This is a genomic window from Clostridium estertheticum, from assembly GCF_011065935.2.
GTDB lineage: Bacteria > Bacillota > Clostridia > Clostridiales > Clostridiaceae > Clostridium_AD > Clostridium_AD estertheticum_A.
Window position 1 is genome coordinate 1,529,114 of the sequence record NZ_JAAMNH020000001.1, and the last position, 57,671, is coordinate 1,586,784.

Consider the following 57,671-nt stretch of genomic DNA (forward strand, 5'->3'; position numbering starts at 1 on the left):
GGTGAAAAAATAAGGAATGAAATTGAAAAATATAAATTTAATAAGGGTTTAAAAATAACAATAAGTATAGGAATAAAGCAATATAGAGATGAATCCTCTGTGCAATTGGTTAAAAATGCTGATGATCTATTATATAAAGCTAAAGAAAATGGAAGAAATCGAATAGAATATAAAAACTAGCAGCTAAAATAGGTTGCTAGTTTTTTAGATTAATTCAAAGGTATCCACTAGTCCTGTAATTTATTTAATATCTATTTTACTACTCTTATCTACAATATTCCACCAAGTTTTTCCAGGATTCAGTGGCAATTCATTACCTTGTTCATCAGTCAGCAGGGTTTGCGAAACTACATTTTTCTTAGACCAGTGCATTTTAACAAACTTGCCATTGCTAATAACATAACCATCTCCCGTGCCAACAAGAGCAATGTCTAAATGAAGACCATCCGCTTGTGTTTTAATGGAAGTGATTTGCACCACTATATTTTTAAAGGCTAAAGGAAGCTTATCCTCTTTATTAGTTGAAGATACTCCATCCATGCTTTTAAAGTAAAGGCCATCTTTATAGGTATAACTAGTGTTGTAAAGGTTATTTATTTTTAAAAATACATTTGTAGCTGGGGAAAATTTATTGCTATCCCAATAGCTCTTGTCAAATTTCAATTTTACAGTGGGGGCTTTTATAAATTTTTTTGTTTTAACAAGCTCTCTTAATTTATCTGTAGAAGTATAAAGGTTATGAGGAGCTTTCCTCAGGTTATCTCTCCAATAAGTAGAAGCGTACTTCATTTCATTCATACTCATTAAGTTTTCATTCTTTATTTCGTCAAGAGCCTCTTCGCTTCCTCCACAATGAGCAAAAGGAAGGTTATATTCTTTTGAAATATCTAAGAAATAAGACCTGGCGCTTCTAATTGGTCCAATCTTTTGCGCATCGCCGCTTTGAAATAATGCAATGAATCTAGGCGTACCGCCTTCAGCCAAGGTTTCATAAACTATATCCGCAGCGTTTATTCCAGATTGAGGTCTTGCAGTTTGGGAATTTTCTACTATGGCAAGCACAGCAATATTATCTAATATTTCTTTTTTTACTTCTTCACCTGTATAGGGAGCAAAGTATTTTTGCGGGGTCTTTATAGGGGCCTCTGTTTTTGCAGGTGTTAATGGGCTAGGAGTAGGAGTAATAATAGGTTTAACTTTTTTGATACAGCCCTCTGCAATAAAGCACATTGAAATAATTATACAAAATAATAATAACTTAGACTTATTTTTCAAATTAAACATCTCCTTAACGAATTCAAAAATAGGAAGTGTGTTACTTCTTGTTCCACTTCGGAATTGCTACAACTGGAAAAACGTGCTGACATTCTTTCCTCTATTTTAAACTATTCTAATTATGGTGTATATAGTATTATATTAACTTTAAAATATAAGAAATAGTTAATAAATTTTTAGTTCAAGGGTTATGAATTATTTTATAGTCATAAAGTTTTAAAATTAAAACTCATAATAAAAAAGATATAAAACCAGTAATAATTACTGATTTTATATCTTTTTTTATTATTTATGGCTTACAGTATGCTAGAATTACTATTTTGCGTTAATCCAGTTTACATACTCTATAAGAACATCTGCTACATGTTCATCTACGCCCTTACCCTTTTGTGCTAATAACTCATTTGTAAATGCTGTTGTATTTCCCTTTGATAACTTAGTATATAGGCTGTTATAATTACCCTTATTCTTAAACAATCCTTGATCATAGAAGCTTTCAAGCAAACCAATTGTGGTTTTAAGTGTGGCTGTTATAGTGAAATTTAGTTCCTTGATAGCTATATTTCCTGCTTTATCTACTGCAGTAGCAACTATTTGATGACTTCCAAAAGCAAGTGTTTCAAGGTGTACAACTTGATTGTTACTTATTTTAACACTATCCAATGTTGTTGCTAGCTTATCTAAGCCAGAATTATTATCTTCTGCTATGACTATAATGTTAAGTGTGTTTGTTCTTTCGTACGCCTCGCCATTTTCAACGCCAGTAATTGTTATAATTGGAGCTGTCTTATCAATAACTATTACTTCACAAGTAGCTGTAAAGCCTCCATCAGTTGTTATTACTGTTATTATTGTTTTTCCTTCATTAACTGCCTTTACTACTCCATCAGCATCTACTGTTGCAACTAATGGATTGCTTGAATTAAAGTTTACATTCTTATTTGTTGCATTAGCTGGTGTTACAGTTGCTATTAAATTTAAGGTCTCAGTATTTTTTATTGAAGCAGTTGTTTTATCAAGACTAACTCCTGTTACATCAACTTGTTGTTGTATTGGTGATACTGTTATCTTCCAGTTGTTTGTTGAAGATGGTGTTATTGTTCCATGGTCTTGAACGTATTTCATCATTAAACTTCTAACTTGACCATCATCACCAAGCGCTTTAGCTGAATCATAAGTAACTAAACGTAGATCAGTGTTACTTATTCCAGCAGCAGCCATGAATCCTCCGCCACCATTGTATCTGTAGTTGTTTATTGCAACTGTAAATACATCTGAATCCTTAACTAATTGTCCGTTAAACTTTAGGTTCTTTATTCTATTTCCAGATGCAATTTGTTTAGTAACTGGGTCAATTGTTCCTGCTGGCTCTGTTAAGTCAATATCATAACTTGCTCCGTATAATTGGTCTAAGTTATAATCTGCTATATTTAATGCAGGATCTTTAACTATTGGATCTGTTGAGTTAGATACTTGTTTGTAGTATCTAACTGTATATTCCATCCAATCCTTTATTTGTTTTCCATTCATATTTACTCCATAAAGGAAGTTTTCGTATACATAAACGCCCATAATATCTTTAATAGTTATATTTCCACTTGGAATATAAGCTGATAAACTTAGTGGAGCTGCAATTGAAAGTTGTGTTCCAGCTGCACTCGCCTGAACTTTGTTTATTAACTCCATTATTTCTGTTGGTTCAGTAATTTGCTTATTGCCTTTATATTCTCCAGTAGATTGACCAAGTACTGTTGCTGTATACTCTAATGTCTTAGCTTGATATGGTGCAATTAGAGCGGCTATAGCGGGATCTTCTGCTATAGTACTACCCATAGTTACATTTTTAGTAGTTAATCCTGTAACCGTTCCTGTTGCATCAACAGCTATATCAATTTGTGATACCTTTTGTCCCCATTTACCTGGCTCTAATATTGGTACTATTTTTCCTTCTGGATTTTTAAGTGTTAAATCATTTAAAGTACTGTGTGCATGCCCTGCAACTATAACATCTATTCCACTTACTTGAGTTGCCAATGCCTTAGCTTGATTTTCAGGAATAACATCTGCTGCACCTTCTTCTCCAGTGTGTGCAGATACTACTACAACGTCTGCTCCAGCTGCTTTTATTATTGGAACCCATTTTCTGGCTTCGTCAACTAAATCATTAAAATGTAAATCGGCATAATGAGCTGGGTCTTCCCAACTAGGTATAGTTTTTGTTGTTAGTCCAAGTACTGCTACTTTAATTGTTTTACCATTAATAACAAAGGGTTTAATAATATATGGTTCAACAAAATTTGTACCATCAGTCTTGTAAGTATTAGCTGACAACATATGAATATTTTTTGCTTTTCCATCTGCAATTATTCTATTTAATGTATCTAATCCATAGTTAAATTCATGATTTCCAAGTGTCCATGTATCATAGCCCATTTCGCCCATGACAGCTGACATTGGGTAAACTGTAGCTTTATCTATCATATTATAGTAATAAACAAGTGGAGTGCCTTGAATAGTATCTCCATTATCTATTAGCATAACATTTGAATTAGCTGCTCTTAAACTCTTAACATAAGTTGAGACCTTTGCAAGGCCTTGTCCAGTAGAAGGTGCTGCATTTGTTCCATAATCAAAATTTAGTACATTTCCATGTATATCTGAAGTTGCCACTACTGAGATAGTTGTGCCTGCTCCAGGTGGTACTGTTCCTACCTTAACTACATCAGCTGAACTTCCAACTGATAATTCTAAAGTAGTAGTATACCTTGTTACAGCTGCTGTTACATCAGCGATATCTCCTATTGCGAGTCCAGCTACAATAGGCATAGCATATACATTTACGCTTCCTGTTGAATCTTCAATAAATGAAGCACCTGCATTATCTATGCTTGTGAATTTAACATTTTTAAGTATAATTAATTGTCCTTGTAATGCGTCACTAATATCACTTATTTTAACTTGTTTAGGGGTAACTACATTTCCTGTACTTACTATTAGTACACCAGAAGCAGAAGTTGGTGTTACTTCTAATAACCCATTAAATACTGATAAATTTCCCGTAACTGTTATACTATCTCCCTTTTTAGCAGTAAAACCAGCTGAATTATATACGCAAATTCCTGCTGTAGGATTAACTCCATTATCCTGCATCCAAACATTTTTGCCAGCAACTGATGTTACAGTTCCGGTAAGTATAACTGCTGTTTTATCTGTAGTTCTAGCTTCTGCTATAGTCATTACTACAGGAGCTACTACTTGCATTTGATTGTCTACTCTGTTATTCATTACAACTGTTATTTTCCCTTTAGCTCTAACATCGGCATTTAAAGCATCTCTTACAGTATAATGTGAATCTTCTAAGCTAGCTACTATGGATGGAACTAAAAATCCTGTAAAAGTGTCTCCGCCAGTAGCTACGAAATCTGGAGCATTTACTTTTAGTATATCCGTATCTTTAACGACTGTGCTGTCGCTTTCTCTTATTATACTAAGAACTCTTTGACCAAGTACTTCTGGTGTTGTAATTGTTACTCCATCAGCTGCGAGTACTGCAGGTTTATATGATGGTTTCGAGGAATCGTATGCAAATTTAACTCCAGAAATTTGTATTCCTTTACCATTAGTTTGAACGGCTTGCTCAAAAATGTATTTAAGCTGTGCACCTGTCATGGTTGCAGTACAAACTGTATTATCGAAAGGCATAATGTTAAATATTGTTCCAACAGTTATATTGCCTGCAGGAATTGGACTTAATCTAATACCTCCATTATTTACCATGCCTACTTCTGCAGGTGATGCTGGATAGTTCTTTACAACATCTGCCATCCAATTTCCTAGTTGTGATTCTCCATAAGGTGAGTCTGCTTGAACACTTGTATAAGCTACCATATCATTTCCAATAACTTCATTAAATATTGGAAGTAATGCTGCACTTGCATCATCTACTATTTTTTTGCAAGTAGGATCTGTTGGTGAATCTACTGTAGTTGTAAGTGCTTTCCAATTTTGACCTTTGGCCGAGAAACCAACTATTTTATTTGTTGGGTCTACTGTAATCTTTAGATCAATATAGCCTTTTCCAGTGGATGCTGCATCTAATGTTGGAACAGCTTTGCCAGTTGCATCAACATTTACTATATCTGCAGCAGTATGATCATGTCCACCAAACACTGCATCTATTCCTGATAATTTGTTAACTATAGCATTTAGTGATGAGCCTCCATCATGTATATCTGCTAATACTATGTCAGCCAAATTATTAGTTCTAATATCTGCTGCAACGGCATTAATTTCTGTAGCTGGATCTCTAAAATTAAAAGGAGATACTAAAGCCGGCATGATGATAGTTGGAGCATCTTTAAGTATAGCGCCAATAACTGCTATCCTAACGCCATCCTTAGTAATTATTTTATATGCTGGATATGGTCTATTATTAGTTCCTTTTTCATACATGTTAGCACAAACAATACTATAATTTGCATTAATCATAGTTTCAGTATTAATTACATTAAGTCCCCAATCAAATTCATGATTGCCTAGAGCTGTAACTTCCATTCCTATGTTGCTCATTACCTGTTGAACTGGAACTCCATGTAATACGTTTGATACTGGTGTTCCTTGATATAAATCCCCTCCACCAATGATGAGTGTTCTATCTGGGTTTGCAGCTTTTACATCTTTAACCACTTTTGCAAGCGCCGCTCCTACAGGTTTTGTATTAGTAGAATCTAAAAGCTGTCCATGAAAATCTGTAATTTCTACTATATCAAATGTTTTATTTGCGGGTGGTGCGTTAGCAGTAACTGTTACTACGCATAATGATGATCTTATATTTCCATCAACGCTTGTAGCTGCAATTTCCGTGGTTCCTAAAGCAACACCTGTAACTATTCCATTAGCTACTGTTGCTACAGCATTATCGCTAGAAGACCAGATAACGGCTTTATTTGTAGCATTATTTGGAGATATAATTGCTACTACTGGAGAGGTTTTTCCAATTCCTAGGTCTAATGTAGCCTTGTCTAACGTGACTGTGGTAACGGTTACATTGACGGTAGAAGCTACATTTTGTATTGCAGTTGTGTTCTTTAAACCTGGATGTGTAGAAAAGTAATTAATTAAACCACCGGTAGCTTTAACTAATGTACCTTTAACAGTTGGATTAGTTAATAAACCATAATTTGCCCTAAGGGAAGTTGGCGTTGCTGGAAGTTGAATATATAATATTTTGGTTAGATCTGTTTCATTGATAGTATCAGCTATTGCAATAGCGGTATCACCAGTAAAACCAGCCGTCAACATTCCTGTAATACTAATAGGCTGTCCAACTATATACCCCTGAACTGTTGCAATGCTACTATTCTGAATTGCATATGCCTGAGCTACTGTATATGGACTATCTACTGTTCCAGTACCATCTGCTGCCTTTACAACTTGAGCTCCAATAAGCCCACTAAAATTAAATAATAATAAAGCTAATGACATTATCCAACTTAGTATCTTTTTTTGTTTTACCATAAACATTGTTCCCCCCTAAAATAATTTTTTAAAACTAATAATAAAAAAATTTTATTAAAGTAAGGCTATATCTCCTCCTTTATTTTGTTTATTAATTTTATTGTGTAGTGTGTAACATATATTATGCTGGTAATCACATTATATGTAAATAAGTGTAATTTTATTTCTAATAAATAAATCAAATAAAATGCCAACAATATTTAAAGAGGAGTAAAGTGTAACTCTTTCTAAAATGGATCATTTGATATGGGTTTATACGAGAAGAATTTATTCGCTTATGATATAATAATAAATACATCAAAACTGAGAATAAAGAAAAGATAAAACTTAAGGAGATAAATAACATTATGGATAGATTAATAAAAATTAATACTAAAGAGGATATATTTGCAGAATATAAAAATACACCTATAAGTGTTTTATTAGAATATCATAACTTGAGCGCTTCTTATTCTGCTGTAAGTAGTCCACAGATGTTAATAGGAATGTGTATGGATAACAGAAAATATCTTCATATACCAGATAATTTTGCATATATCATTCGCTCTGGTGGAGGAACTCTGCGATTTAGTGAATTTAAGGTTTCTTATACAATAGCAATAGGAGGAATTAAAACTATTGCACTTATAGCTCACAATCATTGCGGAATGGTTAATCTTATGTCCAAAAGGGAGCAGTTTATTCAAGGGCTTGTTGATATAGTTGGGTGGGAAAGACAAAGAGCAGAAGACCATTTTATGAATTTTGCTCCAATGTTTGAGATTGGTAATGAGATAGAGTTTGTTTTAGAAGAGGCTAAGAGACTAAGAAATAAATATCCTAATATTTTGATAGCGCCACTCTATTATAATCTAGACGACAATCTCTTATATCTGATTAAAGAGGATTAAAGTGTTCAATTAAGCAAAGGAGTTATTTTAATTTTAACCCTTACCTTGCTATTGGATGTATTATAATGTAAAGTAATATGATAGACAATTTTAAAAGCGAGCTAGTTTGGAAGGGTAGGGCAAAATGAGAATAGATAAAAAATTATTGGAATACTGCTTATATGCTACGGGGACAGTACTTTTAATTTATATGGGAATAATAATTGTTAATAATATAGGTAGTATATTTTCACTGTTATCAAGTACATTAGGTCGGATCATTGGACTTGTTAAACCGTTACTTATAGCATTAGTAATTGTATACTTATTGAAACCAGGTGTGAAAAGCATTGAAAATTTCTTGGAAAAGAGAAAAATATTTAAAAAGGTAAATGTAAGAAGGACTGTGGGAATCTTAGGAGTTTATACATTAGTAGTTGCAGTTTTTGTAGGGATTATTAGTGGAATATATATTATGGTTGGAGGGAAACTTTCCAATAATATAACTATAACAAATATGACAGAATACCTAACTAATTATTTAAAGCACTCAACCTTGTCAGTTAGTGCTATTAGCGAAAAATTACAAAGTTTGAATATATTAGGTGGAAATTTAAATGAAAAAATTGCTCAAATTGTAAGCTATGTGCAATCATATTTTTCTACAAGTATTGAAACTATGACAAATTCTATTGTATCTATAGGCGGCAATATAGCTTCATTTTTGATAGCTATAGTATTAAGTATTTATTTATTGAAGGACTATGAGTATTTTATAGGTTTATGGAATAAAATTTTTAATCTTATTTTTGGAAAAAGTCGTGTAGGAAATACATTTAAAGAAGTATTAGGTACTATGGATGATACATTTTACAAATATATAAGAGGTCAATTACTAGAAGCTTGCGTTGTTGGAGTTTTATCTGGTGTGGTACTGTATTTTATTGGAATAGACTATGCTTTTATAATAGGAATTATTGCAGGTATTTGTAATATGATACCCTATATAGGGCCTATTGTTGGAACTATTCTTGCAGTAATTATGGCACTACTAAGTGGACAACCTATTACAGCATTATGGGCAACCATTGGAATGATTGTAGTTCAACAAGTTGATAATAACTTGCTTGCACCCAAAATTGTGGGAGATAGCGTGGGACTTCATCCCGTATTCACAATGCTTGCCATTATTATGGGTGGAAGTTTAGGTGGACTTGTAGGGATGCTTATAGCGGTACCTGTCGCTGCTTCTTTGAAGATAGTACTAAGTAGATGGTATACTTCTCACATGGAGCGAACAACTACTTAGTGAAATAGTAATCAGGAAAAATTTATATATGATGAGAAAGGGCAACTGCACAGTTAGATATGCAGTTGCCCTTTAATTTTTGATTATTATTATTATTATTATTATTAAATTATTCTTCTGGCTGTATTATAATTTGGCATATATTTTAGTTCTGCAATTTTAACACTTGAACCTGGTTTAGGTGAATGTATAAACATTCCATCTCCGACGTACATACCAACATGACTTATTGCCGCACCAAAGAAAACCAAATCGCCTACACGTAAGTTAGCTTTACTAACCACTGTGCCTTTTGATGTTTGATCTTTAGCTGTGCGAGGCAATGTTATGTCGAATTGACTATAAACATACTTAGTGAAACCTGAGCAATCAAATCCAGCTTTAGTAGTTCCACCACTTTTATAGGGTATACCAGTGAGTTTTTTTGCGTAGGCCACAATAGTAGCACCTGTAAGCTCAGTTTGTTTTGCAGATGATGCAACACCTGTTCCCAATATAGCTCCCTTAGCTTGTACGTTAGCACTGTTTATACTTATTGATCCTGCAACTAATAATGCAAGAGCAAATGATGTAACTCTTTTAACCTTTTTCATCCATAGTCCCCCCCATGTTTAAAAACTGTAAACGTTTCCTAATTGTAGTATTCTACATGAATATGTAAAATCTTTCTATAAAACAAACATTAATGTAATTATACTGTGTTACATAGGAAAGTCAATAGGTTTTGAAAAAATAGTTACGAAATAGTTACAAATAATAATGGATTAGTAAATAAAGTGGCTAGGTGAATGGTGCATTAGATAAGAAAAAGGGATATAATAAGCTAGTAGGAAAATTATTCTTATTATATCTAAAATGGATTATTATAATCTTATTAAAAATTAAGGAGTGAAATTATGAACAGCACGAAAAAACTTGGTTTATGGACCTTGGTAATGTTAATTTTTGTTCCAACCTTTGGGTTTGGAAATATTGCGTCAAATGCAGTGTCACTTGGACCTGCAGCAATTCCATCATGGCTTATAGTCTCCCTATTATTCTTTTTACCACTATCAATAATGATAGCGGAGCTGGCTTCTGCTAATAAAGATAAGGAGGGAGGGTTATACACCTGGATAGAATGTTCAATTGGGCCAAAATGGGCATTTATAGGTACTTGGTCATACTTCGTTGCAAATTTATTCTATTTGCAAATGGTGTTCACAAGAATACCTGTTATGGTATCCTGGACTATTTTTGGCGAAAATAGATTTAATGATACAAACGCGTATTTGTTGCCTTGGATAGGATTGGGACTAGCTATAGCCTTAACTTATATAGCTACAACCGGAGTTAAGAGGTTTTCAAAAATCAGTGATTTAGGTGGAAAATTAACGTTAGCTGTTACAGTTATATTTATATTGTTTGCTGTTGTAGGAGTATTAGTTGGAAAACAACCATCAGCTACAGCATTCACTGCAGGATCAGTTATTCCGAAATTTGATGCCGATTATTTTTCAACCTTCTCATGGTTGATTCTAGCTGTTGCAGGAGCTGAGGTGGCAGGAACATATATTAAAGATGTTGAGAATCCTAAAAAGGTTTTCCCAAAAGCCGTTATTTTAGCGACTATGTTTATAGCTGGAGCATATGTACTAGGATCCCTTGCAATATGCTTAGTTGCATCACCTGACTTAATAACCAAAGCTGGTGTTAAAGATGCAGGTTATGTTGTTTATAAGATATTAGCAGAAAACTGGGGTTTAAATGGTAAAATATTTGTTCAAATATATGCACTAATTTTAACAATATCATCTATAGCCGCATACGTGGTTTGGTTAGAATCTCCAATTAGAGCGATGTTCTCAGAGGTCCCTGATGGTACCTTCCCTAAATTCTTAACTAAGAAACGTGAAGATGGAACATTGGTAAATGCACTTTGGGTTCAGTGTGGAGTACTATTAGTATTAATAATAGTGCCACTAGCAGGACTTAACTCCATAGATGATTTTTTCAATCTACTGACTACCTTATCAGCTCTATCCCTTGCAATACCTTATATTGTTCTTGCAGCTGCATATTTAACATTTAGACTTAAAGGTAACGTACCTCCGTTTGTAATGTTAAAATCAAAAGTAGCAGTAGTGATAGCTTCAACTGTTGTTTTCATCCTAGGTGTATTAGCCTTCTTTGGAGCAGGGTGGGGAGACATTGCTGGATCTAAGAGCTTTTCAGAGGCTATAGTTCCAATATTAAAGAACTATGGCGGACCAGTAGGATTTATAATTTTTGGTTTCTTTATAACATATTTAACAAAAATGTTTAGTAAGAGTGATATTAAAAATAATTAACCAACTTAATAAATATTTTAAATAAGGCATTTGATTAAACAAATGCCTTATTTTTTTAAAAAATTTTCTAGTATTTTCAAAACTTGGTCTAGCAGCTTTTCATGAGAAATAGTTGTAGCAATATTTAGATATAATTATTTTACTAAAAACATTGAAGTTTTACTAAAAAAATGATAAGCTACAAATATAAAGGTTTACAAATATTGATATTTAAAGGAGCTGAATTATATGATTGAAAAGTTAAAAGATATGTTTAAAAGAGTTTATGATGCAGAGGTAGAAAAGGTTTTTTTTGCTCCAGGGAGGGTTAATTTGATAGGGGAGCATACAGATTATAACGGAGGCAATGTTTTTCCTTGTGCATTAACGTTTGGTACTTATGCACTAATTAAAGTGAGAACTGATAAAAAAATAAGATTTTATTCAGAGAATTTTGAAGCTCTAGGAATAATTGAAGTGAATATAGATGAGATAGAATATGACTGTAAGCATGATTGGGCAAACTATCCAAAGGGAGTAATTTGGGCTTTTGAGAACAAGGGTATGAAAATAGATAGTGGATTTGATATATTATTTTATGGAAATATCCCAAATGGTGCAGGATTATCTTCTTCAGCATCTATTGAAGTAGTTACAGGTGTAGTTTTAAGGGATTTATACAATTTTCCTATTAATATGGTTGATATTGCAGAGCGAAGTCAAGAAGCTGAAAATCAATTTATAGGTGTTAATTGTGGCATTATGGATCAGTTCGCTATAGCAATGGGTAAAAAAGATTGCGCAATACTTTTGGATACAAACACATTAAAATATGAATATGCGAGCATAAAACTTAATGGGGCATCTATAGTAATAGCAAACACCAATAAAAGAAGAGGGCTTGCTGATTCTAAATACAATGAAAGAAGAACAGAATGTGAAACAGCTCTTGTGAATTTACAAACTGTGCTAAAGATAAATTCTCTTTGTGAACTAAATGAAGAAGAATTTGAAGAAAATAGACATCTTATAAAAGATGAAGTTTGTGCAAAAAGGGCAAAGCATGCTATTTATGAAAATCAAAGAACTTTAAAGGCAGTAAAAGCTCTCGAAAATAGTGATATAGAGTTATTTGGAAAGTTAATGAATAAGTCTCATATATCACTAAGAGATGATTATGAGGTTACAGGCATAGAACTCGATACATTAGTTGAAATTGCTTGGAAAAGACCAGGAGTTATAGGATCAAGAATGACCGGTGCAGGCTTTGGGGGGTGCACAGTAAGTATAGTTAAAGATGAATTTGTAGATGATTTTATTAAAAATGTAGGAGTGGAATATAAAAGCAAGATAGGCTACGCGGCAGTGTTTTATGTAGCTCAAATAGGTGATGGTGCAAGAAAAATCTACTAAATATTAAAAAAAAATAATATAGGAGATGATGGAATGAGTATATTAGTATGTGGTGGAGCAGGATATATAGGTTCACATTGTGTGTATGAATTAGTTGAAAGAGGAGAAGAGGTTATAGTAGTTGACAATCTTCAAACCGGACACCAAGGTGCAATACATCCAAAGGCGAAATTTTATGAGGGTGACATAAGAAACTTTGCTTTTATGGATAGTGTATTTAAAGAAAATAGTGTGGAAGGAGTAATACATTTTGCTGCGAGTTCTCTTGTGGGAGAAAGTATGGAAAATCCACTAAAGTATTATAACAATAATATGCATGGTACTGAAGTACTTCTGAAAGCTATGGTGGAAAATGATGTTAAAAAGATAATATTCTCATCAACAGCTGCAGTATATGGTGAGCCAGATAGAGTACCTATTGAAGAAACTGATAAGACGGAGCCAACTAACACTTATGGAGAAACAAAACTCGCCATGGAAAAAATGATGAAGTGGTCAGATAAGGCTTATGGATTAAAATATATTGCACTTAGATATTTCAATGTGGCAGGAGCGAGTGAAAATGGATTAATAGGTGAAGATCATAGGCCAGAAACTCATCTTATTCCCTTAGTACTAGAGGTTCCACTAGGAAAAAGAGAAAAAATATCAATATTTGGTGAAGACTATGATACAAAAGATGGAACATGTATAAGAGATTATATATATGTAAAAGACCTTATAAATGCTCATATATTGGCTTTTAACAAGCTTAGAGATGGATATCACAGCGATGTGTTTAATTTAGGAAATGGATTTGGATTTAGCGTAAAGGAAATAATAGAGGCAGCGAAAACTGTTACAGGTAAAGATATAAAAGCTGAGCTATGTATGCGAAGAGCCGGAGATCCCGCGGTGCTTATAGCTTCAAGTATGAAAGCTAAAGAAATTTTAGGCTGGGAACCTAAAGTTAAAGATATAGAAACTATAATAGGTTCTGCTTGGAATTTTCATAAGAACAATATAAATGGATTCGAGGATAAATAAGGGGTGGTAGCATGGCAGTAAATATTTCTATAGAGGTTCAAAAGCTACTTTATTATGCACTAAGGAAGCAGTTAATAGAAACAGAGGATATAATATATACAAAAAACAGGCTTTTAGAAGCACTATCACTAGATGAAATTGAAAATGTGAACATTGAAGATGAAAATTATGGAATACAAGGAGTTTTAGATAATATAACTGATTGGGCTTATGAAAATGAAAAAATAGAAGACAAAGGTATAGTTACCAGAGATTTATTTGATACAAAAATAATGGCTTGTTTAATAGGAAGACCATCAGAAATAATAAGAGAATTTAAAATACGCTATAATGAAAGTCCAAGTAGTGCAACGGATTACTTTTATGGATTGTCAATTGATTCGAATTATATAAGATGGGAAAGAATACAAAAGGATTTAAAGTGGAAATGCTCCACAGAGTATGGTTATATTGATATTACTATTAATTTATCTAAACCTGAAAAGGATCCGAAGGCCATTGCAATGGCTAAGAATTTAAAGACAAGTGGCTATCCAACCTGTCTACTTTGCAAAGAAAATGAGGGCTATGCAGGTAGAATAAACCACCCAGCTAGAGGCAATCACAGGATTATACCAGTTGAATTAAACGGTGAAAAATGGTTTTTACAATATTCTCCTTACGTTTACTATAATGAACATTGTATAGTGATTAAGGGTGAACATGAGCCTATGAAAATATGCAAAGAGACTTTTACGAGGCTACTAGATTTTGTTGCGCAATATCCAGATTATATTGTAGGCTCTAATGCAGACCTTCCCATAGTTGGAGGCTCAATATTAAGTCATGATCATTTCCAAGGTGGAAACTATGAATTTGCTATGGCAAAGGCAAAGGTTGAGAAAGAATTTGTAGTGGATGGTTTTGAGGGAGCAACTATTGGTAGAGTTAAATGGCCTATGAGTGTTGTTAGAATAAGGGGTTATGATAGTGAAACCTTGGTTAATTTAGCCTATCACATTTTAAATAGTTGGAAGAATTATTCTGATGAAAGTGCAGAGATAATAGCATTTACTCAGGGTGTGCCACATAACACAATAACACCTATAGCTAGAAGACGAGGTGATGCTTATGAGATAGATCTAGTTCTAAGAAATAATAGAACATCCCAGCAGCATCCAGATGGAATTTTCCATCCACATGAAGAATTGCATCATATAAAGAAAGAAAATATTGGGCTTATTGAGGTTATGGGACTTGCAGTACTACCATCAAGACTAAAAACAGAGATAAAAGAACTTAGTTATTATTTAATAAATAAAAATAAAATTAATGATTTGGACAATTGCGAGGAGCTTGTGAAACATAAAAAATGGGCATTGCAATTAGTTCAAAAATATTCAGATATAAATGAAACAAATGTAGATGAAATACTAAAAAGTGAAATAGGTATGATATTTTCAGAGGTTCTAGAACATTCGGGGGTATTTAAAAGGGATGGAAGTGGAATACGAGCTTTTAATAAATTTATAAATAGTCTATATAAAAAATAAGTGAGTGTGAAAATTATGGCAACAATAAAAGATATTGCAAAGGTGGCTGGCGTGTCAATTGCTACTGTATCTAGGGTATTAAATTTTGATGATAAGTTAACTGTACCAGACGCTACAAAACAAAGAATATTTGAAGCAGCGGAGGAGTTAAATTATACAAAAAAGACAGAAAAAAATGTAAAGAAGAGTACTTATAAGGTAGCCATAGCAAATTGGTACACTGAGAAAGAAGAAGTACTAGATCCATATTATTTATCTATAAGAATGGCTATAGAGAAAAAATGTGCCAGTGAAAATATAGAAGTAGTAAAATTATCACCATTTTTTACTACATATATAAAAGAAGTAGATGGAATTATAGCTATTGGAAAATTTGGTCATATGGAAGTAGAAAAGCTTAGAACAGTATCTGAAAGCATTGTGTTTGTTGATTCCTCCCCAGAAAGTGAAGTCTATGATTCTGTAGTATGTGATTTGAAATATGCCACTATCAATATAGTAAATTATTTAGATGGCCTTGGGCATAAAAACATTGGATTTATTAGTGGCGCGGAATATGTTAACGGGAACAAAGAGATCTTTGTTGATAGACGAGAAAGAACCTATAAAGAAGAAATGCATGCTAGGGGTGTAGACTACAAGGAAAAAGTATATATAGGTGAATTCACACCACAAAGTGGGTATGAGCTTATGAAAAGGGCATTAGGAGATAAAAACAAGGTAACAGCCTACATAATAGCTAATGATTCTATGGCAATAGGGGCCTACAGAGCTATAAGTGAAGCAGGCCTAAAAATACCAGAAGACATTAGTGTAGTATCATATAACGATAATATAACCTCACAGTTTATAGTGCCCGCATTAACTACTGTTAAAATACACATGGAGTTTATGGGTGAAACTGCTGTAGAATTAATGATTGAAAAGTTAAAAGATGGAAGAGAAATAGCTAAAAAAATTGTTATACCTACAAAGCTTATAAAGAGAGATAGTTGCGCAAAATTAAATTAATAATTTTTGATTTTAATATTAAAAATCCGGTATAAGCAAGTAAGTTTGCTTATACTGGTTTTTTTTATCTAAAATATCTATAAAGGTTTCACTTGCGAAAATCTATCAATTGAGTGAAAGTATCTATCATAATATAGTTAGTTTCTTTTTTGTGTATAAGATTATTGAAAACATACACGAATAGTACTATAATTGAATTATGGAAAATGAATATAGAAGAACACAGACCACAGTAAGTTTAATTAATTATCATTTTGTATTTTGTCCGAGGTATAGAAGAAAAATATTCTTAATACCTAATGTAGAAGAAAGATTTAAACATATGGTCAAATTTATTTGTGAGGAGTTAGACATTGAAATAATAGCCATAGAATGTGATAAAGACTATACACATATGTTTTTAAATTGTCTTCCAACGTTAAGTCCTTCAGACATAATGCAAAAAATAAAAGGTGGAACAAGTAGAGTTTTAAGAGGTGAGTTTCTAGAATTAAACAAAATGCCGAGTTTATGGACGCGAAGTTATTTTGTATCAACTTCTGGAGTATGTAGTGAAACTATAAAGAAATATGTAGAAAATCAAAAGACAAGATATTGAGGAAGCGGGGGGGATATTTATGTATGATGTGATTATTATAGGGTCAGGAGTAGTGGGGTCCGCTATAGCTAGGAAACTTTCAAGATTTAATTTGAAGATATGTATTTTAGAAAAAGAAGATGATGTTGGTACGGGAGCGTCAAAAGCCAATAGTGGTATAGTTCATGGTGGATATGCTGCTAAGTATGGTACATTAAAGGGACAATTATGCGGAAAAGGTAACAAAATGTATAGAGAACTCCAGGGAGAGTTAAATTTTGGATATAGGAAGACAGGAGCTTTGGTCATTGGATTTAATGAAGAGGATGAGAAAAAAATTACGGAGCTTTATGAAAATGGTTTAAAAATGGGATGCGATGATTTAGAGATAATTGGAGGAGAGAAACTAAAAGAATTAGAACCACATTTAAATAGTGAAGTTACGGTAGCACTTTATGCTAAAAGTGTAGGGGTTACCTCCCCTTATGAATTTACGATTGCATTAGTAGAAAATGCTATCACAAACGGTGTAGAGCTTAAGCTTGAGAATGAAGTAATATCTATAGAAAACTTAGAAGAAAAATTTATTGTACATACAAATAAAGAGAACATTGAAGCAAGATATATTATAAATGCCGCTGGACACCACAGCGATAAAATAGCTAATATGGTAGGACTTGACGATTTCAAAATAATACCTAAAAGAGGTCAATATATTTTGATGGGAAAAGATCAGGGTCACTTGGTTAACACTGTTATTTTTCAAGTGCCTACAGATAAGGGCAAAGGAATATTAGTAACTACCACCTATCATGGTAACTTTATGTTAGGACCTAATGCAGAAGAAGTAAGTGATAAAGATGATGTAGCAACTACCGCCAAGTCTTTAAAATATGTCATAGAAACAGCTAGAAGGTCCATATCAGATTTTGATGTAAGAAAGACCTTAACTACTTTTTCAGGTATAAGAGCTACTAGCAATACGGGGGATTTTATCATTGAGGAGAGCAAGGTCAAAAGATTCATAAATGTTGCGGGCATAGACTCTCCGGGACTTACATCATCTCCTGCCATAGCTGAAATGGTAGCAGACATACTCGTGAACTGCGGAATAGTGCTTGTGGAGAAAGATAATTTTATTTCATACAGAAAAGGGATAATAGTTAAAAAAGATAATAATTTTCATGGAAAAGTTGATGATGAGGATCCAGCAAAGAATATAATATGCAGATGTGAGGTAGTAACAGAAGCAGAAATTGTGGATGCTATTCATAGAAATATCCCCATTAGTTCTACTGATGCTATTAAAAGACGTACAAGAGCAGGAATGGGAATCTGCCAAGCAAATTTTTGTAGATCTAGAGTTGTGGCTATAATAGCAAGAGAACTTAATATTGATCCAGATAAAGTTACAGTAAGAGGAAATATTTCATCTAAACCACCTGTTAGAGCGGAAATAAATTTGATTAGGAAATTGAGATAATAAAAAAAATATAGGCACAGCTTATACTAATTTATCTTAATTCAAGGAAATAAGGTGGAGTGTATGGATTATAATTTAGAAGAATTAAAAAATGTATGTATAAAGCATGGAATTATAATGGTATTATATATTATATGGCTGACCTTGTTATCATAACTGAAGGCGGCTGTGAAGTATTGAATAAATATACAAAAGACTTAATTATTGTTCATGAATACAAATAGACAAAAGGAGATTGATTATGAAGATTACTGAAGGCTATATTCCATATCTAGAATATAAAACTTACTATCGTATAGTAGGTGAATGCACAGGAAATAAAAAGCCATTGCTTTTATTACACGGTGGACCGGGTTCTACACACAATTATTTTGAAGTACTTGACAAAGTTGCGGAAGATGGACGTGCGGTTATTATGTATGACCAATTGGGATGCGGATTGTCCGCAACACCTTCCCGTCCTGACTTATGGTGTGCGAAGACATGGATTGAAGAGTTAATCCAGTTACGTAAACACTTAGGCTTAGACGAAATCCACTTATTGGGACAATCTTGGGGAGGAATGCAGGCAATTCAATATGCTTGTGAAAACAAACCAGAAGGAATCAAGAGCTATATCTTATCCAGCACTTTACCATATTCCACATTATGGGAAAAAGAACAGCGTCGAAGGATTGCATACCTTCCGCAGGAAATGCAAGATGCCATTGCGAAAGCAGAAAAAGCCGGAGATTACTCATCAAAAGAATATAAGCAAGCAGAAGCGGAATTCATGCTTCGTCATTGTGCAGGCCTAGTAGGACCGGATTCACCAGAATGCTTAAGACGTCCAAAGGTTGCTGGAACAGAAGCTTATGTAACTGCATGGGGTCAAAATGAATTCAGCCCATCTGGTACATTAAAAAACTTTGATTTTATGAAAGAGATTGAAGATATTAAAGAACCTTGTTTAATCATCAGCGGTTTGCTTGATCTTTGCTCACCACTTGTTGCAAAAACAATGTATGACAAGATTCCAAATTCAGAATGGGAATTATTTGAATTCAGCCGCCATATGCCATTCGTAGAGGAGAATGAGAAATATATAGAAGTGCTTAATAAGTGGTTGAATAAAAACGACTAATTATTACAGTTTATATAAGAGTATGGGAAATGTTGGATTAGTGATTTGAATCTATCTTAGGAATAATAGAATAAGTTCGACAAATTGGCCGAACTGTGATAATATTATTAATGCGAGTAAGCCAGACAATCGCTGCTGTAGAAATACAGGAGAGGAAAGTCCGAGCTCCATAGGGCAAGGGTGCTGGCTAACTACCAGTGGAGGCGACTCTAAGGAAAGTGCAACAGAGATATACCGCTAAAGGTATTTGAAAGTTCAGTTTTTCTGAACTTTCAAATATACTAGTAAGGATGGAAAGGCGAGGTAAGAGCTCACCAGCGCAATGGCGACTTTGCGGCTATGTAAACCCCATCTGGAGCAAGATCGAATAGGAAAGCATTTTGGGACTGCCCGTCCCGCTTTCGGGTGTATCGCTTGAGCCTATTGGAAACAATAGGCCTAGATAGATGATTGTCTAATACAGAACTCGGCTTATAGACTTACTCGCACAAAAAAACACTAGCATTTGCTTAGTGTTTTTTTATTTTGATATATATCAAGAGATGTAAATTCTTATGCTACTATATCTCTTTTAGTAAACCCTATATATGAAATAACATTAAAAATTATAAAATAAACTATTAGTACAATAATTGAAAATTTCATTGTCATTCCTTTAACTAATGGCTGGCCATCAATATATTGATTCAAATTGGTATTTGCAAATAAAATATATTTTGACCAATTAAATCTAAGAAGTAGCATTGTTATAGTACTTCCTACAGTTAAAAGAAAAACTCCAATTCCTATAGCCATTGCACTATTACGGAAAACTGTAGAAATCATAAAGGCTAAAGTAACCATCATAACTAAGTTTATACACTGAAGTCCGTAAAGCTGCACAATATGTGCTATCATATTAACCTCGGTTATTATTCCACTGGAATTTGTAAGGAAAGGTGTTCCTGCTCCTTTAAAGCTAAACAAAGTTCCACCAACAAGAATGGACACTACTAAAAGTACTAAAAGCATTAAAAGAGTATATCCTATAACAGCAATATATTTTGATAACAAAATTTTCCATCGCTTTGAAGGTCTAATTAGTAATAGTTTAATTGTCCCTTCTGAAAACTCATTTGCTACTATTTTACCACCCATTACAATGGAAAAAAGAGCGATTAAAGATATTAGGCCAATTGCTCCTTCTACAAATCCCCACAAGGATCTATCTTGCACTGGTTGTATGTCATTTTTAAGCCGATATTCATTAGTTTGTAATTGTTTTGAGATTCCCTCTTTTTCCATTTTGGATATTCCTGGCTGAGCTAATGATTGTTTGGCAGACTGATCCTGAATTCTTATATCTGCTTTCCAATCACTCTTAGGTGCCTGGTTGCCTGTAAATCTAATTAGTAGCCCAGCTGCTATTGTAATAACAACTAGTATACCAATCATTATCCATGTACTAATACTATGAGAAAGCTTCATGTTTTCGTTACGAACTAAATTTATTATATTACGCAATTTCGTTACCCCCTGTCATTTCTAAGAATTTTTTCTCTAAGCTCTGTTGCTCTTTACGAACGCCATAAATTTTAATTCCCTGACCCACAAGGTTTTCAACTAATTGTGGAATATTTTCTACATTTTCTATAATTTCGATTTCCATACCATTTATTTCTGGTTTATATTTGCTATTAAGACTTTCTAAATATGCTTTTGCCTTGTCAAGAGGTGTAACAGTGAGTGCTATTACTGAATCAACCTCTTCCCCAAGCATTTCTTTCATATCCTGAATTCTTACCAGTTTTCCATTTTGTATGATTCCTACCCTATCGCACATAAGCTCCATTTCTGAAAGCAAATGACTTGATACTATTACTGCAATATTTTCTTCTTTTGCAAGTGCCCTCAAATGATTACGCAATTCGTGAATACCAGCAGGATCTAGTCCATTAGTAGGTTCATCTAGTACCAAAAGTTTCGGGGAGTTAAGGAGTGCCTGTGCAATCCCTAGTCTTTGGCGCATACCTAGTGAATATTTCTTTATTTTGTCATGTATTCTTTTTTCAAGACCCACAATTTTTATAACCTCATCAATTCGTTCCCTCTTTATATCTGGGTACATTCTCCAAAAATGAAGGAGATTTTGATAGCCGGTTAGATATTTATACAAATCTGGATTTTCAACGATTCCACCTACTTTAGCAATGGCTTTTTCAAAATCCTTCTCAACATTAAATCCATCAATAAACATTTCACCTTTTGTAATAGACATAAGTCCTAAAAGCATTTTAATAGTAGTAGTTTTACCCGCTCCATTTGGTCCAAGGAATCCAAACACCTCACCTGAACGTACATCAAAAGTAAGGTCGTCTATTATTACTTTTTTTCCGATTTTTTTTGTAACATTCTTGATTTGTACTATAGTTTTCATTTCCATGTTAAACCTCCTGATATGAATTTTAAATTATTTACACAACACCTGTTTATTATAACCCCCTCTTATAGAAGAGGGAGACTTTCTTTCTGAAATGTCGTTAAAGTTTATGATAGATCCAATTTTTTATCTATTAGATAAGTAGTGGTTATGAAGAATCCTACAAAAGTAATAATATCAAATATGGCACTAGCAATATTAATATTAAATTCTCCACCAAAAGTTTGGACACTAGAATTAGATGATGTAAAATTATTAGCTATTGAAGAATCACCCAAATTCAATGTTTGAGGAAATAGTGCTACAATTTTAAATGATAGCCAACTTATTGCTATTGATATTAACATAAAAATTATGAAAGAACCAATTTTACCTAATTTTTTACCTTTAAAGGCTACCTTTCCAATAACCATACAGAAGTATATAAAAGTTAAGGAAGAAACTATGCTCCATATATATGCAATTATAGAAAATAAAATTTGACTAACCGTAAGAGCTTTAAAAAAACTAAGATTAATTTCTTCTGGTACAATCAAATAAAACATCAAAAGGCTAACAAAAATAACAATAGATATTTGAATTAAAGCGGTTATAAGTCTTGAGGTTAATATTGATGTACCAGATTGTGGAAGTGTAAATAATAGATAGCCTTCATCTCCATGCAAATATTTGCTCATAATTTTTAATGAAGCTATAAAAATTACTATTATGGCACCAATAGTTAAGCATATAGATAATCCAGGCACTGCAACATCCCAAGAACCTTTCTTTGTCATTAAAAGCAAGTTAGCAACTATAACAGTTATGCATATACCAAGTATGGTCAATGCAGTTGATCTTAATTCATATTTAATAAGCTTAAACATTATTGAAATACCTCCCTATACAATTCATCAATTGACTTTGCTCTTTTCATTCTTAATTCTTCTGCATTACCTTGAAGGATTATCTCACCATCGGATATAAATGCTACGTCATCGAAAATTCGCTCTATATCATTTACAAGATGCGTAGTAATTATCATGGAGCTATTTTCACTAAAGTTATTGATTATAGCATTTAGTATTTTTTCTCTAGCAGTAGGGTCTACGCCTCCAAGTGGTTCATCAAGTATATAAAGCTTTGCAGTTCTTGAAAGTACCAAGGTAAGCTTTAACTTTTCCTTCATTCCTTTTGAAAGGTTTTTAACAGGGCTATTTTCATCAAGATTCATAAATAGGAGTAACTCTTTTGCTTTTTTTTCATCAAAATCAGAATAAAAGTCCTTGAAATACATCACAGCATCCTTTACTTTCATCCATTTTAGAAGATACTCATTATCAGGCAAATAGGAGACTATAGACTTTGTATAGACACCGGGTTTTTCACCATCTATAAGAATTTGTCCACTGGATGCATGCAGTATGCCAGCTGCTATTTTTAAGAAGGTAGTTTTACCGCTACCATTAGGACCAAGCAGTCCTAGGATTTTTCCTGGCATTATTTCTAGGTTTACTCCTCGTAAGGCTTTTTTATTTAAATATGACTTGCATATATTTTCCGATTTTAATATATTATTCATTTTGTTTTACCTCCATGGTTTCATTTGAAACAGATTCAATTATCTCATTAGTAGTAAAGCCTAAGCTTTTCATTCTAAGTATAAAGGAATCTATAACTTCCTTTGCCATTTCTTTTTTTAAATCATCTACCATATTTTTCCCCTCCCCCACGAATGTTCCAGTGCCTCTTTGTGTATAAACAATTCCAAGTCTTTCAAGTTCTTGATAGGATCTTTGAAGTGTATTTGGATTTACCCTCAAATTTATTGCCATTTCCCGTACTGAAGGTAATTTATCCAATGATTTTAGTTTTCCTGTAACGATGTCCATTTTTATAAGGTCCATAATTTGCAGATATATAGGCGTTTTGTCATTAAATTCTGTATCCATTATTCCATCTCCTTTGTGAAAATACATTAACGTACTAGTGACCTATGTTAATAGTACACTAGAACATTAGCAGTGTCAATATGGAATTTTAAATAAAGTTGATAGCTGCTAACAAAGGTTTATTGTTAAAATTTTTAAATTACTGCAAGTTCTTCAGGAAATAATGGTAAAATACTTATAGTATTATGATTATTTATATAATGTAGAGGGATTCCCCTATGATATTTGCAATATCTACTATATAAATTAAGGAAATATTAAGAACTTTTATTGCAAATAATTAAGATATATCTATTACAATATAAATAGCAAATTATGTTTTCTTAGAAGGGAGCTTATTATGGACAAAGAAGTTATTTTGGTGGTTGATGATGAAAAAGAAATTAGAGATTTAATAGGTATATACCTATTAAATGATGGCTATAGTGTTATTAAGGCTACTAATGGAGTAGAAGCCTTAAATGTTTTAAAAGATGAACATGTAGATTTAATTATACTTGATATCATGATGCCTATTATGGATGGACTAGAAGCTTGCATGAAGATAAGAGAATATAGAAATATGCCAATTATTATGCTCTCAGCTAAAAGTGAGGATATGGATAAAATCATGGGACTTACTACAGGTGCAGATGATTATGTTTCTAAACCATTTAATCCGCTTGAACTAATAGCAAGGGTAAAATCTCAATTGCGAAGGTATATGAGGGTAGATGTAATCGAAGAAAAGGATGAGAGTATAATTGAGGTAGACGATTTATATATAAATACAAATACCCATGAGATTAAAATTGGTGATAAAGATGTAAGACTTACACCTAGAGAATTTGATATACTGCTCCTTATTGCAAAAAACAGAGGCATAGTTTTTAGTGTAAAGAAAATATATGAAACTGTGTGGAAAGAAGAATTTATGGAATCAGATAACACCATAATGGTTCACATAAGAAAGATAAGAGAAAAAATAGAAGAAAATCCAAGAAAACCAAGATTTATTAAAACTATTTGGGGAGTAGGTTACAAAATTGAAAACTAAATTTGTTGAAATAATTAAAGGTATCTTCGGACCATTTATAAGTATATCATTGTCAATTGGGGATAAAGTGAAAAAAAGTATAAGATTTGAATTAATTTTAATTTTTGCTATGTGTCTTTTAGTAGCTATTATTATTGGAAGCACATCTAATAAATTGCTAGAAACAAAACATCAACATATAAAAACAGATTACAGTCAAAGTATAGAAAAGGTATCAAATCAGCTTCTGAACATTGCAAACAATATTAACGACAAAAATATAAGCATAAATGATAAATTAGAATTGCAGAAAATTTTAAATCAGTTTAAACATGATAGTGGGGAGCTTAATGCTAAAATTTATGAACATGATATTGATAGTAAGTTACCATCAGTATTTATTTCATTTTTATCTTTCTTAATAATTTTTTATTTTATAACTAATAAAAAGATGAAATATATAGAAATTGTTTCTATAGGGCTTTTGGAAATATCTAAAGGCAATTTAGATTATAGGATAAAAAAACATGGAAAAGATGAGTTAGCAATACTTGCGGATAATATAAACTATATGGCTGAAGAACTTAAAGCTAAAATAGAAAGTGAAAGAAAAGCAGAAAAAACAAAGAATGATTTAATAACAAATGTTTCCCATGACCTTCGAACACCATTAACATCAATTAAAGGATATTTGGAACTTATAAAAAATAAAAAATATACGCAGGAAAATCAGTTGGATCAGTATGCAAATATATCTTATAATCAAGCAGAAAGGCTTGAACTGTTAATTAATGACCTATTTGAATATACAAAACTTGCAAATAGTGCAGTAGTGTTTGATAGACAAAATATCGCATTAAATGAGCTGCTTGACCAACTAATTGAAGAGTTAGTACCAATTTTTGAGAATACCACTGTGACTATATCAAAGGAATTTATAAAAGAAAAAGTAATTGTTAATGTAGATCCGGGTAAAGTTGCACGGGTGTTTGAAAATCTATTGATAAATGCTATAAGATATAGCATTAAACCTAGCGATATAAGGGTAATACTTACTGTGGATAATGGTTTTTCATTAGTATCTATTAAAAATAAATGCGAAGAAATAAGTGAAGATAATTTAAGTAAAATATTTGATAGATTTTATAGAGTAGAGCAGTCAAGATCATCTGATACTGGAGGAAGTGGTCTTGGGCTTGCGATTGCTAAAAGTATGGTAGAATTACAGCAGGGATTTATAGAAGCGAAGTATGAAGACGGTTATATAAGTTTTAATGTAAAATTCAAGATTATAAACGATAAATCTTAAGGAAATATTAAGAAATAGTTCAGATGAAGTTAATAAAGCAATGATATACTAAATATATAGGAAGCTTAATATGCTTTCTAAATTATGTAAAAATATGGAGGAAAAATATGAATAAGAAAATTATTGCAATTGCAATGAGTTTAGTGGTTAGCGGTGGTGTACTTATGGGAACTGCCTATGCTAAAGCTGGTGAATTGTCTGGGTATGAAAACTATAAGTTAGCTATAGCAAACACAGCAAATCTAAAAAATGAAACAGCAGATATAAAACTATCTGTAAAAGATAATGGTGCAAGTTTAGTTGATGTGACTTCTAATGTTAAAGTTAACTCTGCTAATAATGCTATGAGTCAGGCTACTACAGTAAAGTCAAGTAAGGGAAGTGAAACTTTTACTACAGCGAGTCAAGCTGGGAAAAGTATATCTAAATCTAGCACAAGTGAAGTATATAATGTAAGAGAAGAAAATAATCACAAAAACTTCAATAAAAAAGATGAAAAGATGAATCCTCAAATGATTAAAAGTATGGAAACTGTGATGGACATTTTAGTGGGTAACATGAAAAACAATGTAGGCGTAACGGTTAATGCAGATGGTACTAAAAAAGTAGATATTAAGTTAAGTGAAACTCAAATAGTTCCATTAGTAAATGCTATAACGTCATTAGCTTTTACAAAAAATAATAATGAACCAATGCGCATTGAAAAAGCTGGAAATCTTGATGTTAAAAACATGCTTCCACAGCTTGCATCCGACATTAAAGTTATAAGCGTAAACGTAACTGGAGATATAAATAAAGACAACGTAATTAATAATCAAGTTGCTAATATAGTATTGTCAGGTGTAGATGCTAAAGGTACAACTCATCAAGTTACTATTAGTGCAGATTTAAATTTATCAAAAATTAACAGTACAACACCAGATACTATAAATCTAACTGGCAAACAAGTAAAAACTATAACTAACGACTTCAAAGGAAGAGATTAGATTAATTGACTTTGTTTTATTAGTAAACAGTAAAAATTAACAAGTTTAAATTATAAAATTAAAATGGAAATTGAGAAAGCTATGCTAAAGCATGTGGATTTCACAGTTTTCATTTTAGCTTTTTAGAATAAGGAGCAGAGTTATTATGGAAAAAGTATTAGAGGTACAGGGACTCACTAAACTTTATAGCAATGGTAGGGGTGTAGTGGATATAAGCTTTGAAGTTTATAAAGGAGATGTATTTGGATTTCTCGGACCCAATGGTGCAGGTAAAACAACAGTAATGAAGTCTATTACTGGACTAAATATGTTTACAAAGGGAAGAGTTGAAATTTTAGGCTTTGATTTAAAAACACAGTTTGAAAAGGCTTTAGGAAAAGTAGGTGCTATTATTGAAACCGCAGATCTCTATGAATATATGAGTGCTTATTATAATTTAAAAATTGCTTCAAGGTTTTATAAAAACATGGAAAAATACAGTATAGATGAAATACTTGATATAGTTCAATTAACGGAATTTAAAAATGAAAAAGTATCAAAATTTTCATTGGGAATGAAACAGAGGCTAGCTTTAGCATTAGCGCTTATATCTAAACCAGAATTAGTAATTTTAGATGAACCTACTAATGGACTTGATATAGAAGGTACCATTGCAATGAGAAACCTTATAATAGAACTCGCTACGCGAAAAGGAATAACATTTTTCATATCCAGTCACCTTGTGCATGAAATAGAACTGATGTGCAATAGAGTAGCAATAATTAATAATGGAAAACTTATAAATAATGGGGAACACATTAAAAATATAAAAGAAAAATATGCCTCTTTGGAGGATTTTTATATGAATGAAGTCAAAAATGCACGGGGTGGAATTGATGAATAACCTTAAAGCTAATATAATAAATGAAGTACAAAAGCTTTTTCTAAAGAAAAAAATAACAGTATTCTTGATAATTACAGCTATAATATGTTTTTTATCAGCATTTTTTATTTCTAGTATTCAACAAAAACTAGTATTTGTTGCAATAGATTCTGTAAGCTTCCCATTAATGACATTAAGTATATTTACTAATATATTTTTACCTTTATTTATATTTATGACAGTAGCAGAATTGTTTTCAGGGGAAGTGGGGGATAAGTCATTAAAATTAGTTCTCATAAGACCTATTACTAGATTAAAAATTTTCATTTCAAAAAATGCAGCCATAGCTATATATATAATCATAAACTTAGCTGTTGTATTTGTTGTATCGATATTTTCAAGTATGCTTTTAAATGGAAAATCTGGTTTTAATGTACCCCAAATTATGTTTGCATATTTTATCGATGTGATCCCAGCAGTAGTTTTAGCTTTGTTTGCCTCTTTTATAGCACAGTTTTTCAAAAGCAGCAGTGGAGCTATAATTACCTGCATTTTGTCTTTTATTGGAATTAAGTTACTATCACTATTTGTAAGTGGAATAAATAATATTGTGTTTACTTCTTATTTAAACTGGTACTCAATATGGACATTAGGCCAATTTAATTTTCTAAGTATAATTAATACATTATTTATGGTATTGTCTTTCGGAGTAATCTTTTTTACAATTGGGTATTATTTTTTTGATAAGAAAGAAGTATAAATTTTATAGACAACATATTGGGACAGATTAGTAGGCATTCTATGATTCATAGGGTGCTTTTTTTTAGTTACTTTGACTAATAAAATGTTAACTTGTGATTTTAAGAAAACTCATAAAGTAAATTACATTACAATTATAATAATAAAGGGACGAATTATTGTAATAATGTTTGTAACTATTTTGTAGTAAGATTGACATTAATTTGATACAAAGTGGTGGATAATGCAGCATATAATAAGTATTATTAGATAAGCTTATTAGAAGGGGCGATTTTCATGAAAAAAATGGCTGCATTAGCCGTATTGGTATTCTTAACATTATTCACAGTGGCATACACATCAAATGCAATGACTAAAGGGAACGATTTACTTACAAAAGAAACAGTTCAAAATGTACTACCAAATGGTGAAAGTGGTAAAGAGACTTCTGAAAAAAGTATAAGTTTTACAAACTATGTTAAATTGATAGGACTTAACAAAAAACAACTTATAAGCACTCTTGGGCAGCAACCAACTTCTATTGATGAAGGAGGACTCCAGTTTTCAGAATCAGATATTAGAGTTTGGTTTAAAGACTATGGGAATGGGCCAGTAGAACAGGTATACATTGACAACAAAGATGTGGATTTTAAAGGGGTAAAGCTTGGCGATAAAATAAGCAGTTTCAAGGATAAATTCGGAAAACCAATAGAGGAGCATGTCACTTTTGCATATAGTAATTTTAAATATAATGGAATAGTGTTATCTGTGTACTATGATCCAAAAACAGAAACAACTTTTGCAGTATATATTTTAGATAAAAATGTTAAGTAAAAAGGGTGTTTATAAATAAAAGAGCTAGGTACTTTGCTAGAAAGATGCAAAGTACCTAGTTTTTTATATTGGCAAAGTCAATAATATAGATCGTCTGGATAAAATTTACATTTATCTAGGTGGTCTATATTTTTATTTATATAAACAAAGATATGAAATTTCTTCTTTGGCAATTACAGCAAATTTTTTATTTGCTTCAATTATAAAGGTTTCATTTTGTTTATATGATTTCCATTCATCGCTACCAGGAAGTTTTACTTGTAGTTTTCCGCTTGTAATTGTCATTATTTCTTTTGATGAGGTTCCAAATTCAAATTCCCCTACAGCCATAAGTCCAATTGTTGCTGGACCTTCAGCTGTGTTAAAACTCATTGATTTTACATTTCCGTCAAAATATTCATTAGTTTTAAACATAATATGCCCTCCAATTATTAGAAATTATCTTATTTAGATAATTCGATAGATTTTTGAGTTGTTTTTCTAACAGCTGAAATAATTGCATTTCTAAAGCCTTTTTCTTCAAGAGCAGCTACACCTTCTATAGTAGTTCCACCTGGAGAGCATACCATGTCCTTTAAAGCACCAGGATGTTTTCCCGTTTCTAGTACCATTTTGGCAGAACCAAGCACCGCTTGAGCTGCAAAGGTGTAAGCTTGATTTCTAGGCATTCCACCTAAGACTGCTGCATCAGCCATTGCTTCAACGAACATGTATACAAAAGCTGGAGATGAACCACTGACCGCAGTTACTATATCCATTAATTTCTCATCAACTATTTCTGCTTTCCCAAAGCTTTCAAATATTTTAACTATCTCAGAAAGTTCTGCTTTTGTTACCATTTCACTGGGACAAATTGCAGACATTCCAGCACCTACAAGTGCTGGAGTGTTAGGCATTACTCTAACTATCTTAAGTTTTCGACCAAACATCTCTTCTGTGCTTTTAATAGCTTTCCCAGCTGCAATAGTAACAATTATTACATCTTCTTTAATTTGGTCTTTTATTTGTTTTATTACTATGGGATATAAGTTTGGTTTTACTGATAATACAATAATATCAGAAATTTTAGCCACTTCATTATTATCTGTAGTAGTCTTTATACCATATGTTAGGGTAGATTCAGCTAAACTCTTTTCATTTAAGTCACCTACAATAATACTGCTAGGTGCTACTAAATTAGCATTTAATATCCCACCAATCATTGCTCCACCCATGTTGCCGCATCCGATAAATCCTATTATTTTATTCATATTATACCTCCGCTATTTTTTAACAGCCACATCCACCAAAGGATTGATCTGTCCTTCCAATTATCTCATCTTGAAGCACCTTGTCTAGGTTATTAAAGTAATCACTGTATCCTGCAACTCTTACTATCAAATCATTATAGTCGTCTGGATTTTTTTGTGCAGCGAGTAGTGTATCACTGCTTACAATATTAAATTGAATATGATGACCATCTAATCTAAAATATGACCTTACCAAATTTGATAAATTATTTAAGCCATCTTCACCTTCTACAACAGCTGGCGTAAATTTTTGATTGAGTAATGTTCCTCCAGTTTTTAAGTGATCCATTTTTGCTGCAGATTTAAGAACTGCAGTTGGACCGTTTACATCAGCACCTTTGTCAGGAGAAATACCTTCAGATACAGGCATAAATGCTTTTCTTCCATTAGGGGTAGCTCCAATAACTGAACCAAAGTAAACGTGACAGGTGGTAGGAAGCATATCTATTCTATATTCTCCACCTTTTCCATTCTTTCTTCCAGTTACTTCTTTATAGTAGGAATTAAATATTTCTTTCATAACATCATCAGCATAATCATCATCATTGCCATATTTGGGAGTTTTGCTTTTTAATAGCTTTAATATATCTTCATGCCCATTAAAATCAGTCTTCATTGCTTCCATTAATTCATTCATAGTAATGTTTTTATCTTCAAACACATGTTTTTTTATAGCTGTAAAGGCATCAGTAATTGTGCCAATACCAACACCTTGAATGTAGTTAGTATTGTATCTTGCGCCTCCTGCATTATAATCTTTGCCTTTTGAAATGCAATCGCTAGTTAATACTGAAAGGAAAGGTTCTGGCATAAGTGTTGCATATAATCTTTCAATAACTCTATTTCCTCTCATTTTTATATCAATAAAGTGCTTTAGTTGTTTTTTATATGCTTCAAATAATTCGTTATATGTTTCAAATTCCGATGCTTCTCCAGTTTCGATACCTAATTTTTTTCCTGTCATTAAATCAGTTCCATTGTTAAGTGTAATTTCCATTACTTTAGGCAGGTTGAAGTAGCCTGTTAAAATATAAGCTTCTTTTCCAAAAGCACCTGCTTCAACGCATCCACTAGTACCTCCGCATCTTGCATCCTCTAATGATTTGCCTGCATTAACAAGCTCCTGAGCAACTGCATCAGCATTGAACATTGAGGGCTGACCTAAGCCTTTTCGGGATATAGCGCAGGCTGCTTTTACAAATTTTTGCGGGCTTTTTTTGCTTATTTGTACATTTGAACTTGGCTGCAAAAGCTGCATTTCATCTACTACATAAAGTAGAAGATAACTTACATCATTGACTCCATCTAGGCCGTCAGCTTTAACTCCACCAATGTTTATATTTGCAAAGTCAGTATAGGTTCCACTTTCCTTTAATGTTATACCAACTTTAGGAGGTGCAGGTTGATTGTTAAACTTCACCCAAAAGCATTCTAAGAATTCTATAGCCTCTTCTTTAGTTAATTCTCCATTTTCAATTTCCACTTCATAAAAAGGGTTTAAATGTTGATCAAGTCTTCCTGGATTGTATGCATCCCAAGGATTTAATTCAGATATAACGCATATATGAGCAAACCAATACATTTGAAGAGCTTCCCTAAAGTTTCTTGGAGCATGTTCGGGAACATGAGTACAAATTTCAGCTATTTCCAAAAGTTCCTTTTTTCGTATTGGATCGGCTTCTTTTTGCGCAAGTTCCTTTGCATAAGCGCTATAGCGATGTCCTAAAATAATCACTGAGTCACAAGCTATATCCATTGCTTCCAACTGGTTTTTTTTATCAAGAGCTTCATCATCATTATAAAAGTCTAGTTTTGAAATAGCTTCAGCTATATCAACTTTAAAATCCAAAAAACCCCTTTTAAATATTTTATCATCACCACTTGTATGACCTGGTCCTCTTTGCTCCATAAATTCTGTAAACATTCCTGCTACATAGCAGTCTTTCCACTGCTCAGTCATGTTTTCAAGTATTCTGTATCTCATGGATTTCTTTTCCCAAGCAGGTATGATTAAATCCTCTTGAATTTTTCTGCTTTCTGTGTCAACCTTAAAGGATATTCGCTCCCTAGCATCCATAACATCAAAATCCTGCAAGGTATGGCAACATAATTCAGGATAGGTGCAAGTTGAAGCAGGTGCCTCTCCTCTTTCACCAACAATTAATTCACCATCATTAATGCAAAGTTGCTTTTTTAACATAATCTCTTTCAAAACTAATGCGCGAAGAACGGGAATTGAAACGGTACCCTCATATTTCTTGTAAACTTCATCAACTATTATTGCTCTTTCCATAGAAATGTGAGGGATTGCACGTAAACTTTGTTCCCTTAACTTTCTTACTCTTTCAGTCATCATGATACACTAACCCCCAATTATAATTTTTATTCCAGCTTTTCTAAATTTTTCTGCAATTTTGTCTATAACTTCGTCTCTTGGTTTTTCCATGCCTGATAATTTATATTCCATATTAAGTCTTCTATATTTGTCCATTCCCATCTTATGATAAGGCAATAAATTTACATGTATTATATTTAGTTTAGATAGGAAATTAACTGTATCGTCAATATTTTCATAAGAATCATTTATACCAGCAATTAATGGTAGTCGTATATAAATATTGCTACCCTTTTGAGAAAGTTTTTTTAGATTTTCTAAAATAACAATATTTCCAACTCCCGTGTACTTAAGATGTTTTTCATTATTCATATGTTTAATATCAAATAGAAAAAGGTCTACCTTATCAACTATTTTTTCGAATTGTTCCCAAGCAGCATAGCCACTGGTGTCAACTGTTGTGTGAATACCTTTGTCATTGCAGATTTTAAGCACATTGTATAAATAATCTGCATGCATCAAAGGTTCCCCACCAGAAAATGTTACTCCACCATTTGATTCTTCATAAAATACTTCATCTTTAATTATTTCACTCATCAAGTCTTTAACTGTTATAGCTTTGCCTACAAGTTCGCGGGCGTTGCTTAGACAAAAATCACTACACTTTCCGCAAAGAGTACATTTGGATTCATAAGTTAAAGGATATCTATCTACGAATTCTATTGCTTTTGCTGGACACCTTTTGAAACATGAGCCACACCCTGTACATTTTTCCTTGAAAAACATGATTTCAGGGCTTGGATTTTGACTTTCTGGGTTATGGCACCACCAGCAATTTAGTGGGCATCCTTTAAAAAAAACTGTGGTACGAATTCCAGGACCATCATGAATTGAATACTTTTGAATATTTATAATAGTAGCTGATGTCAAATAATTCGCCCCCATTTTATTTTTTGAAAAGATTTGGAGTGTGTACTGTTAATATTTTTACAGTTCTATTGGTATTGTTTGCCCAGTTATGTTGGACATTCGAGTTGTAATGGGCACTGTCACCAGGAAATAGTTCGTGTCTTTCATTGTTAATTAATAGTGTTAAAATTCCTTCTAGAACATATACAAATTCTTCGCCAATGTGTGGATATAGTGTTACTTCCTCAGTACTGTTAGTTGGAAGTATTTCAAAAATTCTTGGAAGTAAATCCTTGTTTTCAATATCGTTTGTTAATTGAATTTGTATAATTTGGTTATTTTCTACTTGAAACACTTCTCTTTCATAACTACGAATAATAAAATCCTTTTTATGCTTTGGCTCAGCTAGAAAATAGGATAAGGTAACTTCCAAGGCTTTAGCAATATTCATTAGGGAATCAATGGCTACAGTTGTTAAACCTCTTTCCAGCTGTGATAAATAGCCAATGGATAAACTAGTTTTTGCACTTAAATCCTTTAAGGTTAATTGGTTTTTGGTTCTTAAATCTTTTATTTTTTTACCAACGTCTAAATTCATAATAAATCCTCTCACTTTTCAATTAATATTAATATATGATAAATATATTTCATTTATGTAAAATTATAATTAAGCACTTTGTTAAGAAATTAATTACAATTTTTTAATTCTTATTTGCTTTGTTACTATTATATCATATGAAAACGATTATTTGTGGCTTATTTACATTAAAACTTATTTATTTTTTTCAAAATTACGTTTTTTCATTTAAATATCATAGTATGTTTGTTAATCAATATAACGTACTTTTACGAAATAATGAAAAAAATTTCATATTTATAAAAAGTCGATGTAATTTCAACAATACAGTGTTTTTATAGTATCTAGAATTGCGATCAAACAAGCTAACATAACCTCCAATTTTTTATTGACATATTTTCATCACTATTATATGATAGTCACCATAGGTAACTACTATTTTAAAGGAGAGACTGATTTATGGAGAAAGTAATTTTACTTTTAAAGTCGCTTGAATTAAATGATTCTGAAGCAAAAGTTTATGTAGAGCTCCTAAAGAATGGTCCTTCAACGGGTTATCAAATTAGCAAAATCTCTGGGGTGGCACGTTCGAAAGTATATGCAATACTCGAAAACTTGGTTCGGAAGAATTTTTCAATTTGCTCAAAATCTGAAAATCCTAAATATTACACCTGTATTCCTGTAAAGGAACTCATATCAAAAAAGAAAGATAACTATAATTCCTTACTTGAAGAAATAGAAAGTGAACTTTTAGAATATGATAAAAGCATAAATATGGATTTTATTTGGCATATAAAAGGTTATAATAATATTTTTGATAAGTGCAGGGAGATTATAAAAAATACAAAAAATGAACTTTTTATTCAAATTTGGCAGGATGATATAGATGAAATTTTTGAAGGATTAAAATTATTAGAATCAAACAAAATTGATCCTCTGGTTATTTTGTACAGTGCAGAGCATAAATATGATGTTGATTTGAACATCTTGTATAAGCATGGGTTCGAAAGTGAAAAACTTAAAGATATTCCTGGAAGATGGGTTACTATAGTCTCCGATTCAAATGAAGTATTATTTGGCTGCATAGAAAATAATAAGATATGTGAAGTTATTTGGACACAGAACTATGCAATGGTTTTTATGGCTAAGGAATATGTGAAACATGATGCTTATTGTCTTAAGCTTATAAAATCAGTCCATAACTCCGATAATGAAGAATTGAAGAAATCGGTGGGCAATATTAGAGATATTTTCGAAAAAATATAGCTGGTTTCCAAGAACTTCTACTAATATATAATAGGTCTTTTATTAATAAATATTTTAAGGTTAGTTAAAATAAACAACATAGGAGGTACAAAATGTTATTACTTACAAAACATGATATAGAAAATGTATTCAATATGAAAAATGCAATTGATTCAGACAAAACTGCCTTTAAATTATTCTCACAGGATAAAAGTGTGGTGCCACTTAGAACAAACATTGATATTCCAAAATTTTCAGGTCAAAGCCTGTTTATGCCCGCTTATGTGGAGGACATAGACAGTATAGGAATAAAGATAGTTTCTGTATTCCCAAAGAATGTTGAAAAGGGAATTCCTTCAGTACCAGCAAAAATGATACTAATGGATGGAAAAACTGGTGATGTCTGTTGCATAATGGATGGAACATATCTTACTCAATTAAGAACAGGAGCGGGCTGCGGTGCTGCCACTGATGTGCTTGCAGTTAAGGATGCTAAAAAAGGAGCGCTCATAGGCACTGGTGGACAAGCTGAATGCCAATTAGAAGCAATGTTAACAGTACGAAAGCTTAAATCTGTAAAAGTATTTGACATGAATTTAGAAAGGGCTCAAGAGTTTTGCATAAAAATGTCTGAAAAATTTGCTAAATTCGGCACAGAAATAAGTTTTGCAAAAACAACACAGGAAGCTATTGAAAATGCAGATATAATAACCACTGTAACAACTTCAAAAATGCCTGTTATTGATGGGCAATATGTAAAAAAAGGTGCTCACATAAATGCGGTAGGCTCATACACTCCGGTTATGCAGGAAATAGATGAATATACAATAAAAAATGCGGATAAAGTATTTGTTGACTCTAAAGAAGCAGTTCTTTCGGAATCAGGAGATCTTATAATACCAATAGATAAAGGTATTATTGATAAAAGCAGAATAGACGGAGAAATTGGGCAAGTTCTGCTAGGAAAGATTGAAGGAAGAAAAAATGATAATGAAATCACCATTTATAAAACAGTAGGAATAGCCGTTATGGATGTTGTAACTGCATATGATATTTACAACTGTGCTTTAAAAATGCACATAGGAACAGTTATAGAGTTATAATTAATAAGAATAATATGCAAAAGGCGCTGATGATAAACATCAGTGCCTTTTGTTTTTTTGATAATATATAAATATACATAATTTAATAACGAAAGGCAGATGCTATCTTATAGTATATAAATGATAAAAGGATGGTGTTTTTATGGATGAAAAAATAGAATATGCTAAAAGTAAAACTGACCAAGCTAAGATGTTGGGGGTAAAAATACCTGAGGATGGATACTGGGGTGATTATAGCTCGAAAATTTGTGGCAGTGTTGGTGGGGCTATGAGTGACAATTCTACAAAAGGTGATGTTGCAACATCCAATGAGAAATAATTAACTTGGGATATTACTGTTACTTTTACAAGTCGGATTCGCAAATTTCTTTACAATAATACGACCTGCAATGCATGGAGATTTGTCTTCTACAATTTGGAGCATTGTTGGTCCATTATTTTCGCTATTGTGGCGTTAATAAGGTACAACAGATATGAAAAGAAAACCATAAATAAAATTTAAAAAAACAAGTTAATATCAATAAAATTTTGATATTACTTGTTTTTGTAGTATTTAGAGTAAGTAATCACATGCTTTGATATTATGAATAAATATCAGAAAACTCAATGTTAATTGTTTGAAGTTCACTTCTTATGCTTTTATTTTCAATTGTGTCATATGGTACTGCTATTAGTCTGCTAGGGAATTCTATTGTAAATTTGCTACCTTTTCCTATTTCACTTTCTAGGCTAATCTTTCCACCATGTAGTTCAACAATTGATTTAACAAGACATAAGCCTATACCACTTCCCTCGGCATTTCGAGAAAGTGACTTATCAACCTGCTTAAATCTTTCAAATATAACATCTAAGTAATCACTTTCAATTCCTATACCTGTATCTTTTACAGATATTTCAACACTATCAACTTTATCGTGTATATTTACGAATATTTCATCTCCTGCCATAGAAAATTTAATTGCATTTGAAATAAGATTTAGCATGACCCTTTCAATATTAGTGGGGTCACAAGCAATGTTTTTCTCCTCTATGTCAGTATCAAAAACGAGCTTTAATCCTTTATTTTCAACATATTCCGAAACAGATTGAACAAGCTCCTCAACCACACTAACTATATTTGCATTGGACATATGTAATCGAAAAAAGCCAGATTGAATTTTGGATAAATCTACTAGGTTATTAACTAATTTTGACTGCCTATTACAGTTTTGCGTTATAACATCAATATACTTCTCAAGCTTATCTTGATTTTCAATTAAGGAATTATTTTTCATGTATAAGCCAAATAATTGAGTGGTGCTAAATATAACATTTAAAGGGGTTTTAAGCTCATGGGAAATATTTATGAAAAATTCTTCCTGCATTTTTAAGTTCTTTTCCAGTTGAAGCTTATCCCTTGTTTCTTTAGTTATGTCAAGTATAATTGCTATTACTTGTTGAATGTTACCCTCTAGTCCAAGTATTGGTTGGTATAATACATTTACAAATATTTTTTTCCCAGATACAATTAACTCCTTATATTTTATGTATGATGTTTCTTTCTTTTCTTTAATCATTTGAAAATGATAAAAAACATCAGTTTTATCAAACTCGGTGATGATATCTGTATAATTTTGTCCTTTAACAATATCAATAGAGTTCATTTCAGGGTTTAATCCCTCTATAATATTTAATGCCTTTTGATTAATGTCAGTTATACTAAAATCAGGATATGATAATCTTATAAATGGTAAATCAAGGGTATCTATAGTCTTGTGTAGAAGGTTAAATTGACTTTGCAATATTTCTTCATGTAATACAGTTTCTGTAACATTATTCAAACATTGTATTCCTGCAATAAAATGTCCCCTATCATCATAAATGGGAGTACCATTTATATCATAAAAAGTAATACTATTATTATTAGTTTTCATTACTCTATACCCTGATATTTTCTCGCCTCTTATTATTCTAAAACCTGGCATATCATCATGATGAATTAAATTCCCAGAAATATCGTAATAGTTATTTTCTTTAAGACTCACTCCTAGCCTACTAAAGTTATCAGATGTAGAAGGGAATATATCCCTTGCTGATTTATTTAATGTAGTGTAGTTACCATCCTTATCAAAAATGAATAATGCCTCAGATATATTTTCAATAATTGCATTTAATTTTTTATTGCTCTCATATACCGTTTGTTCTAGGGCCCTCTTATTACTTACATCGCGCCCAGCTCCATAGATAAGTCCTTCATCCCACTCAAATTTTATATTCCATGAAATCCATTTAAAATTTCCATTCTTGCACATATATCTAAATTCTAAATTTACTATATCTTGTTGCCCTTTCTGAGCTAATAATAATGTGTTATTCAGGCTATTTTTATCATCTGGATGTATGATAGAAAATATATTTAACTCATTTACTTCATCATTACTATATCCAAAAACATTATTAAAAGCAGGATTTGCATATTTAATTCGGCCACTTAAAAAAGCCATGCATAAAATTTGTGGAGTTAAGTTTACCATTTTTTCATAATTTTCTTTATCTAATGTTGAATTACTCAATATTGGCTCCCCCTAAAGAAAAATAAACACTATAAGTTATTAAAAATAATAGTATTTTGTAATTTACGTTTAAACTTACTTTATAATTCTATCACTATTTATTACCTTTAGAAATAACTTTTCCAAAGCAGTAAGCCTATTTATGTATAACATATACTTTTATTTGGATGCTGCAATGCTATAAAAAATATCCACACCAGTTTTAATGATACTATCTGGGAAATCATAATTAGCAGTATGAAGCTGGGGCTGTAATTTACCATCACCTAGTCCAAACATTGCACCCTTTACATTTTTTAAATAATATCCGAAGTCCTCAGACCATCTAAAGGGACATTGAAGCTCTTCATAACTATAATCATTATTTTTGCAAACTTCTATTATTTTATTAATACACTCCTCATTATTCCTTGTCTCTGGAAACTCATCAGAAAAACTTATTTTGAAGTGGATTTTATGTTCGATACAACACTGCTCCACAAATTTTAATATGTGGTTTTGAAGGCTCATTAAATCAGCTTCATTCTCTCCTCGTAGTGTTAACAGAATCTCACCAGAAGCTGCAGCTGTTCCAAAGGTTCTTTCTCCTATATTGATATTAACGATAGTGCAAAGAACCATTCCACTATAGATATTGGATTTTGTACTATTATTTAAAAAATTAATTATATCTGCAGCAGCATAGGAGGGGTTTATGCCATATTCAGGATAAGCTGCATGAGATGGCTTCCCCTTCAGTGCAATTATAATTCCTTTTGAGGCACAAGCAAATACATCTTTCTTATAAAGAACGCTTCCTCTCTTATACCCAGGAATATTATGGAGTGAATATATTTCATCAATTTTATTTTCCACTAAAAAAGCATCCTGGACTATTTTTCTAGCACCTTCACCCACTTCTTCAGAAGGTTGAAATATTAAAAAAATATTTTTATTATTTAAGGGTGATTCCTCTATTTCTAAGGCTAGTCCTGCTAATATTGCACAATGTCCATCATGGCCGCATTTATGAGCGGCTGTTGGATTTTTGGATTTATATTCAATATCCGTTATTTCTGTCATAGTAATTGCATCCATATCTGCTCTAAAGGCAATATTCATGGCATCTTCGCACACTATTTTTTTCGCTATAAAATATCCGTCTTTCATAACTATAGTGAACTTAGTATTATTTCTTAGGAAATCTATTAATATCTCCATAGTTTTATTTTCATTTCCTGAAATTTCAGCATTTTTATGAAGTTTATGCCTTAAATCTATACATAGAAGCTGATTGTGATTATTCATTGCCATTCACCCCTTTATAATGTACTATACTAGATTATTATATATAATATAGTATATGTTATAGTATGCTGAAATCAAAGAGAATTTATAGATTTTAACATAAGGATAATGAAAATAAAGACTGTAATTACAAAGAGGTAGCATATATCTATTCATAAATATTAAGCAAACGTGACTTAAATCTGAAGAGGTGGCAAAAAAAACTTTAAGATTTCATACTTTTCTTCTGATGAATATTTAGTTCATCTAGACACAAAAATGCTCCCCCGTAGACAGATTTTTATTTTTTAATCTGTCTGCAAGGGGAGCATATCAGCACAGCATTGGTTATATAATTTTGTTCTAAGCTAAGTAATAGACTATTCTCCTATATCGTCTTGGTCTGTCATATACATCATAGGATTCATTCCCATTTGACCCATGTGCATCATAGGATTCATTCCCATCATTTGATCCATAGGCATCATGTGCATCATAGGATTCATTCCCATCATTTGATCCATAGGCATCATGTGCATCATGGGTTTCATACCCATCATTTGATCCATTGGCATCATTTGCATCATTTGACACATACACATGTGCATCATATGCATCATATGCATCATATGCATCATAGGGTCCATTGCCATCATTTGATTCATAGGCATCATGTGCATCATAGGGCTCATACCCATCATTGGATTCATTGCTTTCATATCTTTAGATTTTTTTGGTTTCATTGAATAATTTTCCATACATTTCTCCTTATAAACATTTTATACAATATATTATTATGATAAATAATACTTTATGTTACAGTTTTCTGTAAATTCAGTTAGACTATTTAAACACAAGTAAAAAATGCAAATGTGTTTATGGTAGAGATAGTGATTAAATGAAAATTTGACTTTTCCGTATATTCAGTATATTATATGAAATTTAAGGGGGAGATTTTTATGAAGATAACCAATATAAAAATAGGACGGATATCTGTTCCACTTAGGACACCATTTAAAACTGCATTAAGAACCGTAAATAGTGTGGAGGATGTGATAGTGGAAATACACACTGACACTGGTAATATAGGTTTTGGAGAAGCACCACCAACAGGAGTTATAACAGGGGATACTACAGGAGCAATAATAGGGGCTATAGAAGATCATATAAAGAAAACTATACTAGGTATGAAAATAGAAAATTTTGAGGATATAATGTTAAAATTACAAAACTGTGTTTTAAAGAACACAAGTGCAAAGGCTGCAGTTGATATAGCGCTATATGATTTATATGGACAGTTGTATGGAGCACCACTATACAAGTTGTTAGGTGGATATAGAAGTGAAATAGTAACAGACATAACTATAAGCGTAAATGATCCTGAAGAAATGGCAAAGGATAGTTTAGATGCTATAAATAGAGGTTATAGTACTTTGAAAATAAAGGTAGGAAAAGATTCCACGCGAGACATGGAAAGAATGAAAGCAATAAGAAAGGCTGTAGGTTATGATGTTAATCTTAGAATTGACGCAAATCAAGGGTGGAAGCCAAAGGAAGCTGTAAACGTATTAAGAAAAATGGAGGATGCAGGGCTACAAATTGAGTTTGTAGAACAACCAGTCTCTGCATATGATATAGATGGATTAAAATTTGTAACAGATAATGTATATATACCTGTTTTAGCAGATGAAAGCGTATTTTCTCCATTGGACGCTTTGCATATTCTGCAAAGGAGAGCTGCAGATTTTATAAATATAAAACTTATGAAAACAGGTGGCATATATAACGCTCTTAAAATATGTTCCATAGCAGAAATCTATGGAGTTGAATGTATGATAGGCTGTATGCTTGAAGCAAAGGTAAGTGTAACTGCTGCTGTGCATTTAGCTTGTGCAAAAAGTATTATCACTAAAATTGATTTGGATGGTCCTGTTTTATGCAGTGAAGACCCAGTAAATGGAGGAGCAATATTTAATGAATCCAAAATAATACTTACAGATGCACCAGGACTGGGGATAAAATCTATAAATTATTAGTTAAGAAAATTGTACTTTATAAAGTAGATATATGAAAAAAGCCTACCCGCAAGGGTAGGCTTTTTAAGTAAGAATATGAATTATTTTAAATTATAAAGATTTATTTAGATGTTTTTTTTCATAGTTGTTATACATTACCCATGCAACTACAGCAAAGAATACTGGTCCAGCTACACTCCAAATTGTTGTTGGTAAATCTCCTTCGAGTGCTGGTTGTATTATTGAGAAGAAATTTGCAAATCCAACAGTGAATATAACTACTACTGTCCATATTAAAGCACTTCTGTCAGTTTTGAATATTTCAAAAGGCTTAACAATAGCTTTGTTTTTCTTAAATGGTGCGAAAGCAAACGCTATAAACATGTATGGAAGAGTCATAGCTACGTTAGTCATTGAAACTAATATTTCGATGAACTTTTTCATAGAATCCCCACCAACAACAGAAACAAGGAAAATCATAATACAAACTAACGCCGCTTGAACCCACATAGCGTTTTGAGGCATTCCGTTTTTCATTTCTCCCATTTTTCCAGGCCATAATTTAGCTGGAGTACCTTCAATTAATTGTTTTAATGGTGAGAACATTAGCGTAAAGAAAGCACCTGATAAAGCTAAGAACATTGAAAGTCCAACGAATCTAGCTACACCATGTCCCATTGCTATCGAAGTAGCTTGGCTTGCTCCGAAAGCATTACCAAGAGAATATCCTAGATTAGCCATTACTACATAACCAGCATTAGCTAAGTTAACGCTCTTGTCATTCATAACGCTTGACCAATTTGTGAATATACCAACAAGGAATATTCCAAGTGAGTATCCAATTGAGATAACAATCGCTGAAATAACAACACCCTTAGGGAAGTTTTTTTCAGCATTTTCTGTTTCGTCAACCAATCCTCCAACAACTTCTATACCGCCATAAGCAAATATAGCAAATACTACGAATGCAAATGATTGAAGTATATTCCCAACATATTTAGGATTTGGTGAATCTATGAATGAACTAATTCCAACTATTGGTTGAGCTAAATGACCATGAGTTCCTATAAATACTAGTATAGCTCCAATAAGTAAAACTATATTTAACAATGCAACTGCGCTGCCACCTAGTGAAGTTACTTTTTTAATTTTGTCTAATCCCTTAGTTGATATAAATGTAACAAATATTATCCAACATATTCCAAGTATTCCTAGAAATTTTGGACCCGTTAATCCCAATAAACCCCAAGTCTTTGTTGTATCTGTACCAAATATTGCATTTGATATTGGAATCCAAACTGTTGATGCAACGTTAACCATCCAAATTACATAGGATGCATACCACATGAATGTTCCCATAAAAGCAAATTTAGCTCCTACTGACTTTGCCATCCATGAGTAAATTCCACCCTTTTCGTCCTTGAAAGCTGCACCAAACTCAGCCATCATGAAAGCAAAAGGAATAAAGAATGTTATTCCTGATAAGATATACCATGGTATAGCAGCATATCCCATTTTATAGAATGATCTAGGGATATTATTAAATCCATAAACTGATGTAAAAATCATTAAGACCAATGATACCAATGTTAAATGTTTTTTGCTTATTACTTTTTCCGACATATTTTTCCCCCTTAAATGTAAGCGATTAAATCTTATTATTATGTCGCTTATTATTATTAGTATTACTCTTATTATTATATATGAATCGACAAAAAGTTCAATACTTTTTTAACAAATATTCATACAATTTGTCGACAAATAAGATTGTTTGAACAATTAATAACAAAAGTAACTTTAATTTCTAGATATTATAATAATTATTTGTTAGTTAATTCAACTTATGGTAAAATAATAATAAAAAAATTAAAGGCCATTACCACAAATAAAATTAAATGTAAAAAAGAGTTAAATAAGAAAAGTGAATTAATTATACCGAGGGGAGATTAAATGAGAATACTTGAGGGAATTATATTTTTTTTTAATATTATATTCACTATCCTATTAATAAGGGGTGAATTTAAAAGAGAAAAAGTAGCTATCCTGTGGTAATTATTTCACATGGCTGGACAGGATTTAGAAATTCCATCACTATTCTTGAGAAGCGGTCAATGGGAAGTAGGTAAAAATAATAAAAATTTACTTTCTCTAATAGGGGTAGTGCTCGCAAAACGCGGAAAATATACGTTAAGACAGTTATTACCAAAAAAGTCTTGATATTTTAATAAATGTTCAAAGTACAGAGAAAAAACTAAATTATCCTGGCTTCGTGAGATATCAGGAAAGTCCTCATCAAAAGCTTTCAATGCAGTTGCGGATAGAATTGAATATATTCGCAATTTAAAGCTTGAAAATATTGATTTAAGCAGTATACATAACAATAGAATTGACGAATTATATAAATTATGATCAAATTATGAAGCTTTTTCCAAGTTACAGTTCCAACGACATCAATGTACCCTACTATAAAGACAGGAGATAAAATTACTGTTACAAGGATATATAAAAAAGAGAATCTAAAAAGAGGGGATATAATAGTTTTCAAATCTGATGAATTAAAAGAGACTTTGATAAAGAGACTGATAGGTCTACCAGGATATGAAATTGTTATAAAAGATAAGGGACAAGTTTTTATTAATGGGGTCAAAACGAGTAATATCTCGTATGTATGACGGCATAGAAAAATTCACATACAGTTATGATGCAAGTGGAAATGTTGCAAGTCATGTCATGATGATAAAGTGAATGGGAGTAATTATAAATATGTCTATGATGCTTCAGAAAGACTTGTAAATATTATAGAAAAATTAACTGCCAATCCAAGTGTTAGAAATGTGATGAACTATGATTATGACATAGAAAGTAATTTAAAGACGTTTAGGGAAAATGTAAATGGTTTTGGACATATAAATTCCTATGAATATGATAAAGACAGTAAAATAACAGATATATTCTACAATAATCCTTATAAAAATGATGGAAACGTAGAGAATTTCCCGCTAAATGGTACAACCACAGGTACATTGGGAACCAAACCATATAATGAAAGTGCAGACAGTACAGGCAAAACAGTTTTAGTACCAAATTCAACCACAAAGATTCTATATGACTTGGGACTAAAAAAGGAGGAAGGAACTCTTGGAACTTGGTTTAATACAGCAGGGCTAGCATCTACGAGATATTTAATAGCATCTGAAGGAAAAAATGGATCTGCACTTCATATGTATTTAAAAGCAGATAATAAACTGGCATTTGCAGTTAGAGACAGTGCAGGAGCCTGGAAGGAACTAATAGTGTCAACTATTGCTGCTTCATCAAATGTATGGCATTATGGAGCATTTGATTGGAATTATAATAGTGGTACATTAAGTTATAGTTTGAATTTAGATGGTCAAGATTACTCAGGTACCATAGCAATTTCAACAATTAAAGACTTTAGTGGTGCAACAACTGCAGTAGGAGGGCATAATTCAGGAGCCTATCAACTTAATGGTAACCTTGAACAATTTAGCTACTATGCAAAAGCTCTTACAACAACAGAAATAACTGATATATATAATAAAGGAAGAGGAAATGGTGTAAAATATCTATATGATTCCATAGGAAGATTAAAGGATAGAACTATTTCTACAGGTACACTAAATAATCAAAGCTTAAAAACAAGTTATGAATATCAACCAGGAAAGGTAGTAGCTACTAAAACATCAACTACTACACAAGTAAAATCAATAGACAACGATGGAAAGAAAATAGAATACACATATGACAAGAATGGAAATATAGAAACTATAACTGAAAATACAAAAGTGATAAAATATTACTATAATGAGCTAAATGAGCTTACGCGTGAAGATAATCAAGTATTAGACAAAACTATTGCTTACAGCTATGATGTAGGTGGGAATATCAAATCCAAGACAGAATATCCATACACAACAGGAACACTCGGCACTGCAACTAAAACTTATGCCTATGCTTATGGTGATGCAAACTGGAAGGATAAATTAACCTCCTTTGATGCAAAAGCAATAACCTATGATGAAATAGGAAATCCACTAACTTATGGTGGAGATACCTACACATGGGAACAGGGTAGACAGCTAGCAGGAAAGACTGGAAATGGTAAAGATGTAACTTTCAAATACAATGATTCGGGCATTAGGACTCAAAAAACAGTAAATGGAGTTACAACAAATTATCATTTAGTAGGAGATAAGGTAACTTACGAGGAGAATAGTACAGATAAGATATATTATACCTATGACAATTCAGAACATCTTGTAAGTATGAACTTAAATAATGTAGAATACTACTATATAAGAAATGTTCAGGGAGATATCATAGGACTTAATGATAAAGCTGGAACTCAGGTAGTAAGCTATGTATATGATGCATGGGGTAAATTAGTATCAACTACAGGTACACTTGCTTCAACTGTAGGAGTTAAGAATCCATATCTTTATAGAGGGTATAGGTATGATACCGAGACTGGATTGTATTATTTGCAAAGTAGGTATTATAATGCGGATTGGGGTAGATTTATTAATGCTGATGGAGTAATAGGACAAACAGGAGAATTATTAGGACATAACGTGTTTGATTATTGTAAGAATAATCCTACTACTTTGAAGGATCCATCGGGGTTTAGACCAGTGTTGACGGAAGGTGAAGAAACTGAGGAAATGATAGAGGCTTCACTTGCGACTATGTCTAGTACAAATATGTATAATTATCAAAAGAAACATAAATATGATAATTTAAAAAATGATGTTAAATCAGCTGCTATTACTGGAGGTTTACCCGGTGCGGCAGATACTTTAACGGCTAGTTATTTATCAACATTACGAAATAGTACGACACTGGTTAACAATTCTCAACAGTCACTTAATGGCGGTGGAGTCTCAATTGAATATACCACAGTTGTAGAATCAAAACCGTGGTTAAATGCTGTAACTAAAGGTTATAAATATGCGGGAGGTGCTGCAACAGCAGTTGCATTTGGTTATTGTGTTTGGGATAATAATCATTATAATCATCCAGCTGGAAGAGACGTAGTTGACGGACTTGGAATTGGTGCTTGTGTTCTAATTGGACTTGCTTTAGCTCCATTAGAATTACCTATATTAGTAGGAGTAGGAGCTGGCGCACTTGCAGGGTTTGGTGTTTCAATGGGTACATCATGGATAAAGAGAAAATTATTTGATTAATAAATTACTATTTGGAGTGGTGAAAATATGAGTAAAAATACAAAAAAAATACCTGCTTTTATACTAATAATAGCTACTTTAGTCGGGTCAATAGTACAACATTTTAAGCCTCAGTATCAATTAATATTTTTAGGAATAATATTAATTGTACTAATTTATGGAATATTAGAATTAAAAAGTCATGATGAACAAAAGAACAAGATAGGTATTGTACTCTCATTTATTTTATTTGGAATATTATGTGCTTCTGTGGTTATTGGTAAAAATTATGGTAATATGAATGAAAATACAGAAGGAATTGTATTGCTTATAGCTTTTGTGGAGTTATTTTCTACATTATCAATATTGGGATATAGAATTGTCAATGAAAGTGGAGATAGTAAGAAAATTAGACAATTTGTGATGAGTATGGCTATGCTTGTGGGTTTATTCCTATTACTTGGGTTAGTAGCATTATTTGCAGTATTAGGTTTTTTATAAATATTAAAAATTTAATATCATATAATTATATTAGTTTAATAAATTGGAAATTGAACATGCAATGATAAATGTTATTCAATGCTCAAATAGTTTTTCAAGGTGTGAAAAATCAGATGTATAAAGATGAAGCGTGTAACTAAAACTGCTTCTGACTCAATAATTTATAGCAAACTTACTGCAAAGATATAAAATTATAAAAAATAGAGCAGGTACTTATTTCTATAATGAAAAGTATAATTGTATATACCGTATAATTAGAATTCTGCATTGAGAGGTAACTATTAGGCAAAAAAAGTGCCCTGAAACCTCAATTGAGTACCAAAAGGGAACTACTAGGGCGCTATCCTAGGAAATCATATGCTAGTGTGTAAAAACTACATACAAGGGCTCATTGAAGCTAACAACAAAACGTCAACAGGTCATGATATCTGTTGACGTTTCTTTTCATGCCGAATCAAAGGAGAAATCAAATATGGTGTAGAATATTACTATATTAGGAGTAGTAACCGCGAAACGCGGGTTTTATACGTTAAGACATATATTACCAAAATACCGATATATTCAAAAAATTCTTTGAATATATCGGTATTTTAATTACTTTAAGGTATATTTTAAAGCTATTCCTTAAAAGTTTTGCTTCCTTTTTTCATTTTATTATTTTCCATTTTCATCCTTCACTTAGTTAGTATTATCAATACTATAATTGTACTTTAACGGGTACAGCCATAGTACATGTAAAAATGAGCCACATCAGGGATAATATTTTCAAAATACGTCTTTTAAGTGTTTTATTTGAAATTTAACGATATATTTCATTATTATACTCTGATAACGCTATTAAAATATCTTTCACTGGGGTTATAAAAACAATCCAAAAACATTTTAAAATAAATAGACTTGGTGCAACATCTGTAAAACGTTATATAGCCACGGTTTGAATATTAATTCCAACAAGTGGCTCATTTTTACATGTATGTCGGCTGTACCCCTATGACAGCTCAGATAATCTTGTAAGTATGAACTTAAATGGTGTAGAATACTACTATATAAGAAATGCTCAGGGAGATATTATAGGACTTAATGATAAAGCTGGAACTCAGGTAGTAAGCTACGTATATGATGCATGGGGTAAAGTAGTATCAACTACAGGTACGCTTGCTTCAACTGTAGGAGTTAAGAATCCATATCTTTATAGAGGGTATAGGTATGATACTGAGACTGGGTTATATTATCTACAATCTAGATATTATAGTCCAGAATGGGGTAGGTTTATTAATGCAGATAGGAATTTGGGTACACCAGCCGAATTGCTTTCGCATAACTTGTTTGCCTACTGTGGAAATAATCCAATAAATAAAATTGATCAGGATGGTGAATCTTGGGGAGCATTATTAGCTGGAGTAGGTGCTATATTTTCAATTCCAGCAGGAATAGCAACTGTAATAACAGTTGCAGCAATAGCCCTAGCTGCTGTGGCTATATATACAATAGTGAATATAGCAGTACAAGGATATAGAAATACCCACATTACTTACACTAGTGGTTCATCATCAAGTGGTAGCACAGGAAGCACTTCTACTGGAGGAGGAGGTCCATCTTCACCAAAGAATAATGGAAATAAGGTTAAAAAAATAGTGAAACAAATGCATCACCTCTTGACTAATAAAAGCAAGACATACACTCCTCAAATAACTGCAGTAATTGCAAAATATAATTTAGATTTAAATCGTGAATGGAATTTAGAATACATGGAACATATAGGTAGACATTGTAATAAATATCATGATTATATGTTGGAAGCTATTACTGCTATTGATGAACTAGCTAATGGAGATACACAGAAATTTTTGTCGGGATTTAATATAGTTAAAGACTATATAATTAAAAATCCAGATAAGTTATATAATAAAGGTTGGTAAGGAGGAACTTATATGAACTATTTTACATTGCAATATGATATGAAAAAGTATGAAAGAAATGGTGTTATGGCTTACCATAGTGAGTTATACGGCATTGGTATGCATGACATTATTAGAGGTAATCATCTTTATAATTGGGATAAACGAATCACATTTAATTATACACCAGATAACGGGAGTGAAATTACAGACTATATTTGTAATGATTTTAGGTGGCTTATAGTATCAAATAAGTTTAGAGAGGCTTTTGAAAATGCTCATATGACTGGCATACAATATTTACCGCTAAGTATTATTAATAAAGAAACAGGAATAGCGCTAGGGGAATACTATGTAGCTAATATATGTAATTTGATAGAAGCAGTTGATATGGGGCAGTCTGAGTATATTGAATTAATGCCTGGTAAATATGTGTTTGCATCATTTGCAGTAAAGGAAGATAAAATAAATAGTTTTGATATTTTTAGACTAAAAGAATATAATGTGTCAATATTATTATCTGAAAAATTTAAAAATATAATAAAAATTAATAAATTAACAGGATTTAATTTTACTAAAGTAAAAGTGGTATAAAAAAGCTTAAGGGGGGATATTTAATGGAATTTAATATAAATAAATCATACAATTATGTAGGCGAGATAGTAAATTCCGATTTAAGTATAACTATTGGTATGGAAAAATTAATTGATCATTGTAAAGGGTATATCGAGAGTTTAGTTTGGGATAAGTTACAAGGATTGGATTTTGAAGAAGATGAACTAAGCCTAAAGAAATGGGTAGAGAATAATTTAAAAAATCAACCTCCAATTGATGATGTAGATTCATTATGGTTTGGGTTATTTGACGGAATTAGTAATGGGTATGAAGTGTGTTCTCTTTATCTTTCTGGAGCTAGTAGTGAAAATGATGAAGAAGATAATGAGTTATATTTACCAGACGATAGATATGCTGACTCAATGGCTTTACGAGATATGTCTATAATATTAAAGAATGAAAGTAGTAATGTTAGAGAAGTAGGTGAATATATCCTTTATTTAGGATATGCATGTTTAGTTGTTAAGAATATTTTTAAAACTTTAGATTGGGGTATTTTACAAAATTTAAGTAACTTATGCGAATTAGTTGTAGGATTTGATTCAGGTGACTATATTGTTTTAGGAAATATTAATAAAACACATAAATAAATATCTTAATAGGTAGAAATCAATGAATATAGAGTATATCGTTTAGGTTCTAATTGCATAATTGGGGTATGAAGAACAAGTTTTGCCTATCCCGCTAAAAAGGTAAATTAGGGGGGGGCAGTCGTGATAAAGAAAAAAATCAATACATAAAAATTGGCGAAGTACCAAAAGAGTATTCTAATGAGGATCATCTTTTTGAGTATATTAAAGAAAGATTTAGCATACTAGAATGTAGTAGACAGACAGATAGGCACCTGAGAAGTGTAATTGGAGAGTTAACTGAAAAGAAATATTTAAATTGCAGTTGGGCTGACAACATACCATATTCTCTATCTTTAACCCACTATGCTAAGGAATATTTTTAGATACCAAAGGAAATTATCCTTTAGCTGATATTTAGAGACATCTTCTCAATATTCGTAAATTACGTCACAAACGAATGTACGATTTTCTCTAAAACCTTACATTCGTAAAAACAGCATAAAGCGTTGATATATAAAGGCTTATAGTAAATTTAACTAAAGCCTTTTTTCTTATTGTGTATTTGAATGTATTGTTTTATAAAATATACTATAAAAATAGCACATTGATTTTGTGACCTCTAGGACACTTTCCAACCTAAATCATTACATTTATGGGGATATGCTTTTCTTAGCGTACGAAATATCATTTTTGTGTACGCTACCCCTTATATACCCAAATTTATAAATCATACTATCGAAAATATAACAAGGCTAGCATACACTAGCCTTGTTATATATTATGTTTTAAAGTTTTAATACTATTTATAATCTGGATAATTAATTAGAAATTTTTTCTTAGAAGCTTCAATAAAGTTGATTCTTACATTTTTCTCTAAAATCATTTTTTTATTAACTTCAAGTTCCTTTTTATGTTTTATTGGATCATCTAGTGGATTAGTAAGCCACTCATTTTGAAAATTTTGAAGACTATTAAGAGCGGCTTGCTGATCTTTCAGACTTTTTTCTATTATTTTTACTAATTTCATTAAAAAATAATTATCTTTCGAGTCAACCACCTTAACAGGCATTTCACTAACCCCTAATACTCCAGTATCCCTTGAAGTTCCCAAGGCATAATTATACTCAATAGGTATAATGTCAAACCCTAATTCTTGCTCAAAAGGGTCATTATCAATAAAAACTGCATAATGAACTACGCAATCAAGACTGCTCTGAAATACTTCTTTTATGGTAAACGGTTCGTAACGCTTAATAGTATTTTTTATTATGAAAAAGTTCATGTTAGCTCCCTTCTGTCTATAATAATAGTAAGGCTAGTAGAAGCTTCATAATAACAGATCCGCCACCTGCTGCGAGACCTTCTACTTCCGCTCCACATACAGTAGTCATTTCTGATAATACACCAATTTCCGCACCATATGCTGCCTCGGCTTGTTCTCCATATCCTACAATTTCTTGTTCAATGCCCGTAACACTATCACTCATTTGCCAATAATATTTATTAGAATACCAAGATTTACTCTTAAAGGTAATGTGAAAATTATTTTTGTCGATACCGTTCCTATTTTGAACATTAATATTAAAATGATTACCAACACCATCCAAATGGTTTTCTACTCCACGTACTAATACTTGGTAATAGCTATTATAATTTTGATACTGTATTCCTCCATTAGTGGGTACAGAAACAGAATTAGATACCAAAGAATTAGATATTTCTTGAGATTCTAGTGGAGTTGTTGGGAAATGTTCACCCTTTGGCAAGCTAATAATGTCAACTGTTCCTACATGTTTAACAATAACTTTTTCTTCAAGTCCTTGCCATACTAATACTTAAAATAATGGTTATTAATCGTTTTTTCATTCTTATTCCTCCCAATATGTATTTGTTTTTATAAGTATATCATGATTACCGCCCAAAAGCTTGTAATTAATTACAAAAATAGGATTTATAATATAATATGGTTCTCTTTGTTTGTAGACCCGGAAAAGGTATGTCGGCTGTACCCGAATGTATGGGCAATTAAAAAAGAAAGCATTTTTCTATAATACTTGATAACTCAAGAACGGTGGACCAAAAGAAAGAACCATCTAAATATTAGATGGTTCTTTCTTTTAATATTACTTATTGGTACCAGCCGCTGCATTATCTTTTTTAACTCTTGGAGCTGATTGTTTCTTCTCAAGTTCTTCTAATAAGGGGTAGTAACCGCAAAACGCGGATTTTATACGTTAAGACACTTATTACCAAAACACCGATATATTCAAAAAATTCTTTGAATATATCGGTGTTTTAATTACTCTAAAATATTTTTTAAACATATTCCTTAAGTTAGTATTATCAATACTTTAATTATACTTTAACTAACTTGTTTTGAGTAAAAAAATAAGAGATTTGTCATTTAGTGATTAGACCCTAGATTTATCAACGTTTTACACTGATATTATATACTTTTTTGAGTTAGAACTATTTAGTATTAATTCTAAGTCAGAATGTTTTGATAAAACATATTTTTGGTAATAATTGTCTTAACGTATATTTTCCGCGTTTTGCGAGCACTACCCCATAGATGGCTTATTAAAGCATAAATCTGAACTTCAAATAAAAGAACATTATACTGATACAGCAGGTTATACCGACCAAGTATTTGCACTTATGTCCTTAATGGGGTTTCATTTTGCCCCAAGACTCAGGAACCTAACAGACTTAAAACTCTTTTCATTTGATAAAAACAAATTCCCTAAATTTAATAACCTTATTTCGGGATTAATAAATACAGATTTAATAACAAACTATGATAATGTTCTGCGGCTCTCTCATTCTATTTTTGAGGGAAAAGTATCAAGTGCATTAATTTTAGGTAAACTTGGTTCATATTCTAGAAATAATACCTTAGCTAACGCATTAAAAGAAATGGGAAGGATTGAAAAAACAATATTTATACTTGAATATGCTTCTGATCCAGAACTAAGAAGGATACAGATTGGATTAAATAAAGGAGAAGAACTTAATGGTTTGGCAAGAGCTGTGTTTTTCGGAAGACGAGGGCAGTTTTGGGAACATGAATTTACTTTTCTAAAAGTTCAATCTGACCTTCCTCTAACTTTTCATAGGTTAATGCAATTTCCCCAAAATGAAACTCTGGTTCTACAAGCTCCAAATACTCTGAAACCATTACATCTACCTGTGCTTTTATATCACCCTCAAGTATTGTTTCTGTTAAATAAATAAAAATAGCGTCTTTCAAATTCCAAAAGTATAGCCAAGGCTGCTTATCAAATTGTCCTGAAGAATAACTTTCTTCAAGTTTCTGTTGTCTGTAAACTAACGACCACTCTGGCTTCCTTATTTCCGCAGTATGATATGTGTATCCGCTAACTTGACCTAATGAACTCCGGCCCTCCTGCAAGTATACATATCCGCTTGCTCTTAAACTATTTAGACCCGAAAAGATTGCATGACGACCATCATTTACCAACATCATAATTTTTACATTTTAAAGATAGATCATTATCTAACCAGTAATTCATATACTTCCCATCCTTTCTTTATCCACATACGGATTTTTTATATAAATTTAATATACTCCAAAATTTATTGTTAATCAAACTACCTTATATAGTGGAAATTATAAGGGACAATCAGAAATACAAACTCATTTTAGAAAAATTAGATAATATTGAATCTAAAATTGATAACATTACTTTGAATGGTATAATTAAAACAGAAATTGGTATTGAAACAGCAGTAACCGTTGATGATCTGCAAGAAGGTATAATTGTTGAAAATATCAATGAAGTAATTAGTGAAATTGATGAATCCGATATAATAGATGGTGATTTTTAACTAGAATAAGTGCATTGCCTTTTTAGGTTAATGCACTTATTCTAGTTAAAAATCCATTAAAAAAATCTAAAAAAAAAGATTTTGGGTATTTATCATATAATTATCCTTGGAAATTTGAAAAATATTAATAATTTAATAGGAGTTAAAGCTCTAAATTTAACTTATTGAAATTGTTAATTAGATTATGAATAATATGCTCGATTAGAGCCTTTGATACGTTAAAAGTGAGCCACTTTCACGCAGGGTGAGACAGGGTTATTTAAATTCATAGATTAATAAATATTTGACAGCAGGCACTGCAATACCAAATATTGTAAATCAATTTCAAATTATTTATACCAGTGCAACAAATGGATGATTTTTTCAAGAAATATTGCATGGGCCTATCTTAACAAAAGAAAAAACTGAAGACTAAACTGCTAAACGTGATAATGAGTTAGCAAAAACACAACATATGAGGATGAGTTTAATACGCTAATTTGCAATATTTATGAATAGCACTAGCTATGTCTTTTATGTTCACCCTAATTCTATTTTTTTGGTATTTACTATGTAAACATCATCAAGCCTAAGGTTTCGCCTTCGGATAAAGGCTCTGCGAGCTCTTGAATATTTAGAGGGGAATACCTTTTTCTTATTTCAGGATCTCCTTTAAGCCATACTGGGGTATCATAAATATCATTTCCAAACAAGAAAATCTCTTAAGTGTCACTAGATTCATTTATATTGTCTAATTCTTTAAAATAAATAAATAAATAAATTAGTCAATTACATAAATCATAACGTAGATAATCTATACCGCATATATGGCTATAGAACGAAGGTTGGAGCACTAAAGGCATATGAGTAAAATATAGGTTAAAATTTTGTGTGTAAAATGTAAATGAAATATAAATAATTTATGACAAATTTAGACACGTTATAATACATTTATACATATTATAACAAGTCTTACATTGACTTTTGAAAATTTCACATTATAATTGAAATGTGAATATAATATGTATAAAATATGAATAAAGGTGCAGACAACATGTGGAATTACAAAAGAACACTGTCAATATTTCTTATAGCTACATTTATCAGTTCTAATATGCCTATACCTACATTGGCACAAGGTATTGAGAACTTAACAAATAAGATAGTGTCATCTGCACAATTAGAGAGAAATAGCAAAAAAGAAGCAAAGATACTTCAGGAGGTAGAGTCAAAGAGAGAGAAGTATGTTAAACACTTTATAAAAGAGGACAAAACATTTGAAGCAGTAGTTTATCCTTTTGCGGCTCATTATAAAGAAAATGGTAAATGGATGGATATTGATAATAACATCATTGAGGGTAAAGATGATGAAAATAATGATGTATTAGAAAATAAGAGTAATGATTTTAAAGTTGAATTTGGGAAAAAGTCTGATGCAAGAAAGCTTGTATCCATTAAAAAAGATGGTTATGAAATATCATGGAATATAAATAAGCCAAGTGAAAGCGATATTTTAAGCAGCGGTATATCACCTTCTCAAACAACAGATGATACAATTACAACTAATGCTTTAAATAGTACAAGTACTGTTGAAAACAATACAGTAAATCCGGAGGAAATCAAGATACAGGAGCCAGTTGCTGCAGAGCAAACACCAACTGTAGAAAAGACAACTACAAACAGTGAACCAGTACAAGAAAGTACTGTAACACAGTCAATCAATAATAATTTACTTAAAGTTTTAAATAGTACTTCAGCGCAGATAAAGCCTGAAAATACAGACTACTTAAAGGACTTATCAGAAAACGATAAGAAGAAAACATTAACTAATCTAACATCTACAGTAGAATTTAAAGACATATATCAAGATGTAAATTTAGAATATGAAGTAAGGCCAGAGGATGTAAAAGAAACAATTGTAATAAACAAAAACACAGACAATACATATTTTGAGTTTAACATAAATTCAAAAAATCTAACTGCAAAGCTACAGGCAGATAAAAGCATAATATTCTATGATGCAAAGGATTCATCCAAAGAAGTTTTCGCTATGGATGCACCATACATGATAGATGCAAAAAATCAGCAAAGTAAGGATATAGAGATTGGGCTTACTCAAACAAAGGCTGGATATATATTATCACTAAAGCCAAATAAAGAGTGGCTAGATAGTAGTGAAAGAGTGTACCCTATAAAAATTGACCCAACAGTAACAACAAATTTAGGAATAACTAGTATACAT

Annotated in this window: 50 protein-coding genes, 1 other RNA gene and 2 pseudogenes (2 of these 53 running past the window's edge); 33 read left to right on the forward strand and 20 right to left on the reverse strand. The window is 31.8% G+C overall.

Annotated elements, in window-relative coordinates:
• Positions 1-180 carry the final stretch of a diguanylate cyclase gene (locus tag G9F72_RS07060; protein ID WP_164956627.1) on the forward strand. The gene continues 1,362 nt to the left of window position 1, outside the view, so 180 of the gene's 1,542 nt are visible here — the last part of the coding sequence; its start codon lies off the left edge, out of view; it ends in the stop codon at positions 178-180.
• A 60-nt stretch (positions 181-240) separates the two neighbouring features.
• Here G9F72_RS07060 and G9F72_RS07065 read toward each other — a convergent pair whose 3' ends face one another.
• Positions 241-1,275, reverse strand: a complete 1,035-nt coding sequence (locus G9F72_RS07065; protein ID WP_164956628.1) for a DUF3048 domain-containing protein — start codon at positions 1,273-1,275, stop codon at positions 241-243.
• A 315-nt stretch (positions 1,276-1,590) separates the two neighbouring features.
• Positions 1,591-6,792, reverse strand: coding sequence for a 5'-nucleotidase C-terminal domain-containing protein (locus tag G9F72_RS07070; RefSeq protein WP_224676006.1), 5,202 nt, complete (start codon positions 6,790-6,792; stop codon positions 1,591-1,593).
• 347 nt (positions 6,793-7,139) lie between these two features.
• Here G9F72_RS07070 and G9F72_RS07075 point away from each other — a divergent pair, with 347 nt between their 5' ends.
• Together G9F72_RS07075 and G9F72_RS07080 are read left to right on the forward strand one after the other, a co-directional pair.
• Positions 7,140-7,682 carry a carbonic anhydrase gene (locus G9F72_RS07075; protein ID WP_164956629.1) on the forward strand — a complete coding sequence of 181 codons (543 nt, stop codon included), beginning with the start codon at positions 7,140-7,142 and terminating at the stop codon, positions 7,680-7,682.
• 124 nt (positions 7,683-7,806) lie between these two features.
• Positions 7,807-8,970, forward strand: a complete 1,164-nt coding sequence (locus G9F72_RS07080; RefSeq protein ID WP_164956630.1) for an AI-2E family transporter — start codon at positions 7,807-7,809, stop codon at positions 8,968-8,970.
• 104 nt (positions 8,971-9,074) lie between these two features.
• Here the strand turns inward: G9F72_RS07080 and G9F72_RS07085 are convergent, their stop codons facing one another.
• Positions 9,075-9,563, reverse strand: coding sequence for a C40 family peptidase (locus tag G9F72_RS07085; protein WP_164956631.1), 489 nt, complete (start codon positions 9,561-9,563; stop codon positions 9,075-9,077).
• A 303-nt stretch (positions 9,564-9,866) separates the two neighbouring features.
• Here G9F72_RS07085 and G9F72_RS07090 point away from each other — a divergent pair, with 303 nt between their 5' ends.
• The 10 genes from G9F72_RS07090 to rnpB all read left to right on the forward strand — a co-directional run bounded on the left by G9F72_RS07090 (position 9,867) and on the right by rnpB (position 19,934).
• The gene (locus G9F72_RS07090) at positions 9,867-11,300 is read left to right on the forward strand and encodes an amino acid permease (protein ID WP_164956632.1); all 1,434 of its coding nucleotides are present in this window, start codon (positions 9,867-9,869) and stop codon (positions 11,298-11,300) included.
• A 228-nt stretch (positions 11,301-11,528) separates the two neighbouring features.
• The gene (locus G9F72_RS07095) at positions 11,529-12,692 is read left to right on the forward strand and encodes a galactokinase (protein WP_164956633.1); all 1,164 of its coding nucleotides are present in this window, start codon (positions 11,529-11,531) and stop codon (positions 12,690-12,692) included.
• A gap of 33 nt (positions 12,693-12,725) precedes the next feature.
• A complete protein-coding gene (gene galE / locus G9F72_RS07100; RefSeq protein WP_164956634.1) occupies positions 12,726-13,718 on the forward strand; it encodes a UDP-glucose 4-epimerase GalE in 993 nt (330 codons plus the stop codon).
• Positions 13,719-13,729: 11 nt separating this feature from the next.
• Positions 13,730-15,250, forward strand: a complete 1,521-nt coding sequence (gene galT, locus G9F72_RS07105) for a UDP-glucose--hexose-1-phosphate uridylyltransferase (RefSeq protein WP_164956635.1) — start codon at positions 13,730-13,732, stop codon at positions 15,248-15,250.
• 15 nt (positions 15,251-15,265) lie between these two features.
• Positions 15,266-16,261 (forward strand): LacI family DNA-binding transcriptional regulator, encoded by a 996-nt coding sequence (locus tag G9F72_RS07110; RefSeq protein WP_164956636.1) that lies wholly within the window; start codon positions 15,266-15,268, stop codon positions 16,259-16,261.
• Between the two features lie 199 nt (positions 16,262-16,460).
• Complete coding sequence (tnpA, locus tag G9F72_RS07115; protein ID WP_164956637.1) at positions 16,461-16,859, forward strand: IS200/IS605 family transposase; 399 nt, start codon at positions 16,461-16,463, stop codon at positions 16,857-16,859.
• Between the two features lie 19 nt (positions 16,860-16,878).
• Positions 16,879-18,321, forward strand: a complete 1,443-nt coding sequence (locus G9F72_RS07120; protein ID WP_164956638.1) for an NAD(P)/FAD-dependent oxidoreductase — start codon at positions 16,879-16,881, stop codon at positions 18,319-18,321.
• A gap of 95 nt (positions 18,322-18,416) precedes the next feature.
• A complete protein-coding gene (locus G9F72_RS26945) occupies positions 18,417-18,545 on the forward strand; it encodes a hypothetical protein (RefSeq protein ID WP_263486792.1) in 129 nt (42 codons plus the stop codon).
• A gap of 17 nt (positions 18,546-18,562) precedes the next feature.
• Complete coding sequence (gene pepI, locus G9F72_RS07125; RefSeq protein ID WP_164956639.1) at positions 18,563-19,444, forward strand: proline iminopeptidase; 882 nt, start codon at positions 18,563-18,565, stop codon at positions 19,442-19,444.
• Between the two features lie 113 nt (positions 19,445-19,557).
• Positions 19,558-19,934, forward strand: an RNA gene (gene rnpB / locus G9F72_RS07130) — RNase P RNA component class A.
• 62 nt (positions 19,935-19,996) lie between these two features.
• Here the strand turns inward: rnpB and G9F72_RS07135 are convergent.
• The 5 genes from G9F72_RS07135 to G9F72_RS07155 all read right to left on the reverse strand — a co-directional run bounded on the left by G9F72_RS07135 (position 19,997) and on the right by G9F72_RS07155 (position 23,794).
• Positions 19,997-20,947: an ABC transporter permease gene (locus G9F72_RS07135; RefSeq protein ID WP_164956640.1), complete on the reverse strand. Its 951-nt coding sequence runs from the start codon at positions 20,945-20,947 to the stop codon at positions 19,997-19,999.
• Positions 20,940-21,866 (reverse strand): ABC transporter ATP-binding protein, encoded by a 927-nt coding sequence (locus G9F72_RS07140; protein ID WP_411955930.1) that lies wholly within the window; start codon positions 21,864-21,866, stop codon positions 20,940-20,942. The genes G9F72_RS07135 and G9F72_RS07140 overlap by 8 nt, the downstream gene beginning before the upstream one ends.
• Positions 21,867-21,970: 104 nt before the next feature.
• Positions 21,971-22,729, reverse strand: coding sequence for a hypothetical protein (locus tag G9F72_RS07145; RefSeq protein ID WP_164956641.1), 759 nt, complete (start codon positions 22,727-22,729; stop codon positions 21,971-21,973).
• The gene (locus G9F72_RS07150; RefSeq protein ID WP_164956642.1) at positions 22,729-23,424 is read right to left on the reverse strand and encodes an ABC transporter ATP-binding protein; all 696 of its coding nucleotides are present in this window, start codon (positions 23,422-23,424) and stop codon (positions 22,729-22,731) included. Before G9F72_RS07150 ends, G9F72_RS07145 begins: the two co-directional genes overlap by 1 nt.
• Positions 23,417-23,794 carry a GntR family transcriptional regulator gene (locus G9F72_RS07155; RefSeq protein WP_164956643.1) on the reverse strand — a complete coding sequence of 126 codons (378 nt, stop codon included), beginning with the start codon at positions 23,792-23,794 and terminating at the stop codon, positions 23,417-23,419. The genes G9F72_RS07150 and G9F72_RS07155 overlap by 8 nt, the downstream gene beginning before the upstream one ends.
• Before the next feature lie 340 nt (positions 23,795-24,134).
• Here G9F72_RS07155 and G9F72_RS07160 point away from each other — a divergent pair, with 340 nt between their 5' ends.
• The 6 genes from G9F72_RS07160 (at position 24,135) to G9F72_RS07185 (ending at position 29,538) form a co-directional block, all read left to right on the forward strand.
• Positions 24,135-24,830 carry a response regulator transcription factor gene (locus G9F72_RS07160; protein ID WP_164956644.1) on the forward strand — a complete coding sequence of 232 codons (696 nt, stop codon included), beginning with the start codon at positions 24,135-24,137 and terminating at the stop codon, positions 24,828-24,830.
• Positions 24,820-26,118, forward strand: a complete 1,299-nt coding sequence (locus tag G9F72_RS07165; protein ID WP_224676007.1) for a sensor histidine kinase — start codon at positions 24,820-24,822, stop codon at positions 26,116-26,118. Before G9F72_RS07160 ends, G9F72_RS07165 begins: the two co-directional genes overlap by 11 nt.
• 107 nt (positions 26,119-26,225) lie before the next feature.
• Positions 26,226-27,104, forward strand: a complete 879-nt coding sequence (locus G9F72_RS07170) for a hypothetical protein (protein WP_164956645.1) — start codon at positions 26,226-26,228, stop codon at positions 27,102-27,104.
• 145 nt (positions 27,105-27,249) lie between these two features.
• Complete coding sequence (locus tag G9F72_RS07175; protein WP_164956646.1) at positions 27,250-27,987, forward strand: ABC transporter ATP-binding protein; 738 nt, start codon at positions 27,250-27,252, stop codon at positions 27,985-27,987.
• Entirely contained in the window at positions 27,980-28,726 is a 747-nt protein-coding gene (locus G9F72_RS07180; RefSeq protein WP_164956647.1) for an ABC transporter permease, read from the forward strand. The genes G9F72_RS07175 and G9F72_RS07180 overlap by 8 nt, the downstream gene beginning before the upstream one ends.
• A 275-nt stretch (positions 28,727-29,001) precedes the next feature.
• Positions 29,002-29,538 (forward strand): hypothetical protein, encoded by a 537-nt coding sequence (locus G9F72_RS07185; RefSeq protein WP_164956648.1) that lies wholly within the window; start codon positions 29,002-29,004, stop codon positions 29,536-29,538.
• A gap of 132 nt (positions 29,539-29,670) precedes the next feature.
• On the opposite strand, the gene G9F72_RS07190 is transcribed toward G9F72_RS07185, so the two are convergent.
• The 5 genes from G9F72_RS07190 to G9F72_RS07210 are packed head-to-tail and all read right to left on the reverse strand — an operon-like array spanning position 29,671 to position 34,669.
• The gene (locus G9F72_RS07190) at positions 29,671-29,952 is read right to left on the reverse strand and encodes a pyrimidine/purine nucleoside phosphorylase (RefSeq protein ID WP_164956649.1); all 282 of its coding nucleotides are present in this window, start codon (positions 29,950-29,952) and stop codon (positions 29,671-29,673) included.
• A 29-nt stretch (positions 29,953-29,981) separates the two neighbouring features.
• Positions 29,982-30,788, reverse strand: coding sequence for a pyrroline-5-carboxylate reductase (gene proC, locus G9F72_RS07195; RefSeq protein WP_164956650.1), 807 nt, complete (start codon positions 30,786-30,788; stop codon positions 29,982-29,984).
• Positions 30,789-30,807: 19 nt separating this feature from the next.
• On the reverse strand, positions 30,808-33,183 hold the full coding sequence (gene hypD, locus G9F72_RS07200) for a trans-4-hydroxy-L-proline dehydratase (RefSeq protein WP_164956651.1): 2,376 nt from the start codon (positions 33,181-33,183) through the stop codon (positions 30,808-30,810).
• A 6-nt stretch (positions 33,184-33,189) separates the two neighbouring features.
• Entirely contained in the window at positions 33,190-34,092 is a 903-nt protein-coding gene (locus G9F72_RS07205; protein WP_164956652.1) for a trans-4-hydroxy-L-proline dehydratase activase, read from the reverse strand.
• Positions 34,093-34,108: 16 nt separating this feature from the next.
• Complete coding sequence (locus G9F72_RS07210; protein WP_164956653.1) at positions 34,109-34,669, reverse strand: helix-turn-helix domain-containing protein; 561 nt, start codon at positions 34,667-34,669, stop codon at positions 34,109-34,111.
• 438 nt (positions 34,670-35,107) lie between these two features.
• Here G9F72_RS07210 and G9F72_RS07215 point away from each other — a divergent pair, with 438 nt between their 5' ends.
• From G9F72_RS07215 to G9F72_RS07225, 3 genes are all read left to right on the forward strand, one after another.
• Entirely contained in the window at positions 35,108-35,914 is an 807-nt protein-coding gene (locus G9F72_RS07215) for a TrmB family transcriptional regulator (protein ID WP_164956654.1), read from the forward strand.
• Between the two features lie 92 nt (positions 35,915-36,006).
• The gene (locus G9F72_RS07220; protein WP_164956655.1) at positions 36,007-36,996 is read left to right on the forward strand and encodes an ornithine cyclodeaminase family protein; all 990 of its coding nucleotides are present in this window, start codon (positions 36,007-36,009) and stop codon (positions 36,994-36,996) included.
• A gap of 142 nt (positions 36,997-37,138) precedes the next feature.
• Positions 37,139-37,315 (forward strand): small, acid-soluble spore protein, alpha/beta type, encoded by a 177-nt coding sequence (locus G9F72_RS07225; protein ID WP_164956656.1) that lies wholly within the window; start codon positions 37,139-37,141, stop codon positions 37,313-37,315.
• Between the two features lie 262 nt (positions 37,316-37,577).
• Here the strand turns inward: G9F72_RS07225 and G9F72_RS07230 are convergent, their stop codons facing one another.
• The 3 genes from G9F72_RS07230 to G9F72_RS07240 all read right to left on the reverse strand — a co-directional run bounded on the left by G9F72_RS07230 (position 37,578) and on the right by G9F72_RS07240 (position 41,572).
• Positions 37,578-39,548 (reverse strand): PAS domain-containing sensor histidine kinase, encoded by a 1,971-nt coding sequence (locus tag G9F72_RS07230; protein WP_164956657.1) that lies wholly within the window; start codon positions 39,546-39,548, stop codon positions 37,578-37,580.
• Between the two features lie 159 nt (positions 39,549-39,707).
• The gene (locus tag G9F72_RS07235) at positions 39,708-40,835 is read right to left on the reverse strand and encodes an amidohydrolase (RefSeq protein ID WP_164956658.1); all 1,128 of its coding nucleotides are present in this window, start codon (positions 40,833-40,835) and stop codon (positions 39,708-39,710) included.
• Positions 40,836-41,194: 359 nt separating this feature from the next.
• Entirely contained in the window at positions 41,195-41,572 is a 378-nt protein-coding gene (locus G9F72_RS07240; RefSeq protein WP_164956451.1) for a hypothetical protein, read from the reverse strand.
• A 201-nt stretch (positions 41,573-41,773) separates the two neighbouring features.
• On the opposite strand from G9F72_RS07240, the gene G9F72_RS07245 reads away from it, so the two are divergent.
• The gene (locus G9F72_RS07245) at positions 41,774-42,850 is read left to right on the forward strand and encodes a dipeptide epimerase (RefSeq protein ID WP_164956659.1); all 1,077 of its coding nucleotides are present in this window, start codon (positions 41,774-41,776) and stop codon (positions 42,848-42,850) included.
• A gap of 90 nt (positions 42,851-42,940) precedes the next feature.
• Here the strand turns inward: G9F72_RS07245 and yjeM are convergent, their stop codons facing one another.
• The gene (yjeM, locus tag G9F72_RS07250) at positions 42,941-44,452 is read right to left on the reverse strand and encodes a glutamate/gamma-aminobutyrate family transporter YjeM (RefSeq protein WP_164956660.1); all 1,512 of its coding nucleotides are present in this window, start codon (positions 44,450-44,452) and stop codon (positions 42,941-42,943) included.
• A 438-nt stretch (positions 44,453-44,890) separates the two neighbouring features.
• On the opposite strand from yjeM, the gene G9F72_RS07255 reads away from it, so the two are divergent.
• The 7 genes and pseudogenes from G9F72_RS07255 to G9F72_RS07285 all read left to right on the forward strand — a co-directional run bounded on the left by G9F72_RS07255 (position 44,891) and on the right by G9F72_RS07285 (position 51,619).
• Positions 44,891-45,046 carry a hypothetical protein gene (locus tag G9F72_RS07255; RefSeq protein ID WP_224676008.1) on the forward strand — a complete coding sequence of 52 codons (156 nt, stop codon included), beginning with the start codon at positions 44,891-44,893 and terminating at the stop codon, positions 45,044-45,046.
• 206 nt (positions 45,047-45,252) lie between these two features.
• A pseudogene (lepB, locus tag G9F72_RS07260) lies at positions 45,253-45,477 on the forward strand (signal peptidase I); the annotation flags it as partial.
• Positions 45,478-45,570: 93 nt separating this feature from the next.
• Complete coding sequence (locus tag G9F72_RS07265) at positions 45,571-48,036, forward strand: RHS repeat-associated core domain-containing protein (protein WP_224676010.1); 2,466 nt, start codon at positions 45,571-45,573, stop codon at positions 48,034-48,036.
• 27 nt (positions 48,037-48,063) lie between these two features.
• A complete protein-coding gene (locus G9F72_RS07270; protein ID WP_164956661.1) occupies positions 48,064-48,516 on the forward strand; it encodes a hypothetical protein in 453 nt (150 codons plus the stop codon).
• A 1,016-nt stretch (positions 48,517-49,532) separates the two neighbouring features.
• A complete protein-coding gene (locus tag G9F72_RS07275) occupies positions 49,533-50,435 on the forward strand; it encodes an RHS repeat-associated core domain-containing protein (protein WP_164956662.1) in 903 nt (300 codons plus the stop codon).
• Positions 50,436-50,447: 12 nt separating this feature from the next.
• The gene (locus tag G9F72_RS07280) at positions 50,448-51,008 is read left to right on the forward strand and encodes an Imm43 family immunity protein (RefSeq protein WP_164956663.1); all 561 of its coding nucleotides are present in this window, start codon (positions 50,448-50,450) and stop codon (positions 51,006-51,008) included.
• Positions 51,009-51,031: 23 nt separating this feature from the next.
• Positions 51,032-51,619, forward strand: a complete 588-nt coding sequence (locus G9F72_RS07285) for a hypothetical protein (protein ID WP_164956664.1) — start codon at positions 51,032-51,034, stop codon at positions 51,617-51,619.
• Positions 51,620-52,400: 781 nt separating this feature from the next.
• Here G9F72_RS07285 and G9F72_RS07290 read toward each other — a convergent pair.
• Both G9F72_RS07290 and G9F72_RS07295 read right to left on the reverse strand, forming a co-directional pair.
• A complete protein-coding gene (locus G9F72_RS07290) occupies positions 52,401-52,883 on the reverse strand; it encodes a hypothetical protein (protein ID WP_164956665.1) in 483 nt (160 codons plus the stop codon).
• Positions 52,884-52,899: 16 nt separating this feature from the next.
• A complete protein-coding gene (locus G9F72_RS07295) occupies positions 52,900-53,367 on the reverse strand; it encodes a hypothetical protein (RefSeq protein ID WP_164956666.1) in 468 nt (155 codons plus the stop codon).
• An 802-nt stretch (positions 53,368-54,169) separates the two neighbouring features.
• On the opposite strand from G9F72_RS07295, the pseudogene G9F72_RS07300 reads away from it, so the two are divergent.
• Positions 54,170-54,664 (forward strand): annotated as a pseudogene (locus G9F72_RS07300) (Tn3 family transposase); the annotation flags it as partial.
• 7 nt (positions 54,665-54,671) lie between these two features.
• Here the strand turns inward: G9F72_RS07300 and G9F72_RS07305 are convergent.
• Entirely contained in the window at positions 54,672-55,088 is a 417-nt protein-coding gene (locus G9F72_RS07305) for a hypothetical protein (protein ID WP_224676011.1), read from the reverse strand.
• A gap of 221 nt (positions 55,089-55,309) precedes the next feature.
• On the opposite strand from G9F72_RS07305, the gene G9F72_RS07310 reads away from it, so the two are divergent.
• The gene (locus tag G9F72_RS07310) at positions 55,310-55,450 is read left to right on the forward strand and encodes a hypothetical protein (RefSeq protein ID WP_164956667.1); all 141 of its coding nucleotides are present in this window, start codon (positions 55,310-55,312) and stop codon (positions 55,448-55,450) included.
• A gap of 1,012 nt (positions 55,451-56,462) precedes the next feature.
• On the forward strand, positions 56,463-57,671 hold the start of the coding sequence (locus G9F72_RS07315) for a DNRLRE domain-containing protein (protein WP_224676012.1). 5,442 nt of this gene lie beyond the right edge of the window; the window shows 1,209 of its 6,651 coding nt (coding positions 1-1,209); it begins with the start codon at positions 56,463-56,465; the stop codon falls past the right edge of the window.

Coding starts and splice junctions, on each gene's coding strand:
- galE (WP_164956634.1), top strand. CDS start 12,726: ATGAGTATATTAGTATGTGGTGGAGCAGGATATATAGGTTCACATTGT.
- G9F72_RS07090 (WP_164956632.1), top strand. CDS start 9,867: ATGAACAGCACGAAAAAACTTGGTTTATGGACCTTGGTAATGTTAATT.
- proC (WP_164956650.1), bottom strand. CDS start 30,788: ATGAATAAAATAATAGGATTTATCGGATGCGGCAACATGGGTGGAGCA.
- G9F72_RS07240 (WP_164956451.1), bottom strand. CDS start 41,572: ATGGAAAATTATTCAATGAAACCAAAAAAATCTAAAGATATGAAAGCA.
- G9F72_RS07225 (WP_164956656.1), top strand. CDS start 37,139: ATGGATGAAAAAATAGAATATGCTAAAAGTAAAACTGACCAAGCTAAG.
- G9F72_RS07070 (WP_224676006.1), bottom strand. CDS start 6,792: ATGGTAAAACAAAAAAAGATACTAAGTTGGATAATGTCATTAGCTTTA.
- G9F72_RS07085 (WP_164956631.1), bottom strand. CDS start 9,563: ATGAAAAAGGTTAAAAGAGTTACATCATTTGCTCTTGCATTATTAGTT.
- G9F72_RS07270 (WP_164956661.1), top strand. CDS start 48,064: ATGAGTAAAAATACAAAAAAAATACCTGCTTTTATACTAATAATAGCT.
- G9F72_RS07160 (WP_164956644.1), top strand. CDS start 24,135: ATGGACAAAGAAGTTATTTTGGTGGTTGATGATGAAAAAGAAATTAGA.
- G9F72_RS07155 (WP_164956643.1), bottom strand. CDS start 23,794: ATGGATACAGAATTTAATGACAAAACGCCTATATATCTGCAAATTATG.
- G9F72_RS07255 (WP_224676008.1), top strand. CDS start 44,891: ATGGCTGGACAGGATTTAGAAATTCCATCACTATTCTTGAGAAGCGGT.
- G9F72_RS07305 (WP_224676011.1), bottom strand. CDS start 55,088: ATGATGTTGGTAAATGATGGTCGTCATGCAATCTTTTCGGGTCTAAAT.
- G9F72_RS07150 (WP_164956642.1), bottom strand. CDS start 23,424: ATGAATAATATATTAAAATCGGAAAATATATGCAAGTCATATTTAAAT.
- G9F72_RS07185 (WP_164956648.1), top strand. CDS start 29,002: ATGAAAAAAATGGCTGCATTAGCCGTATTGGTATTCTTAACATTATTC.
- G9F72_RS07245 (WP_164956659.1), top strand. CDS start 41,774: ATGAAGATAACCAATATAAAAATAGGACGGATATCTGTTCCACTTAGG.
- G9F72_RS07210 (WP_164956653.1), bottom strand. CDS start 34,669: ATGAATTTAGACGTTGGTAAAAAAATAAAAGATTTAAGAACCAAAAAC.
- G9F72_RS07280 (WP_164956663.1), top strand. CDS start 50,448: ATGAACTATTTTACATTGCAATATGATATGAAAAAGTATGAAAGAAAT.
- G9F72_RS07190 (WP_164956649.1), bottom strand. CDS start 29,952: ATGTTTAAAACTAATGAATATTTTGACGGAAATGTAAAATCAATGAGT.
- G9F72_RS07180 (WP_164956647.1), top strand. CDS start 27,980: ATGAATAACCTTAAAGCTAATATAATAAATGAAGTACAAAAGCTTTTT.
- G9F72_RS07215 (WP_164956654.1), top strand. CDS start 35,108: ATGGAGAAAGTAATTTTACTTTTAAAGTCGCTTGAATTAAATGATTCT.
- G9F72_RS07095 (WP_164956633.1), top strand. CDS start 11,529: ATGATTGAAAAGTTAAAAGATATGTTTAAAAGAGTTTATGATGCAGAG.
- G9F72_RS07275 (WP_164956662.1), top strand. CDS start 49,533: ATGAACTTAAATGGTGTAGAATACTACTATATAAGAAATGCTCAGGGA.
- G9F72_RS07145 (WP_164956641.1), bottom strand. CDS start 22,729: ATGTTTAAGCTTATTAAATATGAATTAAGATCAACTGCATTGACCATA.
- G9F72_RS07075 (WP_164956629.1), top strand. CDS start 7,140: ATGGATAGATTAATAAAAATTAATACTAAAGAGGATATATTTGCAGAA.
- G9F72_RS07285 (WP_164956664.1), top strand. CDS start 51,032: ATGGAATTTAATATAAATAAATCATACAATTATGTAGGCGAGATAGTA.
- G9F72_RS07170 (WP_164956645.1), top strand. CDS start 26,226: ATGAATAAGAAAATTATTGCAATTGCAATGAGTTTAGTGGTTAGCGGT.
- G9F72_RS07175 (WP_164956646.1), top strand. CDS start 27,250: ATGGAAAAAGTATTAGAGGTACAGGGACTCACTAAACTTTATAGCAAT.
- G9F72_RS07110 (WP_164956636.1), top strand. CDS start 15,266: ATGGCAACAATAAAAGATATTGCAAAGGTGGCTGGCGTGTCAATTGCT.
- pepI (WP_164956639.1), top strand. CDS start 18,563: ATGAAGATTACTGAAGGCTATATTCCATATCTAGAATATAAAACTTAC.
- tnpA (WP_164956637.1), top strand. CDS start 16,461: ATGGAAAATGAATATAGAAGAACACAGACCACAGTAAGTTTAATTAAT.
- G9F72_RS26945 (WP_263486792.1), top strand. CDS start 18,417: ATGTATAAAGCATGGAATTATAATGGTATTATATATTATATGGCTGAC.
- G9F72_RS07235 (WP_164956658.1), bottom strand. CDS start 40,835: ATGAATAATCACAATCAGCTTCTATGTATAGATTTAAGGCATAAACTT.
- G9F72_RS07140 (WP_411955930.1), bottom strand. CDS start 21,866: ATGGAAATGAAAACTATAGTACAAATCAAGAATGTTACAAAAAAAATC.
- galT (WP_164956635.1), top strand. CDS start 13,730: ATGGCAGTAAATATTTCTATAGAGGTTCAAAAGCTACTTTATTATGCA.
- G9F72_RS07080 (WP_164956630.1), top strand. CDS start 7,807: ATGAGAATAGATAAAAAATTATTGGAATACTGCTTATATGCTACGGGG.
- G9F72_RS07120 (WP_164956638.1), top strand. CDS start 16,879: ATGTATGATGTGATTATTATAGGGTCAGGAGTAGTGGGGTCCGCTATA.
- yjeM (WP_164956660.1), bottom strand. CDS start 44,452: ATGTCGGAAAAAGTAATAAGCAAAAAACATTTAACATTGGTATCATTG.
- G9F72_RS07290 (WP_164956665.1), bottom strand. CDS start 52,883: ATGAACTTTTTCATAATAAAAAATACTATTAAGCGTTACGAACCGTTT.
- hypD (WP_164956651.1), bottom strand. CDS start 33,183: ATGATGACTGAAAGAGTAAGAAAGTTAAGGGAACAAAGTTTACGTGCA.
- G9F72_RS07220 (WP_164956655.1), top strand. CDS start 36,007: ATGTTATTACTTACAAAACATGATATAGAAAATGTATTCAATATGAAA.